43 protein-coding genes, 4 tRNA genes and 1 pseudogene are annotated in these 46,926 nt (G+C 73.6%); 31 read left to right on the top strand and 17 right to left on the bottom strand.

Going from position 1 to position 46,926, the window contains the following annotated elements; genetic code table 11:
* From LG634_RS29435 to LG634_RS29365, 16 genes are all read left to right on the top strand, one after another.
* Window positions 1-1,305: S1C family serine protease (locus tag LG634_RS29435; RefSeq protein ID WP_226738125.1), on the top strand; the 1,305-nt coding region annotated here is incomplete at its 5' end.
* Between the two features lie 103 nt (window positions 1,306-1,408).
* Window positions 1,409-2,314 (top strand): LysR family transcriptional regulator, encoded by a 906-nt coding sequence (locus LG634_RS29430; protein ID WP_226738123.1) that lies wholly within the window; start codon window positions 1,409-1,411, stop codon window positions 2,312-2,314.
* A 212-nt stretch (window positions 2,315-2,526) separates the two neighbouring features.
* A complete protein-coding gene (locus tag LG634_RS29425) occupies window positions 2,527-3,084 on the top strand; it encodes a cysteine dioxygenase family protein (RefSeq protein ID WP_226738121.1) in 558 nt (185 codons plus the stop codon).
* Window positions 3,084-4,148, top strand: a complete 1,065-nt coding sequence (locus LG634_RS29420; RefSeq protein WP_226738119.1) for a YeiH family protein — start codon at window positions 3,084-3,086, stop codon at window positions 4,146-4,148. Before LG634_RS29425 ends, LG634_RS29420 begins: the two co-directional genes overlap by 1 nt.
* A gap of 212 nt (window positions 4,149-4,360) precedes the next feature.
* Window positions 4,361-5,320, top strand: coding sequence for a trypsin-like serine peptidase (locus LG634_RS29415; RefSeq protein ID WP_226738117.1), 960 nt, complete (start codon window positions 4,361-4,363; stop codon window positions 5,318-5,320).
* 313 nt (window positions 5,321-5,633) lie between these two features.
* Entirely contained in the window at window positions 5,634-5,762 is a 129-nt protein-coding gene (locus LG634_RS38020) for a hypothetical protein (protein ID WP_264203744.1), read from the top strand.
* Window positions 5,763-6,227: 465 nt separating this feature from the next.
* Window positions 6,228-6,312 (top strand) — tRNA-Ser (locus LG634_RS29410).
* 218 nt (window positions 6,313-6,530) lie between these two features.
* Entirely contained in the window at window positions 6,531-6,920 is a 390-nt protein-coding gene (locus LG634_RS29405) for a DUF6344 domain-containing protein (RefSeq protein WP_226738115.1), read from the top strand.
* A gap of 389 nt (window positions 6,921-7,309) precedes the next feature.
* Window positions 7,310-7,627: a hypothetical protein gene (locus tag LG634_RS29400; protein ID WP_226738113.1), complete on the top strand. Its 318-nt coding sequence runs from the start codon at window positions 7,310-7,312 to the stop codon at window positions 7,625-7,627.
* Window positions 7,628-7,810: 183 nt separating this feature from the next.
* A complete protein-coding gene (locus tag LG634_RS29395; protein WP_226738111.1) occupies window positions 7,811-8,995 on the top strand; it encodes an acyl-CoA dehydrogenase family protein in 1,185 nt (394 codons plus the stop codon).
* Between the two features lie 11 nt (window positions 8,996-9,006).
* Window positions 9,007-9,945, top strand: a complete 939-nt coding sequence (locus LG634_RS29390; protein ID WP_372482513.1) for a bifunctional MaoC family dehydratase N-terminal/OB-fold nucleic acid binding domain-containing protein — start codon at window positions 9,007-9,009, stop codon at window positions 9,943-9,945.
* A 1-nt stretch (window position 9,946) separates the two neighbouring features.
* Window positions 9,947-11,113, top strand: coding sequence for an acyl-CoA dehydrogenase family protein (locus LG634_RS29385; protein ID WP_226738106.1), 1,167 nt, complete (start codon window positions 9,947-9,949; stop codon window positions 11,111-11,113).
* Window positions 11,114-11,157: 44 nt separating this feature from the next.
* Window positions 11,158-11,631 (top strand): MaoC/PaaZ C-terminal domain-containing protein, encoded by a 474-nt coding sequence (locus LG634_RS29380; protein ID WP_226738137.1) that lies wholly within the window; start codon window positions 11,158-11,160, stop codon window positions 11,629-11,631.
* Window positions 11,628-12,797, top strand: coding sequence for a lipid-transfer protein (locus tag LG634_RS29375; protein ID WP_226738104.1), 1,170 nt, complete (start codon window positions 11,628-11,630; stop codon window positions 12,795-12,797). The genes LG634_RS29380 and LG634_RS29375 overlap by 4 nt, the downstream gene beginning before the upstream one ends.
* 118 nt (window positions 12,798-12,915) lie before the next feature.
* Window positions 12,916-13,461 (top strand): SigE family RNA polymerase sigma factor, encoded by a 546-nt coding sequence (locus tag LG634_RS29370; protein WP_226738102.1) that lies wholly within the window; start codon window positions 12,916-12,918, stop codon window positions 13,459-13,461.
* A gap of 211 nt (window positions 13,462-13,672) precedes the next feature.
* On the top strand, window positions 13,673-15,322 hold the full coding sequence (locus LG634_RS29365; RefSeq protein ID WP_226738100.1) for a long-chain fatty acid--CoA ligase: 1,650 nt from the start codon (window positions 13,673-13,675) through the stop codon (window positions 15,320-15,322).
* Between the two features lie 38 nt (window positions 15,323-15,360).
* Here LG634_RS29365 and LG634_RS29360 read toward each other — a convergent pair whose 3' ends face one another.
* From LG634_RS29360 to LG634_RS29350, 3 genes are all read right to left on the bottom strand, one after another.
* Window positions 15,361-15,963: an antibiotic biosynthesis monooxygenase gene (locus LG634_RS29360; protein ID WP_226738098.1), complete on the bottom strand. Its 603-nt coding sequence runs from the start codon at window positions 15,961-15,963 to the stop codon at window positions 15,361-15,363.
* Window positions 15,964-15,976: 13 nt separating this feature from the next.
* Complete coding sequence (locus LG634_RS29355) at window positions 15,977-20,173, bottom strand: response regulator (RefSeq protein WP_226738096.1); 4,197 nt, start codon at window positions 20,171-20,173, stop codon at window positions 15,977-15,979.
* A 103-nt stretch (window positions 20,174-20,276) separates the two neighbouring features.
* Window positions 20,277-20,702 (bottom strand): SSI family serine proteinase inhibitor, encoded by a 426-nt coding sequence (locus LG634_RS29350; protein WP_226738094.1) that lies wholly within the window; start codon window positions 20,700-20,702, stop codon window positions 20,277-20,279.
* A gap of 143 nt (window positions 20,703-20,845) precedes the next feature.
* On the opposite strand from LG634_RS29350, the gene LG634_RS29345 reads away from it, so the two are divergent.
* The 10 genes from LG634_RS29345 to LG634_RS29300 all read left to right on the top strand — a co-directional run bounded on the left by LG634_RS29345 (window position 20,846) and on the right by LG634_RS29300 (window position 30,384).
* Window positions 20,846-20,936: transfer RNA gene (locus tag LG634_RS29345), tRNA-Ser, on the top strand.
* A 279-nt stretch (window positions 20,937-21,215) separates the two neighbouring features.
* Window positions 21,216-21,288, top strand: a tRNA-Arg gene (locus LG634_RS29340).
* Between the two features lie 80 nt (window positions 21,289-21,368).
* Entirely contained in the window at window positions 21,369-22,250 is an 882-nt protein-coding gene (locus tag LG634_RS29335) for a DUF2797 domain-containing protein (protein WP_226738092.1), read from the top strand.
* A gap of 113 nt (window positions 22,251-22,363) precedes the next feature.
* Window positions 22,364-22,705, top strand: coding sequence for an antibiotic biosynthesis monooxygenase family protein (locus tag LG634_RS29330; protein WP_226738090.1), 342 nt, complete (start codon window positions 22,364-22,366; stop codon window positions 22,703-22,705).
* Between the two features lie 73 nt (window positions 22,706-22,778).
* Window positions 22,779-23,642, top strand: a complete 864-nt coding sequence (locus tag LG634_RS29325) for an amidohydrolase family protein (RefSeq protein WP_226738135.1) — start codon at window positions 22,779-22,781, stop codon at window positions 23,640-23,642.
* Between the two features lie 86 nt (window positions 23,643-23,728).
* A complete protein-coding gene (locus LG634_RS29320) occupies window positions 23,729-24,490 on the top strand; it encodes a response regulator transcription factor (RefSeq protein WP_226738088.1) in 762 nt (253 codons plus the stop codon).
* Window positions 24,490-26,070, top strand: a complete 1,581-nt coding sequence (locus LG634_RS29315; RefSeq protein WP_226738087.1) for a sensor histidine kinase — start codon at window positions 24,490-24,492, stop codon at window positions 26,068-26,070. Before LG634_RS29320 ends, LG634_RS29315 begins: the two co-directional genes overlap by 1 nt.
* Window positions 26,071-26,095: 25 nt before the next feature.
* On the top strand, window positions 26,096-27,394 hold the full coding sequence (locus tag LG634_RS29310) for a bifunctional glycosyltransferase family 2/GtrA family protein (protein ID WP_226738085.1): 1,299 nt from the start codon (window positions 26,096-26,098) through the stop codon (window positions 27,392-27,394).
* Entirely contained in the window at window positions 27,391-29,610 is a 2,220-nt protein-coding gene (locus LG634_RS29305; RefSeq protein WP_226738083.1) for an ArnT family glycosyltransferase, read from the top strand. The genes LG634_RS29310 and LG634_RS29305 overlap by 4 nt, the downstream gene beginning before the upstream one ends.
* A 126-nt stretch (window positions 29,611-29,736) precedes the next feature.
* Complete coding sequence (locus tag LG634_RS29300; protein WP_226738081.1) at window positions 29,737-30,384, top strand: TetR/AcrR family transcriptional regulator; 648 nt, start codon at window positions 29,737-29,739, stop codon at window positions 30,382-30,384.
* 51 nt (window positions 30,385-30,435) lie between these two features.
* Here the strand turns inward: LG634_RS29300 and LG634_RS29295 are convergent.
* A pseudogene (locus LG634_RS29295) lies at window positions 30,436-31,929 on the bottom strand (MDR family MFS transporter); the annotation flags it as partial.
* Between the two features lie 247 nt (window positions 31,930-32,176).
* Here LG634_RS29295 and LG634_RS29290 point away from each other — a divergent pair.
* Window positions 32,177-32,374, top strand: coding sequence for a hypothetical protein (locus LG634_RS29290; RefSeq protein WP_226738077.1), 198 nt, complete (start codon window positions 32,177-32,179; stop codon window positions 32,372-32,374).
* A 25-nt stretch (window positions 32,375-32,399) separates the two neighbouring features.
* Here LG634_RS29290 and LG634_RS29285 read toward each other — a convergent pair whose 3' ends face one another.
* From LG634_RS29285 to LG634_RS29245, 9 genes are all read right to left on the bottom strand, one after another.
* The gene (locus tag LG634_RS29285) at window positions 32,400-32,606 is read right to left on the bottom strand and encodes a hypothetical protein (RefSeq protein WP_226738075.1); all 207 of its coding nucleotides are present in this window, start codon (window positions 32,604-32,606) and stop codon (window positions 32,400-32,402) included.
* Between the two features lie 811 nt (window positions 32,607-33,417).
* Window positions 33,418-34,263 carry an RNA polymerase sigma factor SigF gene (locus LG634_RS29280; RefSeq protein ID WP_226738074.1) on the bottom strand — a complete coding sequence of 282 codons (846 nt, stop codon included), beginning with the start codon at window positions 34,261-34,263 and terminating at the stop codon, window positions 33,418-33,420.
* Between the two features lie 221 nt (window positions 34,264-34,484).
* Window positions 34,485-35,324 carry an RNA polymerase sigma factor SigF gene (locus LG634_RS29275; RefSeq protein ID WP_226738133.1) on the bottom strand — a complete coding sequence of 280 codons (840 nt, stop codon included), beginning with the start codon at window positions 35,322-35,324 and terminating at the stop codon, window positions 34,485-34,487.
* 353 nt (window positions 35,325-35,677) lie between these two features.
* Window positions 35,678-35,839, bottom strand: coding sequence for a hypothetical protein (locus LG634_RS29270; protein ID WP_226738072.1), 162 nt, complete (start codon window positions 35,837-35,839; stop codon window positions 35,678-35,680).
* A gap of 361 nt (window positions 35,840-36,200) precedes the next feature.
* Window positions 36,201-36,479 carry a hypothetical protein gene (locus LG634_RS29265; protein WP_226738070.1) on the bottom strand — a complete coding sequence of 93 codons (279 nt, stop codon included), beginning with the start codon at window positions 36,477-36,479 and terminating at the stop codon, window positions 36,201-36,203.
* A gap of 86 nt (window positions 36,480-36,565) precedes the next feature.
* Window positions 36,566-36,650, bottom strand: a tRNA-Ser gene (locus LG634_RS29260).
* A gap of 159 nt (window positions 36,651-36,809) precedes the next feature.
* On the bottom strand, window positions 36,810-37,238 hold the full coding sequence (tadA, locus tag LG634_RS29255; RefSeq protein WP_226738131.1) for a tRNA adenosine(34) deaminase TadA: 429 nt from the start codon (window positions 37,236-37,238) through the stop codon (window positions 36,810-36,812).
* A 152-nt stretch (window positions 37,239-37,390) separates the two neighbouring features.
* Window positions 37,391-37,954: a tRNA adenosine deaminase-associated protein gene (locus LG634_RS29250; RefSeq protein WP_226738129.1), complete on the bottom strand. Its 564-nt coding sequence runs from the start codon at window positions 37,952-37,954 to the stop codon at window positions 37,391-37,393.
* 251 nt (window positions 37,955-38,205) lie between these two features.
* A complete protein-coding gene (locus tag LG634_RS29245; protein ID WP_226738068.1) occupies window positions 38,206-38,421 on the bottom strand; it encodes a hypothetical protein in 216 nt (71 codons plus the stop codon).
* Between the two features lie 142 nt (window positions 38,422-38,563).
* Here LG634_RS29245 and upp point away from each other — a divergent pair, with 142 nt between their 5' ends.
* On the top strand, window positions 38,564-39,199 hold the full coding sequence (upp, locus tag LG634_RS29240; protein ID WP_226738066.1) for a uracil phosphoribosyltransferase: 636 nt from the start codon (window positions 38,564-38,566) through the stop codon (window positions 39,197-39,199).
* A 21-nt stretch (window positions 39,200-39,220) separates the two neighbouring features.
* On the opposite strand, the gene LG634_RS29235 is transcribed toward upp, so the two are convergent.
* Window positions 39,221-39,859, bottom strand: a complete 639-nt coding sequence (locus LG634_RS29235) for a LytR C-terminal domain-containing protein (RefSeq protein WP_226738064.1) — start codon at window positions 39,857-39,859, stop codon at window positions 39,221-39,223.
* Between the two features lie 160 nt (window positions 39,860-40,019).
* Window positions 40,020-40,316 carry a type II toxin-antitoxin system VapB family antitoxin gene (locus LG634_RS29230; RefSeq protein WP_226738062.1) on the bottom strand — a complete coding sequence of 99 codons (297 nt, stop codon included), beginning with the start codon at window positions 40,314-40,316 and terminating at the stop codon, window positions 40,020-40,022.
* Window positions 40,317-40,404: 88 nt separating this feature from the next.
* Between LG634_RS29230 and LG634_RS29225 the strand changes: the two genes are divergently transcribed.
* A complete protein-coding gene (locus LG634_RS29225; protein ID WP_226738060.1) occupies window positions 40,405-42,006 on the top strand; it encodes a helicase HerA-like domain-containing protein in 1,602 nt (533 codons plus the stop codon).
* Window positions 42,007-42,112: 106 nt separating this feature from the next.
* Here the strand turns inward: LG634_RS29225 and opcA are convergent, their stop codons facing one another.
* Together opcA and LG634_RS29215 are read right to left on the bottom strand one after the other, a co-directional pair.
* Entirely contained in the window at window positions 42,113-43,048 is a 936-nt protein-coding gene (gene opcA, locus LG634_RS29220) for a glucose-6-phosphate dehydrogenase assembly protein OpcA (protein WP_226738058.1), read from the bottom strand.
* A gap of 58 nt (window positions 43,049-43,106) precedes the next feature.
* Window positions 43,107-43,715 carry an HhH-GPD-type base excision DNA repair protein gene (locus LG634_RS29215; protein ID WP_226738056.1) on the bottom strand — a complete coding sequence of 203 codons (609 nt, stop codon included), beginning with the start codon at window positions 43,713-43,715 and terminating at the stop codon, window positions 43,107-43,109.
* Window positions 43,716-43,862: 147 nt separating this feature from the next.
* On the opposite strand from LG634_RS29215, the gene LG634_RS29210 reads away from it, so the two are divergent.
* Together LG634_RS29210 and LG634_RS29205 are read left to right on the top strand one after the other, a co-directional pair.
* Complete coding sequence (locus tag LG634_RS29210; RefSeq protein ID WP_226738127.1) at window positions 43,863-44,666, top strand: VOC family protein; 804 nt, start codon at window positions 43,863-43,865, stop codon at window positions 44,664-44,666.
* 154 nt (window positions 44,667-44,820) lie between these two features.
* Window positions 44,821-46,926, top strand: a 2,106-nt coding sequence (locus tag LG634_RS29205) for an ATP-binding protein (RefSeq protein ID WP_226738055.1), incomplete at its 3' end; no start/stop codon positions are given.

Below are 46,926 nucleotides of genomic sequence, written 5' to 3'. Positions count from 1 at the left end.
CAGGCGCCCGGCGCGCAGGCCGCCGGCTGGCCGCCGCCCCCGCCCGCGGTCCCCTCGTACGCGGAGGGCGGCCCGTACGGCGACGGCGGTGCGCACGGCGGTCACGGCGGTCACGGCGGTTTCGGCGGCGGACAGGGCGGCGGCCCCTGGGCGGCGCCGCTCGGCCAGGAGCCCGCGCCCAAGCGCAAGGGGCGCGGCGGGCTGATCGCGGCCGCGCTGGTGGCGGCCCTGCTCGCGGGTGGGATCGGCGGTGGCATCGGCTACCAGCTCGCGAAGAACGGCGACTCCACGAGCGGCTCGACCACGGTCAGCGCCGAGGCCGCGCCGAAGGAACTGAAGCGCGAGCCCGGCACGGTGGCGGCGCTCGCCGCCAAGGCGCTGCCGAGCGTGGTGACCATCGAGGCGCAGGCCGGTGACGGCGAGGGCGGCACGGGCACCGGCTTCGTCTACGACCAGCAGGGCCACATCCTCACCAACAACCACGTGGTGGCCTCGGCCGCCAACGGCGGGAAGCTTTCCGCGACCTTCTCCAACGGCAAGAAGTACGACGCCGAGGTCATCGGCCGGGCGCAGGGCTACGACGTGGCGGTGCTCAAGCTGAAGAACCCGCCCGCCGGGCTGGCCCCGCTGCCGCTGGGCGACTCGGACCGGGTGGCCGTCGGCGACTCGACGATCGCGATCGGTGCGCCGTTCGGCCTGTCCAACACGGTGACCACCGGCATCGTCAGCGCCAAGAACCGGCCGGTGGCCTCGGGCGACGGGCAGAGCAACAAGAACTCGTACATGAGCGCGCTGCAGACCGATGCCTCGATCAACCCGGGCAACTCCGGCGGTCCGCTGCTGGACGGCCGCGGCGCGGTCATCGGCATCAACTCGGCGATCCAGTCGGCGGGCGGCGGCGGTGGCTTCGGCGGCGGTCCGGCCGGCTCGATCGGCCTCGGCTTCGCCATCCCGATCAACCAGGCGAAGAACGTGGCCGAGCAGCTGATCAAGACCGGCAAGCCGGTCTACCCGGTGATCGGCGTCTCGGTGGACCTCCAGGCCAAGACCGACGGTGCCAAGATCTCCGACCAGGGCGGCGCGGCGAACGACCTGGTCGACCCGAACGGCCCGGCGGGCAAGGCGGGTCTGAAGCCCGGCGACGTGATCACCACGTTCGGCGGCAAGCCGATCGACAGCGGCCCGACGCTGATCAGCGAGATCTGGACGTACAAGCCCGGTGACGTGGTCAAGCTGACGTACCTGCGCGGCGGCAAGCCGGCGACCGTGGACCTGACGCTGGGTTCGCGGGTCGGCGACAAGTAACCGGGGCCGGGCCGGGCGATCCGGCAGAAGTGACCTGAACGGCGAGGGGCCGTAGGCGGGATTCCGCCTACGGCCCCTCCCAACGTCCGCTTATGCTTCGAGCGTGTTCGACTCCCGGCACATCAGGACGTTCCACGAGGTGGTCACCGCCGGGTCGTACTCGGCGGCCGCCCGGGTGCTCGGATACACCCAGCCGGCGATCACCCAGCAGATGAAGGCGCTCGAACGCGCCGTGGGCACCCCGCTGTTCACGCGCGTGGGCCGCCGGATGCAGCTGACCGAGGCCGGGGAGTCGCTGGCCCGGCATGCCGAGGCCATACTCGGCAGCCTTTCCGCCGCCCAGCAGCAGATGAAGGCGTACGCGCGGCTGCGCACCGGCCGGGTCCGGCTGTGCGGTTTCCCCAGCGCCAACGCCACCCTGGTCCCCGAGGCGCTCAGCGTGCTGGCCAAGGAGCATCCGGGCATCCAGGTGGAGCTCCTCGACGGCGAGCCGCCGGAGTCGCTGCGCCGGCTGCAGCGCGGCGAATGCGACATCACGCTGGCGTTCACCTACCCCGGGCTGTACGAGGAGGTGCCGGACGAGGTCACCGAGGTGCGGCTGCTGGAAGACCAGCTGACGGTGCTGCTGCCCAGTGGCCATCCGCTGGCCCGCCGCCGTTCCGTGCAGCTGGGCGATCTGGCGGACGAGCGGTGGATCGCAGGGTGCCCGCGGTGCCGGGCGAACCTGCTGCACGAGTGCGCCGAGCTGGGCTTCGTCCCCGAGATCGTCTTCGCCACCGACGACAACCTGGTCGTCCAGAGCCTGGTCGGGCAGGGGCTCGGGGTGGCGATGATGCCCGCATTGCTGCTGCCCTCGCTGTCCCTGACCCGGGTGTGCGGGCGGGCCCTGGAGCCGGCCGCCCGGCGCCACATCTCCGCGTACGTCTACCGGGAGCACCTGCGGATCCCGGCGACCGCGGCGGTCCTCGACGAGCTGCGGCGGGTGGCGGCCAACCGCGTCGGCTGCTGAGCGGTCCCAGGACCCGTCGTCAAACTCCTGCCCGCCCTCCGGGCGACGACAGGGGTTTGACGACAGACCCTCGGGCCCGCGGCCGCGAGCGCGTCCCGGTCTGCCGGCCCTGCACAGCGGCAACGCCGAACAGGCAATGCATAAGCAGAGCTTGGGATTTCAGGTGAAAACTGTCGTTGGACGTGATGGACGGGCCGCCGGACGCTGCCCTTATGACCACGACGACGACCGCAGCGGTGGCTGTGACCGCACGGATGACCGCCCTCATCGAGGAGATACGCGCGGTCGTGGACCGCGGCCTGCCTCCGGATCTGACCGCGTACCTGGTGGGCGAGCTGCTCGGCCCCCACCTCGGCGCCCCCGACCTGCTCACCCTCGCCCAGCAGGAGAGCGACCCGGAGCGCTACCGGCAGCACATCGTGCACGCCGAACGGGACGGCAGCTTCTCCGTGGTGGCGCTGGTGTGGCTGCCGGGCCAGCAGACGTCCATCCACGACCACGTCGCCTGGTGCGTGGCCGGGGTGCACCAGGGCGAGGAACGCGAGCGCCGCTACCGGCTGGCGCCGGGGCCGGACGGCCGGGCCCGTCTGGTGCCCACCGAGGACGTCGTGAACGGACCGGGCGAGGTCTGCGGGTTCGCCCCTCCCGGGGACATCCACCGGGTGCGCAACTCCTGTCGTACGACGGCGATATCCGTGCACGTCTACGGAGCCGACGTGTCCCGGCTCGGCAGCAGTGTCCGCCGCGTCTACACCCTCCCGGCCGACTGATGGCCCTCCTGCACCGCCCGCAGACCGCCGGCGGGCACGCGGCACCCCCCGCCCGTCCGGATGTTTCACGTGAAACACGGACCTGGCCAGGACTGCTCACGGCGGTCCTGGGCGCGGCTGCCGCCTGGTCGGTCCATCTGCTGCTGCCGGCCGTCCCGATGCTGACCGCCTCCGTGGTGCTGGGCATCGCGGTCGCGCACCTGCCGCGGGTGCGTACCTTCGTACGGGGTGCCGGCCGGCCCGGTCTGTCGCTGGCGGGGCGGCGGCTGATGCGGATCGGCATCGTGCTGCTGGGCCTGGGACTCGGCCTGGACCAGGTGGTGCGGCTCGGCTGGGGCACGGTGGCGATGGTGTTCGCCGTGGTCGGGGCCACGTTCTTCGGCACGGTGTGGCTCGGGCGCCGGCTGGGGCTGCCCGGGGACCAGCCGCTGCTGATCGCGACGGGGTACTCGATCTGCGGGGCCTCCGCCATCGGCGCGGTGAGCGAGGTGTCCGGGAGTGACGAGGAGGACGTGGCCTCGTCCGTGGCGCTGGTGACGCTGTGCGGGACCCTGGCCATCGCCGTGCTGCCGATGCTCCAGCAGCCGCTCGGGCTGGGCAACGAGGCCTTCGGCCGCTGGGTCGGGGCGAGCGTGCACGACGTGGGCCAGGTGGTGGCCACGGCGCAGACCGCCGGTCCTGCGGCGCTGGGCGACGCGGTGCTGGTGAAGCTGATGCGCGTGGCGATGCTCGCCCCGCTGGTGGCGGCGGTGGCCTTCGCGCTGCGGGCCCGGCGGGCGGGAGTGCGTACTGCCTCGGGCAAGCGGCCCGCTCCGGTGCCGCTGTTCGTGGCGGGCTTCCTGGTCGCGGCCGGCGTGCGGGCCACGGGGCTGCTGCCCGACGAGGTCCTGACCTGGGCACGGACGGCCCAGGAGGCGTTGCTGGCGGCCGCGCTCTTCGGGCTGGGCAGTGCGGTGCACCTGCCGACGCTGGCCCGTACGGGAGGCCGGGCGGCGGCGCTGGGGCTGAGCGCGTGGGTGGTCGTGGCCGGTGTGTCGTACGCAGGGGTGCTGCTGACCGTGTGAGGGCGGGCCGGGGTGGGTGGCGGGCGCTCCGCCGGGTCAATCCGGCCGGAATCAAGGGGGATTCCGGCCGAACCGACCGAACGTTCTGACGAGTACCTGACAATTACGCCGAGGCGTGGCAGTCTGCCAGCCGCACGTCGATCCGCACCGACAGCTCTTCACCCCCACCCTGCCCGGGCCCACCGGCCCCGGCACGGCAGAAGGAGTCATGCGTGAATCGTCCTCGCAAAGCTGTCGCCGTCCTGCTCACGGCAGGAGCCCTGCTCGCCGGCGCACTGACGGCCGCCACCCCCGCGGCCGCCGGCACCCCCCCGGCCGCCCCCGCGTCCTTCGCCCCCCAGCACACCAAGGGCTTCTGGACCGCCGAACGGATGCGGGGTGCGACCCCGCTCGACCTGGTCCTCACTCCCGGCACCCGGCTCAGGGCCCCGGCCGCGCAGGCCGCGCCCACGGCCGTGCAGCCCACCGCGCCCACCGCCGGACCGGCCGCGTTCCCGCAGGCGGGCGGTGCGTGGACCGGCGGCGGTGCGGTGGTGCGCACGTCGGGCCGGGTGTTCTTCACCTTCCAGGGCCGGACGGCGTCCTGCTCCGGTGACTCGGTCACCAGCCAGAACGGCAGCACGGTGCTGACCGCCGGGCACTGCGTGAAGTACCAGGGTGCCTGGCACACCAACTGGGTGTTCGTACCGGCGTACGACAACGGCAACGCTCCGTACGGGCAGTGGAGCGCGACGCAGACCTTCGCCACGGACCAGTGGGCGGCCAGTGAGGACATCAACTACGACGTGGGTCTCGCGGTCGTCGCCCCGTTGAACGGGCAGAAGCTCAGCTCGGTCGTCGGCGCCCAGGGCGTGCTGTTCAACGGCGGCTACAACAAGCCGATGTACGCCTTCGGCTTCCCGGCCGCGTCCCCGTACGACGGCTCCAAGCTGGTCTACTGCAGCGGCAACTCGGGCAAGGACTTCCTGTTCTCCAAGGACCACAGCCTGGGCTGCAACATGACCGGCGGCTCCAGCGGCGGCCCGTGGTTCCAGAGTTTCAACGAGGCCACCGGCACCGGCCTGCAGGTCTCGGTGAACAGCTTCGGCTACACCTTCCTGCCGAACCGGATGTTCGGCCCGTACTTCGGCAACGAGGCCAAGGCCGTCTACGACAAGGCCCAGACGGCCTGACCCCCCTGTACCCAGGGCGCCCGCGCGAGGCGGGGCACCGGCCGATCCGGCCGGTGCCCCGCCTCGCCGTCGTCGTGCCGGGTGCGGACCTGCCGGGCGCCCGCGTACGGACTCGCCCGGGGTGCGGATTATCGCCCTCTTCGCGGCGGCGCGTGGCGGAACATGGCGAATGCCCCAGCGCCACCGTCGATTCCGCTTGCGCGCGGTAAGTTGCCGGACAGGTTCCAACTCCTCGCGTCCTGAACGCCCTTGCCCGCCGGGCAGGGGTCCCGGAATCCCCCGGGAGGCACCACGAGGCAAGGAGAGCGAGCCGATGGCACGACCGAAGGGGCGCGGGCGCAGGGCCCGCAGGACACCGCGGCGCGAGAAGATCCAGTTCGCCGCGGTCGTCCTCACGACGGTGACGGCCATCGCGGGGTGTGTGGAGCAGTTCGTCCGCTAGGAGGCGGTGTCTGTTCCGTGGTCCGGACGCCAGGTCGGTGCATGTGCCCGGCCGGTTCATAGACGGCCGGGCACAGCATTCCCCGCGCCACCGCCCGGTTCCGGTTGCCCCCGGAGCCGGGCTTTTCCATGCGTGGGGACGTCGTGCGACCACCATACCGAGAGCCCCCGTGAATCCTTGGCCATTGATTCGTGTTTCCGCAGGTCGCGGGGGCGGGTGCGGTCTCTGCAAGGCCTGGCGAGCCCTGGCGTTTACGACCCCCGGCGGGAGGTCGTCGCAGGTGGCGGGGGTGCAGGGGTGGCGCGTATCCGTGGCGCGGGGTGGCGAATCGTGGCGCGTCCGGCCACCCGCCGGCCGTGCCGTCCGCGGCCGCGCCTCCAGCGGTTCCCGAGCGGGGAGCGGCGCCGTGGTCCACCGGATCCCGGTAGGCTGTAGCCTGCTCCGCCGGCTCGCCGGCCGGGGCGGGGTGGGTTGCCCGAGCGGCCTAAGGGAACGGTCTTGAAAACCGTCGTGGCGCGAGTCACCGTGGGTTCAAATCCCACACCCACCGCAGCAGGCCACTGAAGTGGCTGGTCAGAGGGTGCGTCCTGGAATCCGGGGCGCACCCTTTTCGTGTGCGGGTGGGCCGGACGGGTGGTGTTTGTCGGACTACGTGCCCGGGTGGGCGTGGTTCCTCGTACTGGACGATTTGCGGATGCATCATCACGAATGTATTCAGATCCGCCCGTCCGAACATCCGGAATCCGGATGCGGGATTGAGGAGTCGTCATGGCCGCCAGCAACCGTTTCGCTTCGCTCTGGACCGTCTTCCTGACGGTGCTCGCCGGGATCCTCGGCGTCTTCGGGATCCGCACCGCGCAGGCGGAGTTCACGGTCGAGGGCGGCCGGGCGCACGTCACCGAGGTGGCCGCCCCCGAGGCGACCGAGGCGGCCGAGACGGCCGAGGCGGGTACGGGCGCACCGGCGGGGGTGGTGCGGCGGCGGTCGGGCCTGGTCGGGGGCGGGGCGCTGCCGCCGACGATCGCGCAGCGGATCCGGGCCGAGGCGCACGGGTCGTCCCCGTCGGTACGGCGGTCCACCACGGCGGCGGCGAGCATGCGACGGCTGTCGGCGGCTGATCGGGACCGTCGGGACCGGGAACTCGATCTGGCCGCGTGACGGGCGCGGCGGATTCCGCCCCCGCGGGCGCCGGGGGCGTGCAAGGGGCGCAGGGCTTGGTACGGCGGGGGGAGCGGCGGCCGCCGGGAGTGCGGCCGGGGTGCGGGGGTGCTGTGGGGGTGTGACGGGGGCGGGGGGAAGTGGCGGAACGGTTCAGCCCTTGCGGCGGACCGTTCTTCGGCGTTTCAGGGGCGGGATCGGTGCTTTTGGGGGCGTGACCGGGGTTTATCCGGATTGGCTCATGCTTGCGAGGGAATCGGCAACTGCGGGGTGGTTCGCCGGGGATTCGGTGGGCAACTCTGGTCTCGACGTCGAGAGCAGGAGCAACACCCCAGGGTGGTCGGCCAACTGCCTTGGAAAACCCCGTAGTTCAATCTGGAGGATTCAGCATGGCATTCGTTCGTACCGCCCGCGTCATCGCCGCCGTCGCCTCGTTCCCCCTCGCCGCCGCCCTCTTCTCCGGGGTCGCGCAGGCCGACAACGGGTGGGGATCCTTCGCGGACAACGGCTCGAACGCGAGCGTGGCGAGCATCATCGGCAGCGGTGTGGGGGGCAGCAGCAGCGGCAACACCTCCACCTCGCAGCAGGTGGCCACCGGCTCGGGAGCGGCCAACCAGAACAACACGGCCCAGGTCAGCGGCTCGGCCTTCACGGCGATCGACCAGGACAACAGCAACGTGGCGGTCAACTTCCACCCGTGGTGGTAGGCCGGCGGGCCCACTGACCGCGAGCGCCCGTACGACCGGACCGGCTGGGGTCCCGTCGTGCGGGCGCTCCGCGCCGTCCGGGGCCCGGGGCCGGTGCGGCCTTGACACCTCCTGTCATCTGACGGAGAGTCAGAAATCTCTTTCGCGCCGCTGCTCCTCCGCCGCCTCGGGAGGCTTTCCGCCGTGCATCTCGCCCCTACCGAGCCGCAGTTGCGGCTGCGCGCCGAACTCCGCGCGTACTTTCGCTCCCTGATGCCCGACGGCGTACCGGAGGACCCCGGGGAGCAGCGCGCGCTGCTGCGCCGGATCGGCGCCGACGGCCTGCTGGGGATCGGCTGGCCCGAGGAGTACGGCGGCCGGGGGCGCGGACCCGACGAGCAGTTCGTGTTCTTCGACGAGGCCTACCGGGCCGGGGCGCCGGTCTCGATGGTCACCCTCAACACCGTCGGTCCGACCCTCATGAAGTACGGCACCGACGAGCAGAAGGCGTACTTCCTGCCGCGGATCCTGCGCGGCGAGCTCGTCTTCGCCATCGGCTACTCCGAACCGGAGGCCGGCACCGACCTGGCCGCCCTCCGGACCCGGGCGGTCCGCACACCCGCCGACGGCGGCGGCACCCCGGACACCGGCGAGTGGCTGATCGACGGCCAGAAGGTCTTCACATCCAACGCCCAGAACGCCGACTGGATCTGGCTGGCCTGCCGCACCGACCCGGACGCCCCCAAACACCGCGGCATCTCGATCATCCTGGTACCCACCGACGCCCCCGGATTCTCGTGGACGCCGATCGACACGGTCGGCGGCCTCACCACCACCGCCACCTACTACGACGGCATCCGGGTGCCCGCCGGCAACCTCGTCGGTCCCGAGCACGGCGGCTGGGGGCTCATCACCAACCAGCTCAACCACGAACGCGTCGCCCTCGCCGCCATCGGCATGCAGGCCGAGGAGTTCTTCCACGACGTCGTCCGGTACGCCCGCACCCCCGACCCCGGCACCGGGGAGCGCCCCGCCGACCGGCCGTGGGTGCAGGCCCGGCTGGCCGAGGCACACGCCCGGCTGGCCGCCGTACGCCTGCTCAACTGGCGGCTCGTCCAGGACGTCGGCGCGGGCACCCTGGCGCCCGGAGACGCCTCCGGGGTGAAGTTCCTCGGCACCGAGAGCGCGGTGGAGGTCTACCGGATCTGCCAGGAGGTGGCCGGCGACCCCGCTCTGATCAGGGGCCCCGGGCCGGAGTCCTTCGGCGGCGGGGAGCTGGAGCGGCTCAACCGGGCGGCCCAGATCAACACCTTCGGCGGCGGGGTGAGCGAGGTCCAGCGCGAGCTCGTCGCGACCATGCGGCTCGGCATGAAGGCGAGGAAGCGGTGACCGGCGAAGCGGTGAACGAGCAGCGCACGACGTCCGACGGCGACGACCTCCATCCGCGCCTGCGCACCTTCGAGGGCCGGGCGGCCGCCACCGCCGCCCACGGCAAGGATCCCGTCAACGTGCCCATGATCCGCCACTGGTGCGAGGCGATGGGCGACACCCATCCGGCGTACACCGGCCCGGACGCGGTCGCCCCGCCCACCATGCTCCAGGCCTGGACGATGGGCGGGCTCTCCGGCCACGACGCCGGAAGCGGCCGCTCCGGCGCGTACGACGAGCTGTTCGCCCTGCTCGACGGCGCGGGCTTCACCTCGGTCGTCGCCACCGACTGCGAGCAGGAGTACCTGCGGCCGCTGCGCCCGGGCGACGAGATCACCTTCGACGCGGTCATCGAGTCGGTGTCCCCGCGCAAGACCACCAAGCTGGGCACCGGCCACTTCGTGACCACCCGGATGGACGTCCGCACCGGCGGCGAGCTCGCCGGGACCCACCGCTTCCGCATCCTCAAGTACGCCCCGGCCGCCCGCGCGAAACCCCCGGCGGCGGACGCACCCCGCCGCCCCCGCCCCGTGATCAACCGCGACAACCGGCCCTTCTGGGACGCCGTGGCCGAGCACCGCCTGCTGATCCAGCGCTGCACCGGCTGCGGCACCCTGCGCTTCCCCTGGCTGCCCGGTTGCAACGCCTGCGCGAGCCCCGGCTGGGACACCGTCGAGGCCTCCGGCGAGGGCACCGTCTTCAGCTACGTCGTCATGCACCACCCGCCGTTCCCCGCGTTCGACCCGCCCTACGCGGTCGCACTCGTCGAACTCGCCGAAGGGGTACGGATGATCAGCAACATCACCGGGGTCCCGTACGACAAGGTGCACATCGGGATGCCGGTCCGGCTGGAGTTCCTGCGCGCAGACGCGGAACTGGAGCTTCCGGTGTTCCGGGCGGAAGGGGCCTGACGTGGACTTCCGCCCCACCGAGGACCAGGCCGCCGCGGCCGGGCTGGCCGCCGACATCTTCGCCGACCTGGCCGGACCAGAACGGCTGGCCGCCGCCGGCACCGGCAGCGACGCCGAGCTGTGGAAGGCCCTGACGGCGGCCGGACTCACCGCCGCCGTCGAGGACGTCGGCCTGCTCGGCCTGGTCCTGCTGCTGGAGGAGCAGGGACGCACCACCGCCCAGGTCCCGTACGCCGCGACCTGCGTCTACGGCCTCCTCGCGATCGGCGCCCACGGCACCGCCGGGCAGCGCACCCGGCTGCTGCCCGCCCTGCGCACGGGCACGGCCGTCGCCACCGGCGCCTTCCCGGCGCGCGGCGAAGTCCGCTCCGAGCCGGCAGACCGGACAGCGCCGGCAGACCCGGCAGACCCGACGGACCCGACGGACCCGACAGCGCAGGCAGACCCGGCAGAGCCGACGGACCCGACGGACCCGACAGTGCCGGCCGCCGGCGAAGGGCCCGCGAGCGCCCGGCTCACCGGCACCCTCCCCCTCGTCCCCTGGCTGCGCGACGCCGCGTACGTCCTCGTCCCCGACCGCGACCGCACCCTCTGGCTGGTCCGTACGGACGCCCCCGGCGCCACCGTCGTACCGGTCGAGGCCACCGCCCCCTGGTCGGCCGGCCGGCTCGTCCTCGAAGCGGCGGAGGCCGAGCGGCTCGGCACCGGCCCGCAGGCGTACGAGGCGGTCCTCGCCACCGCCCGCACCGCGTTCGCCGGGCTCCAGGCGGGCGTGTGCGCGGGCTCGCTGGCGCGGGCCGTGGCGCACACCTCCACCCGGGAGCAGTTCGGCCGCCCGCTCTCCACCAACCAGGGCGTGCAGCTGCGCGCCGCGGACGCGTACATGGACACCGAGGCCATCCGGGTGACCGCGTACGAGGCGGCCTGGCGCATCGACCAGGGCCTGCCCGCCCGGCAGCACGTCCTGACCGCCGCCTGGTGGGCCTCCGAGGCGGGCAAACGGGTGGTGCACACCGGCCAGCACCTGCACGGCGGGCTGGGCGCCGACCTCGACCACCCCGTCCACCGGCACTTCCTGTGGGGGCGCCAGCTGGACGCGTACCTCGGATCCGGAGCCGAAATCCTCGCCGAACTCGGTGCGTCCATCGCAGCGGAGGGACCCGCATGACCCGTCCGACCGGCCCGGACCCGACGCCCGCCGGCCCCCCTCGACTGCGCCCCGGCGACACCCTGGCTCCGCTGGAGGTCCCGGTCACCCGAACCCTGATCGTGGCCGGCGCGGTCGCCTCCCGCGACTACCAGGACGTGCACCACGACGCCGAACTCGCGCGGGCCAAGGGGTCCCCGGACATCTTCATGAACATCCTGACGACGAACGGGCTGGTCGGCCGGTACGTCACCGACCGGCTCGGGCCGGCCGCCGTCCTGCGGAAGGTGGCCATCCGGCTCGGCGCCCCCAACCACCCCGGGGACACCATGGTCCTCACCGGCACCGTCGAGTCGGTGTCCGGCCCGACCGTCGAGATCCGCGTGACCGGCACCAACCGGCTGGGCCGGCACGTCACGGGCACGGTGGTCGCGGACACGGCGGTCGCGGACACGGCGGTGGCCGACGTGGCGCCCGCGGACCCGGCGCCCGCGGAGGAAGCCCCCGCCGCCCCCGACCCGCAGGAGAGCCCCGCATGAGCGTCCGTACCCGCGACAGCCTCGGCGGCCGGGCCGCGATCGCCGGCATCGGCGCCACCGAGTTCTCCAAGGACTCCGGCCGCAGCGAGCTGAAACTCGCCGTCGAGGCCGTCCACGCCGCCCTCGACGACGCCGGACTCACCCCCTCCGACGTCGACGGCATGGTCACGTTCACCATGGACACCAGCCCCGAGATCACCGTCGCGCAGGCCGCCGGCATCGGCGAGCTGTCCTTCTTCTCCCGCGTCCACTACGGCGGCGGCGCGGCCTGCGCGACCGTCCAGCAGGCCGCCCTGGCCGTCGCCACCGGGGTCGCCGAGGTCGTGGTCTGCTACCGCGCGTTCAACGAGCGCTCCGGCCGCCGCTTCGGCTCCGGCGTCCAGCAGCGCGAGCCCTCCGCGGAAGGCGCCGCGCTCGGCTGGTCGCTGCCCTGGGGCCTGCTCACCCCGGCCTCCTGGGTGGCCATGACCGCCCAGCGCTACCTGTACGCCCACGGGCTGACCTCCGAGGCCTTCGGCCACGTCGCCGTCACCGGCCGCCGGCACGCGGCGAACAACCCGGCCGCGTACTTCCACGGCAAGCCCATCACCCTCGCCGACCACGCGGCCTCCCGCTGGATCGTCGAACCGCTGCGGCTGCTGGACTGCTGCCAGGAGACCGACGGCGGCCAGGCCCTCGTCGTCACCAGCGTCGAACGGGCCCGCGACCTGCGGCACGCCCCGGCCGTGATCACCGCGGCCGCCCAGGGCGCCGGCCGCGCCCAGGAGGCGATGACCGGCTTCTACCGCGACGACCTCACCGGGCTGCCCGAGATGGGGGTGGTGGCCCGGCAGCTGTGGCGGACCAGCGGACTGCGGCCCGCCGACATCGACGTGGGCATCCTCTACGACCACTTCTCGCCGTTCGTGCTCATGCAACTGGAGGAGTTCGGCTTCTGCGGACCCGGCGAGGCCCCCGGTTTCGTCGCCGCGGACGCCCTGCCGCTCAACACGCACGGCGGCCAGCTGGGCGAGGCGTACCTGCACGGGATGAACGGCATCGCCGAGGCCGTGCGGCAGCTCCGCGGCAGCTCCGTGAACCAGGTCGCGGGCGCCGCGCACACCCTCGTGACGGCCGGCACGGGCGTGCCGACGTCGGGTCTGATCCTCGGTGCGGACGGTGCGTGACGTCCCGTACTCCTTCTTCAGGAGGTAGGGCAGGCCCCACCCCTACAACCTGAGGGGGATACCGCTTCGGCACTTCGGGCCGATCCCCGGGGGCGGGTGCCGCTTCTAGCGTGGAGCCATGACCACGCCTGTCTGCACGTACCCGTCGAGCGCCTCGTACCCGAGGGCGTACCCGTCGTTCTCCTCGTACGTCCGGACCCGCGGCACGGCGCTGATGCGGACCGCCCGCTCGCTCACGGCCAACCCGTGCGACGCGGAGGACCTGCTGCAGACCGCGCTCACCAAGACGTACGTGGCCTGGGACCGGATCGAGGACCACCGGGCGCTGGACGGGTACGTGCGCCGGGCGCTCGTCAACACCCGCACCTCGCAGTGGCGCAAGCGGAAGGTCGACGAGTTCTCCTGCGAGGAGCTGCCGGAGCCGGAGGGCCTGCCGTACACGGACCCGGCCGACGCGCAGGTGCTGCGCGACGCGATGTGGCGCGCGGTGACCCGGCTGCCGGACCGCCAGCGGGCCATGGTCGTCCTCAGGTACTACGAGGACCTGAGCGAGGCCCAGACGGCGGAACTGCTCGGCGTCTCGGTCGGCACGGTCAAGAGCGCCGTCTCCCGCGCCCTCGGCAAGCTCCGCGAGGACCCGGAACTGAGCCCCATCGGCCTGTGAACCACCCGCACCATCCGCAGCGCCCGCACCACCCGCAGCGCCCGCCTCACCTGCAGCTCCCGGACCGTCCGCAGCTCCCGCACCGCCCGACCCGGACCCTGACAGGGATTACTGGCACGGTTTCTACCGCCGGGTAGTGACAGGACCTCCCGCCGCGCGCAGAATCGGCAGCATCCTTTTGCCGCCGCGCAGCGCCCATCGGGAGGACGCTTTGCTGAGCACCATGCAGGACGTACCGCTGACCGTGACCCGCATCCTCCGCCACGGGATGACGGTCCACGGGCGGTCCCAGGTCACCACCTGGACCGGCGAGCCCGAGCCGCACCGCCGCAGCTTCGCCGAGATCGGCGCCCGCGCCGGAGCGCTCGCGCACGGCCTGCGCGACGAGCTCGGGGTGCAGCCCGACGACCGCGTGGCCACACTCATGTGGAACAACGCCGAGCACGTCGAGGCGTACTTCGCGATCCCCGCCATGGGGTCGGTCCTGCACACCCTGAACCTGCGGCTCCCCCCGGAGCAGCTGGTGTTCATCGTCAACCACGCCGCCGACAAGGTGGTCCTGGTCAACGGCACCCTGCTGCCGCTGCTCGTGCCGCTGCTGCCGCACCTGCCGACCATCGAGCACGTCGTGGTCTCCGGGATCGGCGACCGCTCCGCGCTCGACGGCCTCGACGTGCAGGTCCACGACTACGAGGAGCTGCTCGCGGGCCGGTCCGCCGACTACCCGTGGCCCGAGCTGGACGAGCGGCAGGCCGCGGCCATGTGCTACACCTCCGGCACCACGGGCGACCCCAAGGGCGTCGTCTACTCGCACCGTTCGATCTACCTGCACTCGATGCAGGTGAACATGGCCGAGTCCATGGGCCTGGACGCCTCCGACACCGGCCTGATCGTCGTACCGCAGTTCCACGTCAACGCGTGGGGCCTGCCGCACGCCGTCTTCATGACCGGCATCAACATGCTGATGCCGGACCGCTTCCTGCAGCCCGCCCCGCTCGCCGAGATGATCGAGCGCGAGAAGCCCACGTACGCGGCGGCCGTGCCGACGATCTGGCAGGGCCTGCTGGCCGAGGTGTCCGCGAACCCGCGCGACATCTCCTCCATGAAGCACGTCACCATCGGAGGCTCGGCCTGCCCGCCGTCCCTGATGGAGGCGTACGACAAGCTGGGCGTGCGGGTCGTGCACGCCTGGGGCATGACGGAGACCTCGCCGCTGGGCACCATGGCGCACCCGCCGGCCGGGCTGTCGCCCGAGGAGGAGTTCCCGTACCGGATCACCCAGGGCCGTTTCCCGGCCGGGGTGGAGGCGCGGCTGGTCGGGCCCGGCGGGGACGTGCTGCCGTGGGACGGTGCGTCGGCGGGCGAGCTGGAGGTCCGCGGCAACTGGATCGCCGCCGCCTACTACGGCGGCAGCTCCGGCGAGCCGCTGCGCCCCGAGGACAAGTTCAGTGCGGACGGCTGGCTGAAGACCGGCGACGTCGGTGTGATCAGCGCGAACGGCTACCTGACGCTGACCGACCGGGCCAAGGACGTCATCAAGTCCGGCGGCGAGTGGATCTCCAGCGTGGAGCTGGAGAACGCGCTGATGGCCCACCCGGACGTGGCCGAGGCGGCCGTGGTCGCGGTGCCCGACGAGAAGTGGGGCGAGCGCCCGCTGGCCACCGTCGTCCTCAAGGACGGCGCCGCCACCGAGTACGCCGACCTGCACGCCTTCCTGGGCCGGACGATCGCCAAGTGGCAGCTGCCCGAGCGCTGGGCGCTGGTGCCGGCGGTCCCGAAGACCAGCGTCGGAAAGTTCGACAAGAAGGTCATCCGACGGCAGTACGCGGACGGCGAGCTGGTGGTCACCAAGCTCGGCTGAGCCCGCGGCGCCACGGCCCAGCCCCCGCTGCACGCACGTCAGCGGGGGCTGAGCCAGCCGCGCAGCAGCCGGCTGACCGCCGGCATCGCCACGTACGTCATCAGGGTGCTGAACACGGCGGAGAACGCGGCCGTGCGCAGCACGACGTGCAGGTCCACCAGGAACGGGCCGATCAGTGCGTTGCCCGCGAGCGAGATCGGGAAGATCGCGAGCCCGGAGCTGACCGCCATCTTCCAGCGCGGCGGCGCGGGCCGGGTCGTGCCCGGCTTGGCGAACCAGGTCTCCATGCCGGTGAGTTCGCGGCGGGCGATCTCGGTGTGGTGGTGGCCCTCGCAGTTCGCGAACCAGGCGGCCCGCTCCGGCGAGTCCTGCCAGGCGCGGAAGGCGGCGTTGTCGCGGAAGCGGTGCACCAGGAACCAGGGCGCGCCGTCCGCCGCCGGGCGGAACAGCCCGTAGCCGAGGTGCCCGGGGAAACCGGCGGCGGTCTCCAGGATGCCGCGCGCCCACGTCTCGAACGACTCCTCGTAGCCGGGCTCGACCTGGCGGGCGATCAGGAGCGTCACCTCGCCGTCGTCGGCGGGCACGCTCCACTCGGCGGGCTCCTGCGGGGTGTTCCGGCTGGTGCTGTTCGTCGTGGCCATCCGCCCAGGGTGGCTAATGGGTGCCGATCTTGGCCAGCAGGTCCACGATGCGGCCCTGCACCTCGGCGGTGGTGGCGCGTTCGGCGAGGAACAGCACGGTCTCGCCGGAGCCGAGGCCGGTGGGGCCGGACTTGTCGATGTCCGCCGAGGTGTAGACGACGAGCGGGGTGCGGTTCAGCATCCCGTTGGCGCGCAGCCAGTCCACGATCCCGGCGCGGCGCCGGCGCACCTGCATCAGGTCCATGACGACGAGGTTCGGGCGCAGCCGGGACGCCAGCTCGACCGCGTCGGTGTCAGCGTCGGCGCGCGCCACCTGCATGCCGCGCCGCTCCATCGCCTCGGTCAGTGCCTGCGCGATCTCGTCGTGCTGTTCCAGGAGCAGCACGCGGGAGGGGTGCTGCTCGCTGTCGCGCGGCGCGAGTGCCTTGAGGAGGACCGCCGGGTCGGCGCCGTACGCGGCCTCCCGGGTGGCCTGCCCGAGCCCGGCGGTCACCAGGACGGGCACCTCGGCGGCGCCGGCGGCCTGCCGGAGCGACTGGAGGGCGGTACGGGTGATCGGTCCGGTCAGGGGGTCCACGAACAGGGCGGCCGGGTACGCGGCGATCTGCGCGTCCACCTCCTCGCGGGAGTGGACGATCACCGGTCGGTAGCCGCGCTCGCTGAGCGCCTGCTGGGTCTGCACGTCGGGGGCCGGCCACACCAGCAGCCGGCGCGGGTTGTCCAGCGGCTCCGGCGGCAGCTCGTCGTCGACGGGCTGCGGCACCGGGCGGTGCGGGACGACCTCGACGGCCCCGCCGGGCCCGTCGAGCGGTTCGGGTCCCTCGGCGGAACCGGCCGCGGGCGCTCCTATGGCGAACGCTCGGCCCGTACCGAGGGAGGAGCCGTCGGCTCCGCTGTCCGGCTCGGCGAGCTTGCGGCGCCGTCCGGATCCGCCGTCGGTGTCCTGGGCCTGCCGCGCTCCGGGCACGGCGACGGCTGCCGCCGCGTCCTCGGGGGCCGTCCGGGCGGCCGGCACCGGCCAGGCCGCCGGAGTGGCCGGCAGCGCCCGCCGCCGGCCGGTGGGCGCGGCCTCGTCCTCGGTGGGCACGGGGTGCGGCTGCGGGGGCGTGTGCGTGTCGCCGGCCGCGGCGGCCGCGGCGGCCGCGTGGGCCTCGTCGTCGGCGGGCACCGGCGTGCCGAGCACCCGGCGGGCCCGGCGTCCCTGGCCGTCCGCACCTGCCGCGCCGGCGGCGCCGACGGGCTGGAGGGGTTCGACGGGGGCGGGGCCGGCGGGGGTAGCGAGGCCGAGGAGGGTGCCGGGGGCGCCGGGCGTGCCGAGGGCGCCGGCGGCGCTGAGGGTGCCGGGGGCGCCTGAGCCGCCGGGAGCGTTGGCGGTGCCGTGGGGTCCCTGGGCGGCGGCGGAAGCGTTCGGGCCCACCTGGATCGCGCCGCCGGGAGCTGCGCCGGGGCCGCCGCTGTCGTCGGAGCCGTAGGGGTCGGCCGCCGGAGCAGCCCCGTTGCGGGCGCCGGGCACGCCGGGGTTGCCCGCCGCGGCACCGGGTGCGGCGAGGGCACGCCGACGACCGCCACCGGGCGCGGCCTCACCCTCGGGAGCCACGGCCACCTCGGGAGCGCCGGCCAGCGCCCGCCGCCGGCCCTTGCCCTGCTCCCCTTCCGGAGCCGCGGCCCCTGGCCCCTGCGGGGCGACCTGGCCGGCACCCTGCGGCGGCACGGGCCCGGCGCCCTGGGGAGGAACAGCTGCGGCACCCTGCACGGGTACGGGTCCTGCGCCGTGCGGGGGCAGGGGCCCCGAGCCCTGCGGGGGTACGGGTCCCGCGCCCTGCGGGGCCATCGGGCCCGGGCCGTGAGGCGGCACGGGCCCCGCGCCGAGCGGTGCCACGGGTCCGGCGCCGTTGGGCGCGACCGGGCCCACGGCCCGGGGCGGTACCGGCCCTGCACCCGGAACGGGTCCGGGACCGAGCGGAGGCACAGCTCCCCCACCGAGCGGCGGTACGGGGCCGGCGCCGAGGGGCGGTACGGGTCCCGAACCCTGCGGCGGTACGGGGCCGGCGCCGTGCGGTGCCACGGGTCCGGCGCCGTTGGGCGCGACCGGACCCACGGCCCGGGGCGGCACGGGTCCGGCCCCCTGGGGCGGAACGGCTCCGGCAGCGGGCGCGCCGGGAGCTGCCGGCCCCCGCGGCGGCACCGGTGCGGCACCGAGCGGCGACGCGGGTCCGGCCCCCGGCGGCGGTACGGCCGCGGGTCCGGCGCCCTGCCGGGGCACGGGTCCGGCACCCTGCGGAGGCACGGGTCCGGCGCCGTGCGGGGCGACCTGGCCCGCGCCGTGCGGCGGCACCGGTCCGGCGCCCTGCGGCGGTACCGGTCCCTGCGGGATCCGCGGCGGCTCGGACGGCATCGGCGGGATGGCGGGGATGGCCGCGCGGGCCTGGGCGGGGGCGGGGGCCGGCCGGGGGCCGGCCGGGGTGCCCTCTTCGAGGGCCCGGCCGCGGCGGCGGCCGGTGCCGTCGGCGGGCACCGGGGCGGCCAGTCCGGCCGGGTTCACCGGTGCGGGCGCCAGGTCCGCACCGGGCGCGCGCCGCCGCCCGGACGGCAGGGCCAGTGCCCCGCCCTGCGGAGCGGCCGGCTCCTCGTCGAGGAACGCGTCCACGCCGCGCCGCGCCCGCCGCCCGGCCGGCTTCGGCTGAGCGGCCTCCGCCCCGGGCCCGGACTCCGGCTCCGGCGCGGGCTCCGGCTTGGGCCGGGTCACGGTGCCGGCGCCCGCACCGAGCGGGACTTCGAGCACGTACGCACTGCCGGTCATGCCCGGCACCTCGTGGGTCTGCAGCACACCGCCGTGCGCGCCGACGATCCCCCGCACGATCGGTCCGTGCACCGGGTTCCCGCCGGCGTACGGTCCTCGGACCTCGATGCGCGCAACCTTCCCGCGCTGGGCGAGGGCGACCACGATCGTGGAGTCGGCGTACCCGCCGGCCTCCGTCACCGGCGCCTTGCCGGTGGCGTCCACCCCGGCCAGGTCGGCGATCAGGTGGGCGAGCGCGGTCGCCAGCCGGCCGGCGTCCACCTCGGCCTCGATCGTCGGCGCGTGCACCGCGAACTGCGCCCGCCCCGGTCCGATCAGCTCGACCGCGCCCTCCACCGCCGACGCGACCACGTCGTCCAGGAGCGCCTTCTCCTTGGTCAGCCGGTCCGTGCCCGCGTCGAGCCGCTGGAACGACAGCACGTTGTCGAGCAGCACCGTCATCCGCGAGTACCCGGCGGCGAGGTGGTGCAGCAGCTGGTTCGCCTCGGGCCACAGCTGCCCGGCGTCGTCCGCGGCCAGCGTGGCCAGTTCGCCGCGCAGCTCCTCCAGCGGCCCGCGCAGCGCCTCGTCCGCGAGGGCGAGCAGCTGGGCGTGGCGGGCGGCCAGCGCGTCGTACGGGCGCCGGTCGGTGAAGGTCATGACCGCGCCGACGAGCTGCTCACCGTCGCGCACGGGCGAGGTGGTCAGGTCCACGGAGACCGGTTTGCCCGCCTTGTTCCACAGCACCTGCCCCCGCACCCGGTGCTTGCGCCCGGACCGGAGCGTGTCGGCGAGCGGCGACTCGTCGAAGGGGAACGGCGCGCCGTCCGCGCGGGAGTGGAGGACGAGGGAGTGCAGTTCGCGGTTGCCGAGCTCGGTGGCGCGGTAGCCGAGGATCTGCGCGGCGGCGGGGTTGACGAGGACCACCCGGCCGTCGGTGTCGGTGCCCACCACGCCCTCGGCGGCGGCCCGCAGGATCATCTCGGTCTGGCGCTGCGACCGGGCCAGCTCGGCCTCGGTGTCGACCGTGCCGGACAGGTCCCGGACGACGAGCATCAGCAGCTCGTCGCCGGTGTAGCGGTGCGCGTCGGCGTAGGCCTCGCGGCCGTCCTCCAGGCCGGCGCTGGTCACCTCGGCGGGGAACTCGCTGCCGTCGGTGCGGTGGGCCGTCATCCGCTTCGGCTTGGTGCGGCCCTCGGGCACGTCGTCGGGGCGGCGCATCGATCCGGGGATCAGCTTCGAGTCGAACTCGGGGAGCAGCGACAACAGGCCGCGGCCGACCAGTCCGGTGCCGGGGGACTCGAAGACCTCGAGCGCGATGGAGTTGGCGTTCACCACGGTGCCGTTGGCGTTCACGAGGAGAAGCGCGTCCGGAAGCGCGTCGAGTATTGCTGCGAGGCGAGCAGCGCCTCGGGATGGCCTGCTGCTCACGACGACGCTTCCTCCCTGACTACCGGCATGTCACGGGAGGAGTCTAAGGGCACCGGCCCGGCGCCCGGCGGGGGATGTGACGCAGTGGTCGCATCCTCGCTGGTCAGGAGCGCACACTCGGAAGCACGGGTTCCAAATCTTTCCACCGGCTGATCTCACACCCGTTCTTGCGGTCGAACTCCGCCTTCACCGGTTTGCCGAGCCAGGTTCCGGTGACCCGGGCGGTGGCGGGGCCGCCGTACTGCTGCGTGCACATGCGGCGGGTGGACACCGGGGCGAACGGGTCGCTCCCCTCCTTCGCGAAGGTGTCGAGCCGGGCGCACGCGCGCCGGGCCTCGGGGTGCGTCCCGCCGATCGGCTCGCAGGTGAGCTCGTACGTTCCGTTGGCCCGCGGGTTACCGGTTTCGGCCACGGTGACGGTCAGCCGGTCGGGCTCGGGTTCGTGGAGCAGCCCGAGCGGCAGGGGCGGCAGCGGACCCGATGCGAAGGCGGCGGCAGCGACCGAAGCGAGGGCGAGGCGGCTCAGCATGCCGTGCCCAACGACGGCTCGCAGCGGGGGTCACTAAGCCTTTGCCCTCGCTGCCCCGTGGCCAGTACTGTGGGGGTGGATTGGTGATCGGCTCTCGGGCTGTGTCATCATCTGCACGCACCCCACGCATGCGGGGGTGTGCTGGAGGCGTCGCCTAGTCCGGTCTATGGCGCCGCACTGCTAATGCGGTTTGGGTCTTAAAGCCCATCGAGGGTTCAAATCCCTCCGCCTCCGCGCTGTGATCACCGAAGCCCCGGTCCGAACGGACCGGGGCTTCGGTCGTTCCTGCGGGAAGTCGTCCCTCGGCGGGGAGGCCGTCCCCCGCGGGGAAACGTGCGCGCAGCCGCCCCGAACCGCACGGTCCGCGCACCCCCGGCTTCGCACCCCCATCACCCCCTGATCGACGTTTCCGCAGGTCAGGGGCGGTTTGGGTAATGGATTTCGCGTCCCGGCGAGGTCCATGTATTGTTGTTCTCGCAAGGCCAACGGGGCGAAAAACCCCGGGAAGCACAAGCACTCGTAGCTTAACGGATAGAGCATCTGACTACGGATCAGAAGGTTGCAGGTTCGAATCCTGCCGAGTGCACAGCAAAGAAGGCCCCGGACGAGAGTCCGGGGCCTTCTGCTTTTGCCCGCCCGCTCCGCCGGCTTTCGTACGGTGGGGGCATGTGGCGGTGTGCGGGCGTGCGGTGGGGGCCGGAGGGGCCGCGGCTGAGGTGGGACGGGGCGGCACGCGGAACGCGGGAGAGCCCGCTGCGGCCCGGACAGCGGCTAGGGTTCGTACTGACGGGTGAACGCCGCTGCCTCGGCGTGTGGCGGAGCGGACGGCACACGCCGTGCCCCCGGGCCGCCGCGGTGGGTGCCCGGGCCGGCAGCGCGCAGTGCCCGGAGTGCGCCCGGCTCGACCGGTCCTTCTCGGTTGCCGCCGACACCAACGTCGCCGACCCGCGCCCGTACCGCGTGTACCTGGCCTGGTTCGGGCCCGGCCTGGTCAAGGTGGGCATCACCGCCGAGGAGCGGGGTGCCGACCGGCTGCTGGAGCAGGCGGCGGTGGCGTACGGCTGGCTGGGCCGCGGGCCGCTGATGGCCGCCCGGCGTACGGAAGAACTGCTGCGCGCCGCGCTCGGAGTGCCGGACCGGATCCCGTACGCGCGAAAACGGGCGGTACGGGCGGCCCTGCCGCCGTGGCCGGAGCGGGCCGCCGAGGTGGCGGACCTGCACGCCCGGGCGCTGGCCCTGGCCGGCTGGGCGGAGACCCTGGAACGGCTGCCGTGCGTGCCCGTCGACCACACCGCGGTGTTCGGGCTGGACCGGATCCCGGCGCCGCTGTGCGCCCTCGGTGAGCCGGCTGCCGGGGCGGTGGTCGCCGGGGAGCTGGCGGGCGCGGCCGGACCGGACCTGCACCTGGCGGACGGGCTGGTCGTCGACACCCGGCTGCTGGCGGGCTGGGAGCTGACTGCTGCGGCACCGGACGCCGTGACCTCGGTGGCGGTGGTCCCGGTCGGTGCGCCCGTACCGCCGGCGGGGGAGCAGGACGGGCTGTTCTGACCGGCGGGCTCCCCTCTTCCCGGCCGGACCGGCAGGTCAAATCTTGGATCCCTTTGCCCTTCCGGGCCCGATCACTGTGGACAGGCGGCGAGTCCGGCGCGGAGGGTGGGCGCATGAGCATCCCGCAGCCCAGGCCGCTCCCGGCCTTCGAACCCCCTTATGTCATGACGGTGTTCACCTCGGTCCGCACCCGCGGCGGCGAGGAGTACGACGCGACCTCCGAGCGGATGACCGAGCTGGTCAAGGAGATCCCCGGGTACCTCGGCCACGAGAACGCCCACACCCCCGGCGGCCTGTCCATCACCGTCGGCTACTTCCGCGACGAGGCCGCCCTGATCGCCTGGCGGACCGACGAGGAGCACCGCGCGGCCCAGAAGCAGGGCCGCGCCGACTGGTACGACAGCTACACGCTGCACGTCGCCACCGTCGAACGCAGCCACGGCTTTGTGCGCTGACCCGGACCCGGCGGCCGCCCCGGCGCTCCCCGACCGGGACGCCGAGGCGGCCGCCGCCCGCACCACGGCCGCGGTGCGGGCCTTCCGCGAGCGGCTGGGCCTGCACGCCGGACTCGTCGACGTGCACACCCACTTCATGCCCGACCGGGTCCTTGCCAAGGTGTGGGACTACTTCGACGCGGCCGGCCCGCTGACCGGCACCGCATGGCCCATCACCTACCGGCACGAGGAGGCCGAACGGGTCGCCCTGCTGCGCCGGTTCGGGGTCCGCGCCTTCACCGCCATGCTCTACCCGCACAAGCCGGCGATGGCGGCCTGGCTGAACTCCTGGGCGGCCGACTTCGCCGCCCGCACCCCCGACTGCCTGCACACCGCGACCTTCTTCCCCGAGGACGGGGCCGCGGCCTACGTGCGGCGGGCCGTCGAGGCGGGCGCCCGCGTCTTCAAGGCGCACGTCCAGGTCGGCGGCTACGACCCGGCGGACGAGCGGCTCGACGCGGTCTGGGGGCTGCTCGCCGAAGCCGGGATCCCGGCCGTGGTCCACTGCGGCTCCGGGCCCGCCCCCGGCAAGCACACCGGCCCCGGCCCGATGGCCCGGGTGCTGGCCCGGCACCCCAGGCTGCCGCTGGTCGTCGCGCACATGGGTCTGCCCGAGTACGCCGACTTCCTCGCGCTCGCCGAGCGGTACCGGAACGTGCGGCTGGACACCACGATGGCCTTCACCGACTTCGCCGAGCGGCTCGGCCCGTTCCCGCCCGCCGAACTGCCCCGCCTCGCGGACCTCGGCGACCGGATCCTGCTCGGCACCGACTTCCCGAACATCCCGTACCCGTACGAGCACCAGCTCGACGCGCTGGAGCGGCTGGGCCTGGGCGACGACTGGCTGCGGGCGGTCTGCCACGACAACGCGGCCCGGCTGTTCTCCCTGCCCGGCTGACCGGGCCGCGGCCCGGCCGGGGGTTTCTCAGGGAATTCACAGACAAGGACAAGAGGCCTCTCAGCGGGCGCGCCCAGTCTGGGGCCATGACCGCTCCCACGACTTCCCCGTACCAGGCCCGCACCGGCACGCCGACCGCGCTCGTACGGCCCGACGGCGGGCCCTGCCGGGTGCTGGTGGTCGACGACGAGGCCGCCCTGTCCGAGCTGCTGTCGATGGCGCTGCGCTACGAGGGCTGCGAGGTGCGCAGCGCCGGCGACGGCGCCGCCGCGATCCGGGCGGCCCGGGAGTTCCGGCCCGACGCCGTGGTCCTCGACATCATGCTGCCCGACATGGACGGGCTGTCCGTGCTGGGCCGGGTGCGCCGGGAGCTGCCGCACGTGCCCGTGCTCTTCCTGACCGCGAAGGACTCGGTCGAGGACCGGATCGCCGGCCTGACGGCCGGCGGCGACGACTACGTCACCAAGCCGTTCAGCCTGGAGGAGGTCGTGGCCCGGCTGCGCGGCCTGATCCGGCGCTCCGGGGCGGCCGCGGCCGCCCGCGGCGACTCGGTGCTGGTCGTCGGAGACCTCACCCTCGACGAGGACAGCCACGAGGTGACCCGCGGCGGCCGGGAGATCCACCTGACCGCCACCGAGTTCGAGCTGCTGCGCTACCTGATGCGCAACCCGCGCCGGGTGCTCAGCAAGGCGCAGATCCTCGACCGGGTCTGGTCGTACGACTTCGGCGGCCAGGCCAACGTGGTCGAGCTGTACATCTCCTACCTGCGCAAGAAGCTGGACAACGGGCGCAGCCCGATGATCCACACCAGGCGCGGTGCCGGATACCTGATCAAGCCGGGCGAGTAGTGCGCCGGCCCTGGTCGCTGCGGACCCGGCTGGTGGTGTCCGCGGTGCTGCTGATCGCGGTCGTGGGCACCTCGATCGGGGCCGTCACCACCCTCGCCCTGCGGCAGTACCTCGGGAGCAAGCTCGACGAGCAGCTGCGCACAGCCGTGGACATGGCCGTCCGGGGGCCCGGCGGGCGGTTCGGCGGGGACGGGCCGGAGCCACTGGGCGTGGTGCTGGCCCCCGGCACCCCCGTGGGCACGGTCGGCGTCCGGCTGGACAGCGGCGGCGAGGTGCTCGCCACCGCCCGCAGCACCGCCGCCGAACAGCCGAGCGGCGGCCACCGCACCCCGCTGACCGATGCGCAGAGCCGTGACCTGGCGGCCCTCGCCGCGAAGGCCAGAGGGCACGTGGTCGATGCCGAGCTGCCGGGGCTGGGCGCGTACCGGGTGCTGGCCGGGCCGGACGGCGGCCTGGTGGTCGGCGTCCCGCTGGCCGGCGTGACCGGGACCGTGAACACGTTGATCCTGGTCGAGGCCTGCGTGACCGGCGCCGGGCTGATCGCGGCCGGGCTGGCCGGTCAGGCGGTGGTCGGGGTGGCGCTGCGGCCGCTCCGCCGGGTTGCCGCCACCGCCACCCGGGTCTCCGAACTTCCCCTGCACAGCGGTGAGGTGGCCCTCCACGAGCGGGTGCCGGAAGCCGAGGCCGATCCGCGGACCGAGGTCGGGCAGGTCGGCGCGGCCCTCAACCGGATGCTGGGCCACGTCGGTTCGGCGCTCGCGGCCCGCCAGGAGAGCGAGACACGGGTCCGCCAGTTCGTCGCGGACGCCAGCCACGAACTGCGCACGCCACTCGCCTCGATCCGCGGCTACGCCGAACTCACCCGGCGAGGCCATGAGGAGACCGGCCCCGACACCCGGCATGCGCTGGGCCGGATCGAGTCCGAGGCCGCCCGGATGACCGGGCTCGTCGAGGACCTGTTGCTGCTGGCCCGGCTCGACGCGGGCCGCCCGCTCTCGTGCGAGCCGACCGACCTGGTCCCGCTGGTGGTGGACGCGGTCAGCGATGCCCGGGCCGCCGGGCAGGGGCACCGGTGGCGGCTGGAGCTGCCCGGCTCCGACGCGGACGCCGCCTCGCCGTCCGCCGTCGTGCAGGCCGATGCGGCGCGGATCCAGCAGGTGCTGGTGAACCTGCTGGCCAATGCCCGTACGCACACGCCCGCCGGGACCACGGTCACGGCACGTGTTTCACGTGAAACATCGGAGACGGCACCGCGGCAGGCGTCTGTTTCACGTGAAACATCCGCCGGGCGGGTGCGCATCGAGGTCGAGGACGACGGCCCCGGCATCCCGCCCGAACTGCTGCCCCACGTCTTCGAGCGCTTCGCCCGCGGCGATGCCTCCCGGTCCCGGCACGCCGGCTCGACCGGGCTGGGCCTGGCCATCGTGTCCGCCGTGGTCACCGCACACGGCGGCCGGGTCGGGGTGCGCAGCGAACCCGGCAGGACCCGCTTCGAGGTCGTCCTGCCCGCCGCCGAGTCCGTGCAGGACCCGGCCGCCACCGGCTCACAGGACGGGCACAGGCACACCACACCGGTGTGACAGCGCCTCTCGGGAGGGTCGGTGCATGCCCACCGACACCTCCGCCGGAACCCTTCCGGCCCGCGCGCCGCTGGCGGTCCCCGCAGCCGCGCCGGGCGGCCCCGGCCAGCAGCCCCCCGTCCTGGACGTGGTCATCCCCGTCTACAACGAGGAGAAGGACCTCGGCCCCTGTGTACGGCGGCTCCACGAGCACCTGACCCGGACCTTCCCGTACGCCTTCCGCATCACGGTCGCCGACAACGCGAGCACCGACCACACCCCCGAGGTGGCCGGTCGGCTCGCCGCCGTCCTGCCGGGCGTCCGCGTCCACCGGCTGGAGCTGAAGGGCCGCGGGCGGGCGCTGCGGACCGTGTGGACGCAGTCCGACGCCCCCGTGCTCGCCTACATGGACGTGGACCTCTCGACCGACCTCAACGCGGTGCTGCCGCTGGTCGCCCCCCTCATCTCCGGCCACTCCGACCTGGCCATCGGCACCCGGCTGGCGCGCTCCTCACGGGTGGTCCGCGGACCGAAGCGGGAGTTCATCTCCCGCGCCTACAACCTGATCCTCCGCTCCTCGCTGGCCGCCCGGTTCAGCGACGCCCAGTGCGGGTTCAAGGCGATCCGGCGGGAGGTCGCCGAGCGGTTGCTGCCCCTGGTCGAGGACACCGGCTGGTTCTTCGACACCGAGATGCTGGTGCTGGCCGAGCGGGCCGGGCTGCGCATCCACGAGGTGCCCGTCGACTGGGTCGACGACCCCGACTCCACCGTCCACATCGTGCGGACCGCAACCGAGGACCTCAAGGGCGTGTGGCGGGTCGGCCGGGCGCTCTCGGTGGGGGCGCTGCCGTTGGACCGGCTGGCCCGTCCCTTCGGTGACGACCCGCGGGACCGGGCGCTGACCGGGGTGCCGCGTGGACTGGCCCGCCAGCTCGTCGGGTTCTGCGCGGTCGGGGTGCTCTCCACGCTCTGCTACCTCGCCCTGTACTCCCTCTTCCGGCTCGGCACCGGTGCGCAGACCGCGAACGCGGCCGCCCTGCTGCTGTCGGCGGTCGCCAACACGGCGGCCAACCGCCGGCTCACGTTCGGCGTCCGCGGCCGGGACCGGGCCGTCCGCCACCAGGCCCAGGGCCTCGTGGTGTTCGCCATCGGGCTGGCCCTCACCAGCGGTTCCCTGGCCGCCCTGGGCGCCGCCACCGCCGCCCCCGGGCACGGCACCGAACTCGGCGTCCTGATCACCGCGAACCTCGCCGCGACCGTGCTCCGCTTCCTGCTCTTCCGCGCCTGGGTCTTCCCGGACCGCCGCGCGGCCGGGCAGCCGTCCGACCCGAAGGACCACCGATGACCCAGGCCGTACCGAACCCGTCCGCCGCCCCGGCCGTCCCGCCGCCCGCCGGCGGTCCCGCCCGGCCGCGCTGGGAGCGCCCGGCGCTGGCCGCCCTGCTGCTCGGCACGGCACTGCTCTACCTCTGGAACCTCAGCTCCTCCGGCTACGCCAACTCCTTCTACTCCGCGGCCGTCCAGGCCGGTTCGGAGAGCTGGAAGGCCTTCTTCTTCGGTTCCTCCGACGCCGGGAACTCCATCACCGTGGACAAGCCGCCGGCCTCCCTGTGGCCGATGGCCCTGTCGGTCAGGCTGTTCGGACTGGGCTCGTGGCAGATCCTGGTGCCGCAGGTCCTCATGGGCGTCGGCACCGCGGGCGTGCTGTACGCGTCGGTGCGCCGCCAGTTCGGGGCCGCCGCCGGACTGATCGCCGGCACGGCCTTCGCGCTGACCCCGGTGGCCGCCCTGATGTTCCGCTTCAACAACCCGGACGCGCTGCTCACCCTGCTGCTCACGGTCACCGTGTACTGCGTGCTGCGCGCCCTGGAGGGCGCCCGCACCAAGTGGCTGCTGTGGGCGGGCGTCGCGGTCGGCTTCGCCTTCCTCACCAAGACCCTGCAGGCCTTCCTGATCCTGCCGCCGCTCGCCGTCCTGTACGCGGTGTGCGCGCCGGCCCCGCTGCGGCGCAGGCTGGTTCAGCTGCTGCTGTCGGGCCTCGCGGTGGTCGTGGCGGGCGGCTGGTGGGTGGCGGTCGTGGAGCTGTGGCCCGCGGCCTCCCGCCCGTACATCGGCGGCTCGCAGAACAACTCGTTCCTGGAGCTCACCCTCGGCTACAACGGGCTGGGCCGCATCAACGGCAACGAGACCGGCAGCGTGGGCGGCCGCGGCGGTGACGGACCCGGTGGCGGGGGCTGGGGCGAGACCGGCATCGGCCGGATGTTCTCCGACGGCATCGGCGGCCAGATCTCCTGGCTGCTGCCCGCCGCGCTGGTGCTGCTGGTCGCCGGCCTGGTGGTGACCTGGCGGGCGAAGCGGGCGACGGACTCCCTGGAGTCGATGGCCCGGGCGGCCTTCCTGGCCTGGGGCGGTTCGCTGCTGATCACCCTGGCGGTGTTCAGCTTCATGCAGGGCATCTTCCACGAGTACTACACGGTGGCCCTGGCCCCGTACGCGGCCGCACTCGTCGGCATGGGGGCCGTCGTGCTCTGGGAGGAGCGCGGCACCCGGGCGGCGGCCGCCACCCTCGCGGGCACCGTCGCGCTGACCGCGGCCTGGTCGTACGTGCTCCTCGGCCGGTCCGAGGGGTACCTGCCGTGGCTGCGCTGGGCGGTGCTCGCGGCGGGCCTGGCGGCGGCGGCCGGACTGCTGGTGCGGCGGCCCGCGCTGTGGGCGGCCGGGCTGGGCCTGGCGGCAGCCCTCGCGGGTCCCTTCGCGTACTGCCTGACCACGGTCTCCGACGGCCACGCGGGCTCGATCGTGACGGCCGGACCGGCGGTCACGGGCGGCATGGGCGGCCCCGGCGGCCGGGGCATGCGTCTGCCCGCCGGCGCCGAACTCCCCCAGGGCTTCCCCGGCGGGACCCCGCCCCAGGGGGGCTTCCCGGGCGGCGGCACGGCCGGCCGGGGAACGCCGGGCGGTACAGGTGGCCCGGGCGGTACGGACGGCCGGGGCCGGGCCGGTCAGGGCATGCCCGGCGGCACGGGCGCCCAGGGCGGCACCCGGGGCCAGGGCGGCCAGGACGGCCGGGGCCAGGATGGTCAGGGCTTCCCCGGCGGTACCTTCCCGCAGACCGGGTCGGAGGGCCGTCGCGGCCCCGGCGGCGCGGCCGGCGGCCCCGGCGGCCCCGGCGGGCTCCTCGGCGGCACCAGCGTCGGCAGCGCCGTCAGGGCAGCCCTGACGGCCGACGCCGGCCGGTACACCTGGGCGGCCGCCACCACCGGAGCGCAGAACGCGGCGAGCTACCAGCTGGCCACCGGTCATGCGGTGATGCCCATCGGCGGGTTCAACGGCAGCGACCCGTCCCCGACCCTGGCGCAGTTCAAGGAGTACGTCGCCCAGGGCCGCATCCACTACTACATCGGAGCCGGCAGCGGCGGGGGGATGCGGGGCGGCCCCGGCGGCGGTACCAGCTCCGCCATCGCCTCCTGGGTCGCGGAGAACTTCACGGCGAAGACGGTCGACGGCGCCACCCTCTACGACCTGACGGCCCCGAAGGCCGCGCCGGCCGCGAACTCCTGACCCGCACACCACATCTGAGGCATCCTCTGGTCCGACGAAGCACCACCGGGGCCCGTCTGCCCTAGCATCAAGGGGGCGGACCGGGCATTCCGGGCCGACCGCCCGCCGGATGACAGAGGGTGCCTCATGGTGACTGGTGCCGACCCCGCGAAGACCGACGGCCGTACGCGTTCCAGCGTGTGGCTCGTGCCCCGGGCACACGGCGGCAGACGCCGCAGCGAGCAGCCGGCCGGTCTGGACCGGGAGAAGATCACCGCGGCCAGCGTCCGGCTGCTCGACGCGCACGGCCTGTCCCGGTTCTCCATGCGCCGCCTCGCCGCCGGGCTCGGCGTCACCGCGATGTCCCTGTACTGGTACGTCGACACCAAGGACGACCTGCTCGAACTCGCCCTGGACGCCGCCCTCGGAGAGCCCCCGCTGTCCGACCCGATGCCGGACCCGGCAGCCGCACCGGACGGCTGGCACGGCCTGCTGCGCACCCTGGCCTGCGGCTACCGGCGGCTGCTCGCCGTCCACCCGTGGGTCTCCCCGCTGGCCGCCGAATTCCCCAACATCGGCCCGCACGCCCGGGCGTTCGACGCCGCGCTCCAGCAGGCCCTGCACGCCACCGGCCTGCCCGCGGCCGGCCGGACGGGGGCGCACCTGGCGGTCTCCCAGTTCCTGCACGGCTGCGGAAGTCTGCGCCAGGCCCCCGAGGGCGACTTCCGCTTCGCCCTGGAGGTCCTGGTCGCCGGGATCGACGTCCAGGCCACCGCCGCGGCGGCCCGCCCGTAGACCGCCGCCCGACGGGCCCGCCGGAGCGGCCGGCTAGCCGTCCCGCTCCGAGGACTTCAGTGCGACCTCCTTGATGAAGACCACGAGGACCAGCGCGAGCACCGCGGTCGGCGCGGCGTACAGGAACACGTCGCCGACGCCGTGCCCGTACGCCGACTCGACGACCTCCCGGAACGGCGCCGGCAGCCGGTCGAGGTCGGGGATGCCGCCCCCGCCGGTGCCGCCGTGGCCGAGCGCGGCGGCCTTCGGGCCGAGGGCGGTCAGTCCGTCCTCGACGTAGTGGGTGACCCGTGTCGCCATCACCGCTCCGAGTGCCGAGACGCCCATTGCGCCGCCCAGCGAGCGGAAGAAGGTGACGACGGAGCTGGCAGCGCCCAGGTCCTCGGGAGCCACCTGGTTCTGGGCGGCCAGCACCAGGTTCTGCATCATCATCCCGAGGCCGAGCCCGGTCAGCGCCATGAACAGCGCGATGTGCCAGTACGCCGTGTCGTACCGGAGGGTGCCGAGCAGGCCCAGGCCCGCGGCCAGGAGCACACCGCCGGACACCAGCCAGGCCTTCCACCGGCCGGTCTTGGTGATGATCTGGCCGGAGACCGTCGACGACACGAACAGGCCGCCGATCATCGGGATGGTCAGGATGCCGGACATGGTCGGCGACTCGTTGCGGGCCAGCTGGAAGTACTGGCTGAAGAAGACGGTGCCCGAGAACATCGCGATGCCGACGAACAGGGAGGCCGCCGAGGCCAGGCTGATCGTCTTGTTGCGGAACAGCCGCAACGGGATGATCGGGTCGCTCGCCCGCGCCTCGACCAGCACGAACACCACGCCCAGCAGCACCGCGCCGCCGGTCATCGCCCAGGTCTGCCAGGAGATCCAGTCGAACGTGTCACCGGCCTGGGTGACCCACACCAGCAGCAGCGAGACGGCGGCGCTGATGAAGAAGGCACCCGCCCAGTCCACCTTCACGTCGCGCTTCACCACGGGCAGCTGCAGGGTCTTCTGGAGCACGATCAGTGCGATCACGGCGAACGGCACGCCCACGTAGAAGCACCAGCGCCAGCCGAGCCAGTCGGTGTCGGTGATCACGCCGCCGAGCAGCGGGCCGCCGACGGTCGCGACGGCGAAGACGGCGCCGAGGTAGCCGCTGTACCGGCCGCGCTCGCGCGGGGAGATCATCGCGGCCATCACGATCTGGGCCAGTGCGGACAGGCCGCCGACTCCGATGCCCTGGACCACCCGGCAGGCGATGAGGGTGCCGGTGTTCTGCGAGAGCCCGGCCACGACCGAGCCGAGCACGTAGATCACCAGGGATATCTGGACCAGCAGCTTCTTGCTGAACAGGTCGGCGAGCTTGCCCCACAGGGGGGTGGCCGCGGTCATCGACAGCAGGGCGGCGGTGACCACCCAGGTGTACGAGGACTGGGTGCCGCCGAGGTCGCTGATGATCTGCGGGAGTGCGTTGGAGACGATCGTGGAGGACAGGATCGCCACGAACATGCCGAGCATCAGCCCGGACAGGGCTTCCATGATCTGGCGGTGGGTCATGGGGGCGGTGTCGGACGCGGTCTCCGACCGGCCGCCCCGCACCCCGGGGGGCGTGGCAGTAGCCATGTGATTCCTTCGGTTACCGAGACGTCGATGCCCGGCAGGCCCATCTCGTTGCTCGAAGCAACCGTAGAAGTGGATGGTTGCCGCAGGCAAACGAATCTGGTCAGGTAGAGGCAAAGGATGAGAAAAGGATGTCCCGGTCCGGGCTTGGGCTCGGCGTGGAGCGTTCGCTAGGGTCCCGTGCATGGCACACAACACCCCGGGCCCCGAGGGCAACTACGACCCCGCGGGCAGCACCCAGATGTTCCGCGCCTTCGTCGACGAGGGCGAGCCGCACCGCCCCGCGGCGGCCGCGCAGTCCGGCCCGCGCGTGGGCCTCATCGTCGGCGTCGTGGCCGTCGTCGCGGTCCTCGCGGCCGTGGCCTGGCTGGCGCTGGCCTGACCGTTCCCGCCGATGCCCCGCGGGGTCATCGCCAGTCTGCGGTGACCTCGCGGGTCTCGATGTGCATGCCGAGCGGCACCCGCCAGGCGTCCACGCACACCGTGTAGGTCTCCGTCTTGCGCGACCGCGGGCCGATCGGTGCCGGCAGTGGCTGCGACGAGGTGATGGTCGCCCAGTCGGTGCCGAGCAGGCCGATGACGTGCGTCGCGAACTCCACGGTGCCGGAACGCACCGCCGTGCCCCCTGAGTTGCGGAACGATACCGCCACCTTCTCGCACCAGCGGTGCTCCGCGGCCGAACGCTCGGGGGTGCCGAGCGTGAGCCGCGCGGGTTCCGGCTCCGGCGTGCTGCCGCCGCTTCCGCCCGTACCGGTGCCGCCGGTCGTGGTCCCGCCCGAAACCGCGCCGCCGCTGCTGCTCGTACCGCCCCCGGTCGTGCCGGATCCGCCGGATCCGCCCGCGGACGCACCGCCGGCCGCTCCCGTGGATGCACCACCGGAGGCACTGCCGGACGCGCCACCGGACCCACCCGTGGCCGCGACCCCGCCCGTGCTCCCGGAGCCGCCCGCTCCGCCGGCCGTACCGGAAGCCCCACCGGAGCCCCCCGAGCCGGACGCCGTGCCACCAGCCGCTCCCGCCCCGCCGGACGAGACCCCGCCGGACGAGACCCCACCGGAAGCCGCCCCACCGGACGACGCGGAACCGGACGACTCGGAGCCTGCCGAAGAGGCGCCGGCCGAAGGGGTGCCGGACCCCCCGGTGCCGGCCGGGGCCGAGCCGGACGCGCCCCCGCCCCCCGGCCCCAGCGTCTGCATCTCCGTGCGCCCCTCGGGCGGTACGAGCTGCCCCGGTGCCCGGTCCGGCGATGCTCCCGCGGCGCCCACGGCCGCGTAGCCCGCCGGGCCGGAGCCACCGCAGGCGGTCAGGGCCGCGCCGAGGGACAGCGCGGCCGCCGCCGCGGTCGCGTACAGGGTTCCCCTTCGCATCGCGCCAGTGTTCCTGACGCTCCGTCAATTGGAAAGAACGGGAACGCGGGTGGCGCGGTCAGTCGCCGATCAGCCCCTGCCGGAGCTGGGCCAGTGTGCGGGTCAGCAGCCGGGAGACGTGCATCTGCGAGATGCCGACCTCCTCGCCGATCTGCGACTGCGTCATGTTCGCGAAGAAGCGGAGCATGATGATCTGCCGTTCCCGGGGCGGGAGTTTGGCCAGCAGCGGCTTCAGGGACTCGCGGTACTCGACGCCTTCGAGCGCGGTGTCCTCGTACCCGAGCCGGTCCGCGAGCGAACCCTCGCCGCCCTCGTCCTCCGGGGAGGGGGAGTCGAGCGAGGACGCCGTGTACGCGTTGCCGACCGCGAGGCCGTCGACGACCTCTTCCTCCGACACCCCGAGGACGGCGGCGAGTTCGGTGACCGTCGGCGAGCGGTCCAGCTTCTGCGCCAGCTCGTCGCTCGCCTTGGTCAGTGCCAGCCGCAGCTCCTGGAGCCGCCGCGGGACGCGCACCGACCAGGAGGTGTCGCGGAAGAAGCGCTTGATCTCGCCCACGACCGTCGGCATCGCGAAGGTCGGGAACTCCACGCCGCGTTCGCAGTCGAACCGGTCGATCGCCTTGATCAGCCCGATCGTGCCGACCTGGACGATGTCCTCCATCGGCTCGTTGCGGCTGCGGAAGCGCGCCGCCGCGTACCGCACGAGCGGGAGGTTCAGTTCGATCAGGGTGTCCCGCACGTACGCCCGGTCGGGGCTGTCCGCGTCCAGGGCGGCGAGCCTCAGGAACAGGGAACGGGAGAGGGTACGGGTGTCGATGGCTTCCGAGCGGTCGGGTGCAGCCGGCGCAGGTGCCTCGCTCTTGACGAGCGTGAGCACCTCGGAGCTGCCCTGTTCTGCGGACATGCCACCCCCTTGTGGTCGCGGACGGTCGCGTCGGGCGCGCCCGTCGGAGGAACGCAGCCTCCACCTGAATACCGGAGGAGGAGCTGCGTCAAACGCGGTTCCAGCAGAATGTCACATGTCGGCAACGCGCTGTAGCGCCAAGTCGACATATCTGTGCAGCGACAGGGCGTAATAGGTCGGATCTGTCGGGAAACGGGCGGAGTGATCACCACCCGATTCAGCTACGCCTCGATCCGGTTTGCGGATCTGAGCCGGGCGAAGCTCCGCGCGAGCAAGCGCGAGACGTGCATCTGGGAGACCCCGAGTTCCGCGCTGATCTGTGACTGCGTCAGGTTGTTGTAGTAGCGCAGCAGCAGGATCCGCTGCTCCCGCTCGGGGAGCTGGACGAGCAGGTGCCGGACGAGGTCGCGGTGTTCGACCCCGGCCAGCTCGGGGTCCTCGTACCCGAGCCGGTCGAGCAGTCCGGGCAGCCCGTCGCCCTCCTGGGCCGCCTCCAGCGAGGTGGCGTGGTACGAGCGTCCGGCCTCGATGCAGGACAGCACCTCGTCCTCGGAGATGCGCAGCCGCTCGGCGATCTCCGGGGTGGTGGGGGTGCGTCCGTGGGCCGTGGTGAGGTCCTCGGTGGCCGCGTTGACCTGGACCCACAGCTCGTGCAGCCGGCGCGGTACGTGGACGGTGCGGACGTTGTCGCGGAAGTAGCGCTTGATCTCGCCGACCACGGTGGGCATCGCGAAGGTCGGGAACTGCACGCCGCGGTCGGGGTCGAACCGGTCGATCGCGTTGATCAGCCCGATCGTGCCGACCTGGACCACGTCCTCCATCGGCTCGTTGCGGCTGCGGAAGCGGGCGGCCGCGTACCGGACGAGCGGGAGGTTGGCCTCGATCAGGGCGCTGCGGACCCGCCGGTGCTCGCTGGTGCCCGGCTCCAGGCCCTTCAGCTCTGCGAAGAGGACCTGGGTCAGGGCCCGGGTGTCGGCGCCCCTGGTGCTCTGCTGGCGGGCCGGGAGCCCGGCGGCCCGGCTCGCGACCCGGTCGGCGTCCTGGCTGGTGGAGGGACTCACGACCTGGCCGGCGACGGGACTCGCGAGCGGGCCGGCGACCGGGCTCACGACGGGGCGGGCGAGGGAACTCGCGACGTGGCGCGCGACCGGACTCGCGACGTGGCCGGGGGGCTCGTCCTGCTGGGGCGGCACCTGAGGCGTTGCACTGGCCGGCACGGTCACGCCACCCCTTCACAGTCGATCAACTATCCGTCAAAAGCGGTCATAGCATCACAACACATGTGCACTGTGTGCAAGCACCGTATATCGCCGTGTTGGGGGCAAGTTGGGGCAGTTGGGGGCTGTGAACACAGAAGGCCCCCCACCCGTCGGATGGGGGGCCGGAAGACCGGAAACCGCGTCAGCGTACGGGTTCAGCGCACCAGTTCGGTCATGAACTCGCCAATGCCCTGGGCGGCGTCGGAGATGCCCTGGAAACCTATCTGGACGAAATCGGCGGACTTGGCCGGCTGGGTGATGATCGTGTACAGCACGAAGACCACGAGGGCGCCCGTGGCGAATTTCTTGGTGTCCATGATCGGTTTTCGGCCTCCCCTGCCGGCTCACGCGAGTCGCGCGAGTCTATCCGGTCGGGTTGTGGCGCTCACCCGGTCTTTATGGACCAATGACCTGCCGGTCCGGGCCCTTTGCCGCTCCTTTCGCGGGTGCGCGAGGCGCAGGATTGTTCATGAGCCCACCGGTTCTGGCAGGAAACCGGAGGGCGGGGACTGGGCCTCACTGCGGGGTCCGAGTCGCAGGCTTCCCCCCTGACTGCGGCCCGGACTGGCAGGTCCGTCCACACCGGGGGAAGCGGCTTGTCCCCCCGATGCCGCTTCCCCCGTCCCGCGTCAGAAGGCCCCGATCCCCCGTCGGGGCCTTCTGCATGTCCCGGGCGCCCTACTCGAAGGCGCCGAGCAGCCCCAGGACGGGCGCGGCGGGGGCGATCACCGGGTCCAGCTGGTCCGGGAGCGACATCAGCTGGTTGAGCTGGTTGAGCTCGTTCAGGCCCTGGCCGAGCTGCTGGAGCTGGGGCCGGGCGGCCGCCGGCATGTCGGGGGCGGCGGCCGGGAGGATCTCCTCCACCGGCAGCGGGGCCGCCGCGGCGGCGGGGGCGGCGAGGCCGGCGGCGGCGCCGGCGAGGGCGACGGCCGCGAGGATGCGCTGGGTCTTGGTCATGCCGTGACAACGGCCGAGCCCCCGGGCGGTCACGGCGGGCGTGCACGAAGGCCCCGGTTCGTACGAACCGGGGCCTTCGTCAAGAGCGGTAGTGGAGGGATTTGAACCCCCGATGGGTTGCCCCATACTCGCTTTCGAGGCGAGCTCCTTCGGCCACTCGGACACACTACCGGGAGAGATCCTAGCCCAAGGGGCCCAGTGCTTTGCAAATCAGGCCCGCCCGGACCCTCCCGAAGGGGCCCCGCAGGCGCTGCCGACGAGCCTCGCCGGCTGTACTCGTAAGGCCCTGACCTGCGGCGCAGCATGCGGCACCGGGTTTCTTCGGATGTCTCACAGATCGCGGAAGAAAGCGCTCAGCTGCTCCGCGCACGCGTCCCCGAGCACCCCGGCGATCACTTCGGGCCGGTGGTTGAGGCGCCGGTCCCGTACGAGGTCCCAGAGCGAGCCCGCGGCGCCCGCCTTCTCGTCGACGGCCCCGTAGACGACCCGGTCGACGCGGGACTGGACGAGCGCGCCGGCGCACATCACGCACGGCTCCAGGGTCACCACGAGGGTGCACCCGGTCAGCCGCCACTCCCCGAGCCGGGCGGCGCCCCGGCGCAGCGCGAGGACCTCGGCGTGGGCGGTCGGGTCCCCGGTCAGTTCGCGCTCGTTGCGGCCGGTGGCGAGCACGCTGCCGTCCGGGGCGAGCAGCACGGCGCCGACCGGCACGTCGCCGTCCAGAGCCGCCCGCGCGGCCTCGTCCATGGCCTGCCGCATGGCCGGCCGCCAGGGATCGCGCACAGGATCGCGTACGGGATCGCGTACGGGGTCGGGTACGGGATCGGGGTCGGGTGCGGGCCCGGACGCCGGTGCGCGGCCGGCAGGGGGGGTGTCCTCCGCCGGCCGCGCCGGGTGGTGCGGGGTGTTCACTAGCGGACGGTCTCCAGGACTTCGGAGGCGCCCAGGGCCTCGGCGATCTCGCCGAGCGCGTCGGTGCTCAGGCTCAGCAGCTCGCGCTGGGACAGGCCCAGGTCGGCCAGGATGTGCAGGTCCCCGATCGGACCCGGGGGCACCGCCTCGGCGGCCGGGCCGGACTCCTCGTCGAGGTCGTCCTCGTAGCCCTCGGCCCCGGCGGGCGGCTCGGGTTCGCCGTCCTCCGTGCCGTCGAGGTCCACCAGCTCCTCCAGTTCGTCGTCGACGGAGCCCGGTTCACGGCCGAGCAGTTCGTCGGTGAGCAGGATCTCCCCGTACGAGCTGCGGGCGGCCGCGGCGGCGTCCGACACGAAGATCCGGGGGTCGTCCTCGCCGTCGACGCGGACGATGGCGAACCAGGAGTCCTCCTGCTCGATGAAGACGAGGACCGTCTCCTCTTCGTCGGCCGAGGATTCGCGGGCCAGTTCAGTCAGATCGGACAGCGTCTCGACGTTGTCGAGATCCGTGTCGCTCGCTTCCCACCCGTCTTCGGTGCGCGCGAGCAGTGCGGCGAAGTACACCGTGACTCTCCCACTGGTCATAGGCGTGCCGGTTGGGGGTCCCCCCGGCCGGAGGTTGGGGGAGGAGGAACGGCCTGCGTGCCCGTCCGTGCCCCGCCCCATCGGCATCGTGGCAGAAACAAGGGCTTTGCGAGAGGTCTTCCGCGCTTGCGTCGCGCCGCAAGTGCACGTCGGGCCGGTTCTGCCGGGTCCGGAGGGTCCGTTTCGGCCCGTGGCGGCGCCCGGCGCGGCGCTGCCCGGACCGAGCCCGGTCACCAGCGGAAGGTGCGCATGCGCATCTGCTGCCGCATCCGGGCGGCGCGGGCCCGCCGCGGCTGGACGCGGTCGCGCAGCTCGCGCGCCTCGTTGAGGTCGCGGAGGAACTGGGCGCGCCGCTGTCTGCGCTGCGCCGCGGTCTCCGGCTCCTCCCGCGCGGGCTGTTCCGCGGCTTCCGTGTGCGGTCTGTTCGCTGTGCTTCCGTCGGGCATCGGCGTCACCACCCCAGGCTGGTTCCGTCGTCCTCCTCCGCTTCGCGAGGGAGACCCCCCGCCCCCACCTTCCCCCGGACAGGCCCGTTGATGCCAGTGCCGGGGGCGATCCGGCCCGTCTTCCCCGGTTACTGTTGGGTCCATGCGGATCCACGTCGTCGACCACCCGCTGGTGGCGCACAAACTGACCACCCTGCGCGACAAGCGCACCGATTCCCCGACCTTCCGGCGCCTCGCCGACGAGCTGGTGACCCTGCTCGCGTACGAGGCCACCCGGGACGTGCGCACCGAGCAGGCGGACATCGAGACGCCGGTCGCCCCCACCACGGGCGTGAAGCTCTCCACCCCGCGGCCGCTGATCGTCCCGATCCTGCGGGCCGGTCTGGGCATGCTCGACGGCATGGTCCGGCTGCTGCCGACCGCCGAGGTCGGGTTCATGGGCATGGTGCGCAACGAGGAGACCCTGGAGGCCTCCACGTACGCCACCCGGATGCCCGAGGACCTCTCCGGCCGCCAGGTGTACGTCGTCGACCCGATGCTCGCCACCGGCGGCACGCTGGTCGTGGCGATCCAGGAGCTGATCAAGCGCGGTGCCGACGACGTCACGGCGGTGGTCCTGCTGGCCGCCCCCGAGGGCATCGAGGTCATGGAGCGCGACCTGGCCGGGCAGCCGGTGACCGTCGTGACGGCGTCTGTGGACGAGCGCCTCAACGAGCACGGCTACATCGTGCCGGGCCTCGGCGACGCCGGTGACCGGATGTACGGGGCCGCCGAGTAGCGGGTTTCCTCCGGGAGACGCTCAGCACTTCGGGGAGGGCGCGGGTGCGGGCCTGGCCATGGCGGCCAGGGCCCGGTCCGCGTCCTCCTTCGTGCTGAGCTGCTTGAAGGCGGTCCCGAGGATCAGGTCGACGTCGGCGGTCTCGCGGGCGTCGGTCTGCTGCGCGGCGCCGGGCAGCTGGGTGCCGAGTACGGAGTACAGCGCGCGGTCGGTCTTCGGGGAGCCGAGCAGTATCCCGGTGCCGGCGACCTTCTTGTCGAAGTCGGCGGGGGCGTTGCCGACCTTGCCGACCCGGAAGCCGCGCTTCTTGAGCTCGTCGCCGACGGATTTGGCGAGGCCGCTGCGCGGGGTCGCGTTGTAGACGTTGACGGTGATCTGACCCGGCTCGGGGAGGACCTTGACCGGGGGTTTCGCGGCGGCGGGGCGGCCCTTGGCGGCCGGGGTGCATCCGGCCTTGGACCCGGCGGCCGTGCGCTTGCCGGCGTCGCCCCGGAACACGTCGATGAGCTGCAGGGTCCCGTATCCGAGGAGACCGAGCGCGAGGACCGAACCGAGCACCGCGAGCACGATCCGGCGGCGGCGGGGGCGGCGCATGCGGGGATAGGCGGTTCCCGTGACGCGGTACTTTCCGCGCATGCCTGGGGGAGTGAGCATGCTCATGGGCGCAGCGTAGTGCGGCCCGGTGACGATGCCTACTAAATGATCTATGAATAGCCCAGGCCCGACCCGAAAGGCGCAACCCGCGTCATTTCCGGCGGCATGCGGCGGCCGGGCCCCCGGCCGCACCCGGTGCGGGCGCCGGGCCCGGCGGGGCGGCGGCTCAGCCCAGTTCGAGCACGCGGGCGTGCAGGACCTGGCGCTGCTGGAGTGCGGCGCGCACGGCGCGGTGCAGGCCGTCCTCCAGGTAGAGGTCGCCCTGCCACTTCACGACGTGCGCGAAGAGGTCGCCGTAGAAGGTCGAGTCCTCCGCGAGCAGCGTTTCGAGGTCCAGCTGTCCCTTGGTGGTCACGAGCTGGTCGAGCCGGACCGGGCGCGGAGCGACGTCCGCCCACTGCCGGACGCTTTCCCGTCCGTGGTCGGGGTAGGGCCGCCCGTTTCCGATGCGCTTGAAGATCACACGGAAAGCCTACCGGGCCGGTGGCTGCGGGCGCAGCCTTGCTGCGCGGGTGCAAAGGTGACAAAGAGCGCCAATCCGGGAGTGACATATGAGTGGATCAAGCCCGTCGGCCGACCGCGCCACCGAGCTCGCCGGCGCCGACGAGATCGCTGCGGGGTACGCCTTCGACGGGCCCGCGCTCGACCTTGGTGCGCTGCTGTGGGAGGGGGCGTGCCTGCCGGACCGGCAGGTGCGCATCCCGCTGCCGATGCTCAACCGGCACGGTCTGGTCGCGGGCGCCACCGGCACCGGCAAGACCAAGACGCTCCAGCTGATCGCCGAGCAGCTGTCCGCGCACGGGGTCCCGGTCTTCCTCGCGGACATCAAGGGCGACGTCTCGGGCATCTCGGCGCCCGGCGTGCCCGGCGACCGGGTCGCGGAGCGGGCCCGCGACGTCGGCCAGGACTGGCAGCCCGCCGGCTGCCCGAGCGAGTTCTACTCGCTGGGCGGGATCGGGCCGGGCATTCCGGTACGGGCCACGGTCACCAGCTTCGGCCCGGTGCTGATGTCGAAGGTGCTCCGGCTGAACCAGACCCAGGAGCAGTCGCTCGGGCTGATCTTCCACTACGCGGACGCCAAGGGCCTGGAGCTGTACGACCTGAAGGACCTGCGGGCCGTCGTCGCCTTCCTGGTGTCCGACCGGGGGAAGGCCGAGCTGAAGGGCATCGGCGGGCTGTCGACCGTCACCGCCGGGGTGATCCTGCGGGCGCTCACCGCATTCGAGCAGCAGGGCGCGGCCGAATTCTTCGGCGAGCCGGAATTCGACACGAGCGAATTCCTGCGGACCGCCGCCGACGGCCGCGGCACGGTGTCCGTACTGGAACTGCCCGCGGTGCAGGACCGGCCGCAGCTGTTCTCGACGTTCCTCATGTGGATGCTCGCGGACCTCTACAACGACCTGCCGGAAGTCGGCGACCTGGAGAAGCCGAAACTCGTCTTCTTCTTCGACGAGGCGCACCTGCTGTTCAACGGGGCCTCGAAGGCGTTCCTGGAGTCGGTCACGCAGACCGTCCGGCTGATCCGCTCGAAGGGCGTCGGCATCTTCTTCGTGACGCAGACCCCGAAGGACGTGCCGCAGGACGTGCTCGCCCAGCTCGGCAACCGGGTCCAGCACGCGCTGCGGGCCTTCACCCCGGACGACGCGAAGGCGCTGAAGGCGACCGTGCGGACCTTCCCGAACTCGGACTACGACCTGGAGGAGCTGCTCACGCAGCTGGGCACCGGCGAGGCCGTGGTGACGGTCCTGAGCGAGCAGGGCGCGCCGACCCCGGTGGCCGCGACCAGGCTGCGGGCGCCGCAGTCCCTGATGGGCCCGGTCGAGCCGGCCGTACTGGAGCGGGCGGTGGCCTCGTCGCTGCTGTACGGGCGGTACGCGGAGCCCGTCGACCGGGAGTCGGCGTACGAGAAGATCAGCGCCGAGCAGGCGGCGGCGGAGCAGGCGGCCGAGGCGGCGGCCGCGGCGGCGGAGGCCGAGAAGCAGGCGAAGGCGGCGCCGGCGGCCCCGGGCCGGGCGCCCGCTGCGAAGGACGAGTCGCTGGTCGGGCAGGTGGTGGGCAGCGGCATCTTCAAGTCGCTGGCCCGCTCGCTGGGCACGCAGCTGGGCCGGGAGATCTCCCGGTCGATCTTCGGGACGGCGCGCCGTCGGCGGTGACCGGGGGTGGTGACCCGGCGGCGGTGACCTGCGGGCCGGGTGCCGGTGCCGGTGCCGGTGCCGGGTCGCGGGTGCCGCCGCTGGGCACCCGCGACCCCGGTGGCCGTTACTTCGACGCCGCGCCGGCGTGCCGCGCGCGCCGGAGGGCCGACGCGTAGGTCTCGTCGGAGTCCAGCCGGCGCAGCTCCTCCGAGATCAGCTCCGCGGTGGAGCGGATCTTCAGGGCGACCCGGCGGTCCGGCTGGCCGGGCACGCCGAGGGTGGCCAGGGCGCCCGAGGGCCGGTCGACCGTTATCTCGCCCCGGTCGGTCTGCAGCCGCACCCGGGTGATGACCGGGCCGTCCGTGACCACCCGGTCCACCGGCACGCCCAGCCGGTCCTCCAGCCAGCCCGCGAGCAGCTCGGCGCTCGGGTTCTCCGCCTCGCTCTCCACGGCGGCGCCGGTGACGGCCACCGCCGGCTTCTGGTCCAGGGCGGCCGCGAGCAGCGAGCGCCACGGGGTCAGCCGGGTCCAGGCCAGGTCGGTGTCGCCGGCCGTGTACGAGGCCGCCCGGGCGTCCAGCTCGTCCAGCGGGCCCAGGGAGGCGTAGGCGTCGGTGATGCGGCGCTGGGCGAGCCGGCCCAGCTCGTCGCGGCCCAGGTTCTGCGGGGCGTCGGCGGGCCACCAGGCCACGACCGGTGCGTCCGGCAGCAGCAGCGGCAGGACCACGGGGCCGGCGTGCCCGGTCAGGTCGCCGTGCAGGCGCAGCAGGATGATCTCACCGGTGCCGGCGTCCGTACCGACCCGCAGCTCGGCGTCGAGGCGGGTCGGGGTGAGGCGGCGGTGGGCCCGGCCCTGCCGCTTGATGACGGCGATGATCCGGCACGGGTGCTCACGCGAGGCCTCGGAGGCGGCTCTGACGGCGTCGTAGGCGTTCTCCTCGTCCGTCACCACGACCAGGGTGAGGACCATGCCCATGGTGGGGCTGCCGATGGCGCGGCGGGCCTTGAGCAGCGCCGCGTTGACCTTGCTGGACGTCGTGTCGGTGAGTTCGGTCTTCATATTGGTCGAGTCTCCCAAAACCGGTCGCCGGAACGCGCATCGGAGGCGGCCGCGGGGGTCACCGGGCCGCCTTGGCTTCCTTGGCCTCCTTCGCGGCCCGTTTCGCCTCCTGCTTGTGGGCCCGTACCTTCGCGAGGGATTCGGGGCCGGTGATGTCGGCGGCCGAGCGGAAGGAGCCGGTCTCGCCGTACGCCGCGGCCGCGGTGCGCCATCCGCGCGGCCGGACCCCGTACTGCTTGCCCAGCAGGGCGAGGAAGATCTGCGCCTTCTGTTCGCCGAAGCCGGGCAGCTCGCGGAGGCGTTTCAGCAGCTCGGCGCCGGTGGTCACGTCCGTCCACACCGCGCTCGCGTCCCCGTCGTAGTGCTCGACGAGGAACTGGCACAGCTGCTGGATCCGCTTGGCCATGGAACCCGGATAGCGGTGCACGGCCGGCTTCTCGGAGAGCAGGGCGGCGAAGGCCTCCGGGTCGTACGCGGCGATGGCGTGCGCGTCCAGGTCGTCCGCACCCATCCGGGTGGCGATCGTGTACGGGCCCGAGAACGCCCACTCCATCGGGACCTGCTGGTCGAGCAGCATCCCGGTGAGGGCGGCCAGCGGGCTGCGGCCCAGCAGCGCGTCGGCCTCGGGCTGCTGGGCCAGGTGGATCTCGATGTCCGTGTCTGCCATGTCTCCATGTTCCGGAGGATCCCGCTTCCCCGCGCGGGCGGCGCTCCGGATGGCTAGCGTGTGAAGCCCGGAATCCCGGCCGAACCGGGGTGAACATGCACGAACCGGAACAAACGCAGCCAGAAGGAGCGAGGCGGGTTCATGGACATCTCGGAATTCCCGGAAGGCACACCGTGCTGGGTGGACGCCATGTTCGCCGACGTGGAGGGCGCCAAGGCCTTCTACGGCGACGTGCTGGGCTGGACGTTCGGCGAGAGCTCCAGTGAGTACGGCAACTACACGCAGGCGTACGCGGACGGCAAGGCCGTCGCCGCGGTCGTGCCCCCCATGCCGGGCGCCGAGGGCCAGTCGGCCTGGTGTCTGTACTTCGCCTCGCCGGACATCGCGGCGACGGCGGAGAAGGTCAAGGCGGCGGGCGGCGAACTGCTGATGGAGCCGATGCAGGTCGGCACCTTCGGCTCGATGCTGCTCGGCAAGGAGCCGAGCGGGGCCGTCTTCGGCGTCTGGCAGCCGGGCGACCACAAGGGCTTCGAGAAGATGGCCGAGCCGGGCGCGTTCGCCTGGGCCGAGCTGTTCACCCGCGACGCGCCCACCGCGGACGCGTTCCTGTCCGCCGTCTTCCCGTACGGCGCGCAGACCATGGACGACCCCAACATGGACTACAAGGTGTTCCACGTCGGCGGCAGCCCGGAGCACATGGTGCTGGGCCGGATGGTGATGGACGCCGACTTCCCGGCCGAGGTTCCGCCGTACATCTGCATCTACTTCGCGGTCGACGACTGCGACGGCGCGGTGAAGCGCGCCACGGACCGCGGCGCCACCCTCCAGTTCGGCCCGATGGACAGCCCCTTCGGCCGCTTCGCCGCCCTCACGGACCCCCAGGGCGCCAACTTCTCGGTCATCGACCTGACCACCACCGTCGGCGACATGCCCCCGATGAACGACGCCTGACCGGCGGGGGCGGCCGGCCCGCGGCCGCCCGCGGACCGGCGCCCCCCGCACGGCCGGGGGCGCCGGTCCGTGCGTTGTCCGAAATGTTTCCGGGGGCCCGTGGCGCGGGGATACAGTCCGGCCAGGGGCGGATCTGGGACCCGGGGGGACCGGCATGCTGGAGATCGTGGCACTCGGAGCGCTGACCGGTTTTCTCACCGCGGTGGGGAACGGGGCGGCCGGCGAGATGGGCAAACAGCTGCTGCTCTCGACGGGTTCGCTCGTGCGCCGGGCCACCGGCCGGGAGGTGCCGCTGCCCGCCGGACCGGACGGCTGGGAGGCGGTGGCGGGGCAGCTGCACGCCCGGCTTGCGGACGACCCCAGGCTGGCCGCGGAGTGCGCGGTGCTCCTGCGCAGCCACCCCTACGACGGCATGCGGCCGGCACCCGGCGCCGGACTGCCGCCCGCCACCCGCCACTTCACCGACCGCAAGGACGTCCTGCAGCAGCTGCGGCGGGAAGCCACCCGCACGTACGACGGCCGGCCGCGGGTCGCGCTGCTGTACGGCCCGCCCGGCATCGGCACCACCGAGACCGCCCGGCACTTCGGTGCCACCTGCCACGACCTGTTCCCCGACGGGCAGTTCGCCGTGGACCTCCGCGACGGCCCCGCGGACCCGGGCCCGGCGGCCGTCCTGATGCGCCTGCTCCGCGCGATGGGCGTCGCCCCCGACCGGGTTCCGCCCACCGAGGCGGGCCGGGAGGAGCTGTACCGCCGGCTCACCGCGGGCCGTCGGGCGCTGGTGGTGATCGACCACGTCACCGCGGTGGCCCAGGTCCGCGGCCTGGTCCCCGCCACCCCCGGCGTCCTCCTGCTGGCCGTCGTGTCCGGCTCGGCCGTCGACCTCGAAGCGGAACTCGTCCCCGTACCGCCGCTCGGCGACCGGGACGCGTGGAAGCTCGTGGGGCAGGTCGCCGGTCCGGACCACACCGCGCGGGCCAGGCCGCAGCGGTCCGCCGTACTGGCCGGGTGCGCCGGAAACGCCTTCGCCCTCCGGTCGGCGGCGCTCCGGCTGCGGGACGAGGACCCCCCGGCGCCCCGGCCGGCCGCCGGCGGTGACCCGGTGCGCGGCACGGCACAGGCCGGCTGCCTGCGGGTCCGGCCGGAGACCGCCCGGCTGTGCCGGCTGACCGCTCTGGGCGGCTGGCCGTCCGTCACCGACCGCCTGGCAGCGGATGCCGCCGGCCTCACCACGGCCGAGGCGGCACCCCTCCTGGCCGAGGCGGCCGCCGCCCGGCTGCTGGAGCCGCTGCCCGACGAGCGCTACCGGTTCCGGCCGGAGGTGCGCCGCTACCTGGCCGACACCGCCGGGCCGGAACACGGCGTACCGGAGTGCTCCGCCGCCGTCGCCCGCACCCTGGACGCCCTGCTGGAACGCGCCCTGCACGCCGCCCGTGCCGCGCTGCCGCAGAGCTGGCGGACCGAGCGGGCGCCCGCGCAGGGAGAGCCGTACGGCGGCGAAGCGGAGGGCATCGCAGCGCTGGCGGACGAGGCCGGCAACCTGGTCCGCGCCGTGCTCCTCGCCGTGGAGTACGGGCACACCGGCACCGCGCTGCGCCTGGCCCGGGCCCTGTGGCCGCTCCAGCTCAAGGCAGGCCACTGGGACACCCTGCTGCCGGCGCTCCGCACCGCAGCCCGCGCCGCCGACGAGCACCTGCCGGGCTCCCGTACCGCCGGCGGACTGCACTTCCAGCTCGCCCACTGCCTGGGCGAACTCGGCCGCTGGGAGGAAGCGGACCGGGCCGCGGACGCCGCCGTACGGGCCGAACGCGAGGCCGGGCACCTGCGCGGCGAGGCCTCCTGCCTGGAACTCCAGGGCCTCCAGCACCTCTACCGCTGGCGGTATGAGACGGCCCACGAGCGGTTCCTCGCAGCCGAGGCCGTCTACGGCCGGATCGCGCCCGGCGAGGAGGGCGCCGCCGACCTGCCGCGCGCCTTCGCGCTCACCCGGCGCCACCGCGGCCGGGCACTGCGCGGCACCGGACGGTACGAGGAGTCGCGCGGCCTGCTCACGGCCGCGGCGGAGTTCTTCGCCGCGCAGGGCGAGGCGTACAACCGGGCCCGCGCCCTCACCGATCTGGCGGAGACCCTGCACGACGCGGGCGAGAACGCCGCCGCCCTGCTCCGGATCGCCGAAGCGGAACACCTCCTGCCGCGATCCGCGGTCCCCCACCTGGGCTACCTGGCGGGCCTGCGCCTGCGCTGCGAGGTCGCTGCGGGC

Origin of the sequence: Streptomyces bambusae, from assembly GCF_020532645.1 — a bacterium.
Classification (GTDB): Bacteria; Actinomycetota; Actinomycetes; order Streptomycetales; family Streptomycetaceae; genus Streptomyces; species Streptomyces bambusae.
The sequence above is the reverse complement of the archived record's forward strand: the minus strand, read 5'-3'. Positions and strand labels throughout refer to the sequence as shown.

Coding starts and splice junctions, on each gene's coding strand:
- LG634_RS29270 (WP_226738072.1), bottom strand. CDS start 35,839: ATGGACACCAAGAAATTCGCCACGGGCGCCCTCGTGGTCTTCGTGCTG.
- LG634_RS29290 (WP_226738077.1), top strand. CDS start 32,177: ATGGCACACAACACCCCGGGCCCCGAGGGCAACTACGACCCCGCGGGC.
- LG634_RS29310 (WP_226738085.1), top strand. CDS start 26,096: ATGCCCACCGACACCTCCGCCGGAACCCTTCCGGCCCGCGCGCCGCTG.
- LG634_RS29405 (WP_226738115.1), top strand. CDS start 6,531: ATGGCCGCCAGCAACCGTTTCGCTTCGCTCTGGACCGTCTTCCTGACG.
- opcA (WP_226738058.1), bottom strand. CDS start 43,048: ATGAAGACCGAACTCACCGACACGACGTCCAGCAAGGTCAACGCGGCG.
- LG634_RS38020 (WP_264203744.1), top strand. CDS start 5,634: ATGGCACGACCGAAGGGGCGCGGGCGCAGGGCCCGCAGGACACCGCGG.
- LG634_RS29350 (WP_226738094.1), bottom strand. CDS start 20,702: ATGCTGAGCCGCCTCGCCCTCGCTTCGGTCGCTGCCGCCGCCTTCGCA.
- LG634_RS29320 (WP_226738088.1), top strand. CDS start 23,729: ATGACCGCTCCCACGACTTCCCCGTACCAGGCCCGCACCGGCACGCCG.
- LG634_RS29360 (WP_226738098.1), bottom strand. CDS start 15,963: ATGGCCACGACGAACAGCACCAGCCGGAACACCCCGCAGGAGCCCGCC.
- LG634_RS29215 (WP_226738056.1), bottom strand. CDS start 43,715: ATGGCAGACACGGACATCGAGATCCACCTGGCCCAGCAGCCCGAGGCC.
- LG634_RS29280 (WP_226738074.1), bottom strand. CDS start 34,263: ATGTCCGCAGAACAGGGCAGCTCCGAGGTGCTCACGCTCGTCAAGAGC.
- LG634_RS29305 (WP_226738083.1), top strand. CDS start 27,391: ATGACCCAGGCCGTACCGAACCCGTCCGCCGCCCCGGCCGTCCCGCCG.
- LG634_RS29245 (WP_226738068.1), bottom strand. CDS start 38,421: ATGCCCGACGGAAGCACAGCGAACAGACCGCACACGGAAGCCGCGGAA.
- LG634_RS29300 (WP_226738081.1), top strand. CDS start 29,737: ATGGTGACTGGTGCCGACCCCGCGAAGACCGACGGCCGTACGCGTTCC.
- LG634_RS29335 (WP_226738092.1), top strand. CDS start 21,369: ATGTGGCGGTGTGCGGGCGTGCGGTGGGGGCCGGAGGGGCCGCGGCTG.
- LG634_RS29420 (WP_226738119.1), top strand. CDS start 3,084: ATGGCCCTCCTGCACCGCCCGCAGACCGCCGGCGGGCACGCGGCACCC.
- LG634_RS29370 (WP_226738102.1), top strand. CDS start 12,916: ATGACCACGCCTGTCTGCACGTACCCGTCGAGCGCCTCGTACCCGAGG.
- LG634_RS29330 (WP_226738090.1), top strand. CDS start 22,364: ATGAGCATCCCGCAGCCCAGGCCGCTCCCGGCCTTCGAACCCCCTTAT.
- LG634_RS29265 (WP_226738070.1), bottom strand. CDS start 36,479: ATGACCAAGACCCAGCGCATCCTCGCGGCCGTCGCCCTCGCCGGCGCC.
- LG634_RS29235 (WP_226738064.1), bottom strand. CDS start 39,859: ATGAGCATGCTCACTCCCCCAGGCATGCGCGGAAAGTACCGCGTCACG.
- LG634_RS29400 (WP_226738113.1), top strand. CDS start 7,310: ATGGCATTCGTTCGTACCGCCCGCGTCATCGCCGCCGTCGCCTCGTTC.
- LG634_RS29225 (WP_226738060.1), top strand. CDS start 40,405: ATGAGTGGATCAAGCCCGTCGGCCGACCGCGCCACCGAGCTCGCCGGC.
- tadA (WP_226738131.1), bottom strand. CDS start 37,238: ATGCGGCAGGCCATGGACGAGGCCGCGCGGGCGGCTCTGGACGGCGAC.
- LG634_RS29425 (WP_226738121.1), top strand. CDS start 2,527: ATGACCACGACGACGACCGCAGCGGTGGCTGTGACCGCACGGATGACC.
- upp (WP_226738066.1), top strand. CDS start 38,564: ATGCGGATCCACGTCGTCGACCACCCGCTGGTGGCGCACAAACTGACC.
- LG634_RS29375 (WP_226738104.1), top strand. CDS start 11,628: ATGAGCGTCCGTACCCGCGACAGCCTCGGCGGCCGGGCCGCGATCGCC.